Source organism: Pseudactinotalea sp., assembly GCF_048594945.1.
Lineage (GTDB): Bacteria > Actinomycetota > Actinomycetes > Actinomycetales > Beutenbergiaceae > Pseudactinotalea.
Window position 1 is genome coordinate 1 of record NZ_JBMDXJ010000333.1, and the last position, 46,325, is coordinate 46,325.

General features: G+C 69.8%; 39 protein-coding genes, 1 tRNA gene and 2 pseudogenes. 26 read left to right on the forward strand and 16 right to left on the reverse strand.

The features are described 5' to 3' along the window. The 5 genes and pseudogenes from ACOJSN_RS14880 to ACOJSN_RS14900 form a co-directional block, all read right to left on the reverse strand. Positions 1-712 (reverse strand): annotated as a pseudogene (locus tag ACOJSN_RS14880) (proteasome ATPase); the annotation flags it as partial. A gap of 15 nt (positions 713-727) precedes the next feature. Further along, the gene (locus tag ACOJSN_RS14885; RefSeq protein ID WP_420113312.1) at positions 728-1,738 is read right to left on the reverse strand and encodes a tRNA (adenine-N1)-methyltransferase; all 1,011 of its coding nucleotides are present in this window, start codon (positions 1,736-1,738) and stop codon (positions 728-730) included. Positions 1,739-1,904: 166 nt separating this feature from the next. Further along, complete coding sequence (locus ACOJSN_RS14890) at positions 1,905-3,002, reverse strand: site-2 protease family protein (protein ID WP_420113276.1); 1,098 nt, start codon at positions 3,000-3,002, stop codon at positions 1,905-1,907. Beyond that, entirely contained in the window at positions 2,995-3,690 is a 696-nt protein-coding gene (locus ACOJSN_RS14895; RefSeq protein ID WP_420113277.1) for an HAD family hydrolase, read from the reverse strand. Before ACOJSN_RS14895 ends, ACOJSN_RS14890 begins: the two co-directional genes overlap by 8 nt. A gap of 67 nt (positions 3,691-3,757) precedes the next feature. Further along, the gene (locus tag ACOJSN_RS14900; protein ID WP_420113278.1) at positions 3,758-4,156 is read right to left on the reverse strand and encodes a hypothetical protein; all 399 of its coding nucleotides are present in this window, start codon (positions 4,154-4,156) and stop codon (positions 3,758-3,760) included. A gap of 119 nt (positions 4,157-4,275) precedes the next feature. Between ACOJSN_RS14900 and ACOJSN_RS14905 the strand changes: the two genes are divergently transcribed. Next, complete coding sequence (locus ACOJSN_RS14905) at positions 4,276-5,151, forward strand: PAC2 family protein (RefSeq protein WP_420113313.1); 876 nt, start codon at positions 4,276-4,278, stop codon at positions 5,149-5,151. Beyond that, positions 5,148-5,735 (forward strand): Pr6Pr family membrane protein, encoded by a 588-nt coding sequence (locus ACOJSN_RS14910; protein ID WP_420113279.1) that lies wholly within the window; start codon positions 5,148-5,150, stop codon positions 5,733-5,735. Before ACOJSN_RS14905 ends, ACOJSN_RS14910 begins: the two co-directional genes overlap by 4 nt. 94 nt (positions 5,736-5,829) lie before the next feature. Here ACOJSN_RS14910 and mshC read toward each other — a convergent pair whose 3' ends face one another. Continuing rightward, a complete protein-coding gene (gene mshC / locus ACOJSN_RS14915; RefSeq protein ID WP_420113280.1) occupies positions 5,830-7,038 on the reverse strand; it encodes a cysteine--1-D-myo-inosityl 2-amino-2-deoxy-alpha-D-glucopyranoside ligase in 1,209 nt (402 codons plus the stop codon). A 36-nt stretch (positions 7,039-7,074) separates the two neighbouring features. Next, entirely contained in the window at positions 7,075-7,920 is an 846-nt protein-coding gene (locus ACOJSN_RS14920) for an undecaprenyl-diphosphate phosphatase (RefSeq protein WP_420113281.1), read from the reverse strand. A gap of 25 nt (positions 7,921-7,945) precedes the next feature. On the opposite strand from ACOJSN_RS14920, the gene ACOJSN_RS14925 reads away from it, so the two are divergent. After that, positions 7,946-8,875 (forward strand): aldo/keto reductase, encoded by a 930-nt coding sequence (locus tag ACOJSN_RS14925; protein ID WP_420113282.1) that lies wholly within the window; start codon positions 7,946-7,948, stop codon positions 8,873-8,875. 3 nt (positions 8,876-8,878) lie between these two features. On the opposite strand, the gene ACOJSN_RS14930 is transcribed toward ACOJSN_RS14925, so the two are convergent. Next, positions 8,879-9,160 carry a DNA primase gene (locus ACOJSN_RS14930; RefSeq protein WP_420113283.1) on the reverse strand — a complete coding sequence of 94 codons (282 nt, stop codon included), beginning with the start codon at positions 9,158-9,160 and terminating at the stop codon, positions 8,879-8,881. A gap of 55 nt (positions 9,161-9,215) precedes the next feature. Between ACOJSN_RS14930 and ACOJSN_RS14935 the strand changes: the two genes are divergently transcribed. Next, positions 9,216-9,428, forward strand: a complete 213-nt coding sequence (locus tag ACOJSN_RS14935) for a DUF5703 family protein (protein WP_420113284.1) — start codon at positions 9,216-9,218, stop codon at positions 9,426-9,428. A 31-nt stretch (positions 9,429-9,459) separates the two neighbouring features. Here ACOJSN_RS14935 and ACOJSN_RS14940 read toward each other — a convergent pair whose 3' ends face one another. Further along, positions 9,460-10,776 (reverse strand): M20/M25/M40 family metallo-hydrolase, encoded by a 1,317-nt coding sequence (locus tag ACOJSN_RS14940; RefSeq protein ID WP_420113285.1) that lies wholly within the window; start codon positions 10,774-10,776, stop codon positions 9,460-9,462. Continuing rightward, entirely contained in the window at positions 10,769-12,838 is a 2,070-nt protein-coding gene (locus ACOJSN_RS14945) for a M3 family metallopeptidase (protein WP_420113286.1), read from the reverse strand. Before ACOJSN_RS14945 ends, ACOJSN_RS14940 begins: the two co-directional genes overlap by 8 nt. A 327-nt stretch (positions 12,839-13,165) precedes the next feature. Between ACOJSN_RS14945 and ACOJSN_RS14950 the strand changes: the two genes are divergently transcribed. The 5 genes and pseudogenes from ACOJSN_RS14950 to ACOJSN_RS14970 all read left to right on the forward strand — a co-directional run bounded on the left by ACOJSN_RS14950 (position 13,166) and on the right by ACOJSN_RS14970 (position 20,173). Beyond that, complete coding sequence (locus ACOJSN_RS14950; protein WP_420113287.1) at positions 13,166-16,048, forward strand: S8 family serine peptidase; 2,883 nt, start codon at positions 13,166-13,168, stop codon at positions 16,046-16,048. A gap of 126 nt (positions 16,049-16,174) precedes the next feature. Then, positions 16,175-16,260, forward strand: a tRNA-Leu gene (locus tag ACOJSN_RS14955). Positions 16,261-16,472: 212 nt separating this feature from the next. After that, positions 16,473-16,789, forward strand: a pseudogene (locus ACOJSN_RS14960) (IS3 family transposase); the annotation flags it as partial. Positions 16,790-17,008: 219 nt separating this feature from the next. Continuing rightward, positions 17,009-18,700 (forward strand): DUF4157 domain-containing protein, encoded by a 1,692-nt coding sequence (locus ACOJSN_RS14965; protein WP_420113288.1) that lies wholly within the window; start codon positions 17,009-17,011, stop codon positions 18,698-18,700. Between the two features lie 342 nt (positions 18,701-19,042). Beyond that, positions 19,043-20,173 carry a hypothetical protein gene (locus tag ACOJSN_RS14970; protein ID WP_420113289.1) on the forward strand — a complete coding sequence of 377 codons (1,131 nt, stop codon included), beginning with the start codon at positions 19,043-19,045 and terminating at the stop codon, positions 20,171-20,173. Between the two features lie 119 nt (positions 20,174-20,292). Here the strand turns inward: ACOJSN_RS14970 and ACOJSN_RS14975 are convergent, their stop codons facing one another. The 5 genes from ACOJSN_RS14975 to ACOJSN_RS14995 form a co-directional block, all read right to left on the reverse strand. Beyond that, entirely contained in the window at positions 20,293-21,096 is an 804-nt protein-coding gene (locus ACOJSN_RS14975) for an anti-sigma factor (protein WP_420113290.1), read from the reverse strand. Next, entirely contained in the window at positions 21,093-21,716 is a 624-nt protein-coding gene (sigK, locus tag ACOJSN_RS14980; RefSeq protein ID WP_420113291.1) for an ECF RNA polymerase sigma factor SigK, read from the reverse strand. Before sigK ends, ACOJSN_RS14975 begins: the two co-directional genes overlap by 4 nt. Before the next feature lie 44 nt (positions 21,717-21,760). Continuing rightward, complete coding sequence (locus tag ACOJSN_RS14985) at positions 21,761-22,426, reverse strand: fasciclin domain-containing protein (protein WP_420113292.1); 666 nt, start codon at positions 22,424-22,426, stop codon at positions 21,761-21,763. 78 nt (positions 22,427-22,504) lie between these two features. Continuing rightward, positions 22,505-24,109, reverse strand: coding sequence for a molybdopterin-dependent oxidoreductase (locus tag ACOJSN_RS14990; RefSeq protein ID WP_420113293.1), 1,605 nt, complete (start codon positions 24,107-24,109; stop codon positions 22,505-22,507). Further along, positions 24,106-25,188 carry a Gfo/Idh/MocA family protein gene (locus ACOJSN_RS14995; protein ID WP_420113294.1) on the reverse strand — a complete coding sequence of 361 codons (1,083 nt, stop codon included), beginning with the start codon at positions 25,186-25,188 and terminating at the stop codon, positions 24,106-24,108. Before ACOJSN_RS14995 ends, ACOJSN_RS14990 begins: the two co-directional genes overlap by 4 nt. Positions 25,189-25,350: 162 nt before the next feature. Here ACOJSN_RS14995 and ACOJSN_RS15000 point away from each other — a divergent pair, with 162 nt between their 5' ends. The 10 genes from ACOJSN_RS15000 (at position 25,351) to ACOJSN_RS15045 (ending at position 37,022) form a co-directional block, all read left to right on the forward strand. Next, on the forward strand, positions 25,351-26,661 hold the full coding sequence (locus tag ACOJSN_RS15000; protein WP_420113295.1) for a hypothetical protein: 1,311 nt from the start codon (positions 25,351-25,353) through the stop codon (positions 26,659-26,661). Positions 26,662-26,938: 277 nt separating this feature from the next. Beyond that, a complete protein-coding gene (locus ACOJSN_RS15005; RefSeq protein ID WP_420113296.1) occupies positions 26,939-27,430 on the forward strand; it encodes a hypothetical protein in 492 nt (163 codons plus the stop codon). A gap of 56 nt (positions 27,431-27,486) precedes the next feature. Then, positions 27,487-28,752 (forward strand): YihY/virulence factor BrkB family protein, encoded by a 1,266-nt coding sequence (locus tag ACOJSN_RS15010; RefSeq protein ID WP_420113297.1) that lies wholly within the window; start codon positions 27,487-27,489, stop codon positions 28,750-28,752. 54 nt (positions 28,753-28,806) lie between these two features. Then, entirely contained in the window at positions 28,807-29,511 is a 705-nt protein-coding gene (locus ACOJSN_RS15015; RefSeq protein ID WP_420113298.1) for a FadR/GntR family transcriptional regulator, read from the forward strand. Between the two features lie 71 nt (positions 29,512-29,582). After that, positions 29,583-30,488, forward strand: coding sequence for a dihydrodipicolinate synthase family protein (locus ACOJSN_RS15020; RefSeq protein ID WP_420113299.1), 906 nt, complete (start codon positions 29,583-29,585; stop codon positions 30,486-30,488). Between the two features lie 42 nt (positions 30,489-30,530). Continuing rightward, on the forward strand, positions 30,531-31,832 hold the full coding sequence (locus ACOJSN_RS15025) for an ABC transporter substrate-binding protein (protein WP_420113300.1): 1,302 nt from the start codon (positions 30,531-30,533) through the stop codon (positions 31,830-31,832). A 65-nt stretch (positions 31,833-31,897) separates the two neighbouring features. Beyond that, the gene (locus ACOJSN_RS15030) at positions 31,898-32,839 is read left to right on the forward strand and encodes a carbohydrate ABC transporter permease (RefSeq protein ID WP_420113301.1); all 942 of its coding nucleotides are present in this window, start codon (positions 31,898-31,900) and stop codon (positions 32,837-32,839) included. Beyond that, positions 32,836-33,675: a carbohydrate ABC transporter permease gene (locus tag ACOJSN_RS15035; protein WP_420113302.1), complete on the forward strand. Its 840-nt coding sequence runs from the start codon at positions 32,836-32,838 to the stop codon at positions 33,673-33,675. Before ACOJSN_RS15030 ends, ACOJSN_RS15035 begins: the two co-directional genes overlap by 4 nt. Then, positions 33,672-34,472 carry an SDR family NAD(P)-dependent oxidoreductase gene (locus ACOJSN_RS15040; RefSeq protein WP_420113303.1) on the forward strand — a complete coding sequence of 267 codons (801 nt, stop codon included), beginning with the start codon at positions 33,672-33,674 and terminating at the stop codon, positions 34,470-34,472. Before ACOJSN_RS15035 ends, ACOJSN_RS15040 begins: the two co-directional genes overlap by 4 nt. Before the next feature lie 48 nt (positions 34,473-34,520). Then, positions 34,521-37,022 (forward strand): polysaccharide lyase family 8 super-sandwich domain-containing protein, encoded by a 2,502-nt coding sequence (locus ACOJSN_RS15045; RefSeq protein WP_420113304.1) that lies wholly within the window; start codon positions 34,521-34,523, stop codon positions 37,020-37,022. A gap of 32 nt (positions 37,023-37,054) precedes the next feature. On the opposite strand, the gene ACOJSN_RS15050 is transcribed toward ACOJSN_RS15045, so the two are convergent. Then, a complete protein-coding gene (locus ACOJSN_RS15050) occupies positions 37,055-38,134 on the reverse strand; it encodes a substrate-binding domain-containing protein (protein WP_420113305.1) in 1,080 nt (359 codons plus the stop codon). Positions 38,135-38,299: 165 nt separating this feature from the next. Between ACOJSN_RS15050 and ACOJSN_RS15055 the strand changes: the two genes are divergently transcribed. The 7 genes from ACOJSN_RS15055 to ACOJSN_RS15085 all read left to right on the forward strand — a co-directional run bounded on the left by ACOJSN_RS15055 (position 38,300) and on the right by ACOJSN_RS15085 (position 45,712). Continuing rightward, entirely contained in the window at positions 38,300-39,511 is a 1,212-nt protein-coding gene (locus ACOJSN_RS15055) for an extracellular solute-binding protein (RefSeq protein ID WP_420113306.1), read from the forward strand. Then, positions 39,508-40,455 carry an ABC transporter permease gene (locus ACOJSN_RS15060; RefSeq protein ID WP_420113307.1) on the forward strand — a complete coding sequence of 316 codons (948 nt, stop codon included), beginning with the start codon at positions 39,508-39,510 and terminating at the stop codon, positions 40,453-40,455. The genes ACOJSN_RS15055 and ACOJSN_RS15060 overlap by 4 nt, the downstream gene beginning before the upstream one ends. Then, positions 40,455-41,276, forward strand: coding sequence for an ABC transporter permease (locus tag ACOJSN_RS15065; RefSeq protein ID WP_420113308.1), 822 nt, complete (start codon positions 40,455-40,457; stop codon positions 41,274-41,276). The genes ACOJSN_RS15060 and ACOJSN_RS15065 overlap by 1 nt, the downstream gene beginning before the upstream one ends. Positions 41,277-41,283: 7 nt before the next feature. Then, positions 41,284-42,300, forward strand: coding sequence for an ABC transporter ATP-binding protein (locus tag ACOJSN_RS15070; RefSeq protein WP_420113309.1), 1,017 nt, complete (start codon positions 41,284-41,286; stop codon positions 42,298-42,300). After that, positions 42,297-43,850 (forward strand): inositol monophosphatase family protein, encoded by a 1,554-nt coding sequence (locus ACOJSN_RS15075; RefSeq protein WP_420113310.1) that lies wholly within the window; start codon positions 42,297-42,299, stop codon positions 43,848-43,850. Before ACOJSN_RS15070 ends, ACOJSN_RS15075 begins: the two co-directional genes overlap by 4 nt. 214 nt (positions 43,851-44,064) lie before the next feature. Further along, positions 44,065-45,222, forward strand: coding sequence for an AAA family ATPase (locus ACOJSN_RS15080; RefSeq protein WP_420113311.1), 1,158 nt, complete (start codon positions 44,065-44,067; stop codon positions 45,220-45,222). A 16-nt stretch (positions 45,223-45,238) separates the two neighbouring features. Continuing rightward, the gene (locus tag ACOJSN_RS15085; RefSeq protein WP_420113314.1) at positions 45,239-45,712 is read left to right on the forward strand and encodes a tRNA (cytidine(34)-2'-O)-methyltransferase; all 474 of its coding nucleotides are present in this window, start codon (positions 45,239-45,241) and stop codon (positions 45,710-45,712) included. Positions 45,713-46,325: the final 613 nt, after the last annotated feature.

A 46,325-nucleotide genomic window follows, 5' to 3' on the forward strand; every position in this document is an offset into this window, starting at 1 on the left:
TCCCGCAGCCGGGCGGGCCGTACAGCAGCAGCCCCTTGGGCGGCTTGAGGCCGTGCTCGCGGAACAGGTCGGGGTGCAGGAACGGCAGCTCGACGGCGTCCTTGATCTGCTCGATCTGCGCGGCGAGCCCGCCGATGTCGGTGTAGTCGACGTCCGGGACCTCCTCGAGCATGAGGTCCTCGACGTCGGAGCGCGGGATCCGCTCGAACGTGAACCCGGTGCGCGTGTCCACCGTGAGTGCGTCTCCGACGCGTACACCGGTCTGCGCCAGCGGTCCGGACAGCCGCAGCACCCGCTCTTCGTCGGCCCTCCCGACCGCGAGCACGCGTTCGTCGTCGAGCACCTCCTTGACGGTGACGAGCTCGCCGACCGGCTCGTACGCGCCGGCCTCCACCACGGTCATCGCCTCGTTGAGCTGGACCTCCTGGCCGGGTCGGAGGTCGTCGACCTCGACGCTCGGCGCGACGCCCACACGCAACTTGCGGCCCGAGGACATCACGTCGATCGAGCGGTCCTGGTGCGCCCTCACGAACACCGCGTAGGAGCCCGGCGGTTTGGTCATCTCCTCGAGCTGGGCGCGCAGCTCGACCAGCTGGGTGCGTGCTGCTGTCAGCGACGCGACGAGACGCTCGTTCTTCGCCGCGAGGTCGACCAGCCGCTTCTCAGCGTCGCGGCCGCTGCCGCCGATCCTGCCGGGGACCTGCTCAGTCATGCCCTCAACGATAGGTCAGTCCTGGGGTTCGGGCGCGGACGTCTCGCCCGTTGAGGACTCATCGCGGCGCTGCCGGTCGGCCTCGTGGCCGCGCAGCACCCGTCGCAGCTTCTTGGCCGAGGGCTCGCGCTCACCCACGTCGGCGGCGAGGTCCGCGGTCTCGAAGTCGTTGACCGGCTCGCTGTAGGCGCCAGGTGCTGGCCGACGGCGTCGGATCGGCGCACTCACACCCGGCGCCATCTTGCGGGTGGTCACCAGGAAGCCGGTGTGGGCCACCATGCGGTGGTCCGGCCGCACCGAGAGCCCCTCGAGGTGCCAGCCGCGCACCATCGACTCCCACGCGACCGGCTCGGTCCAGCAACCGCGCGCCTTGGCGTCCTCGGCGAACCTCGACAGCTGCGTGGTGGTGGCCACGTAGGCGAGCAGCACCCCGCCGGGAGCGAGCGCGTGCTCCACGGCCTCGAAGCACTCCCACGGTGCCAGCATGTCGAGCGTCACGCGGTCGACCGAGCCGGCCTCGACGGCCTCGGGGAGGACGTCCTGCAGGTCGCCGGTCCGGAGCTCCCACGCGGGGTGGGTGCCGCCGAAGAACGTCTCCACGTTGCCGCGTGCGATCTCGGCGAAGTCCTCGCGCCGCTCGATGCTCAGCACCGAACCGGCCTCGCCCACGGCCCGCAGCAGCGACAGCGTCAGCGCCCCCGAGCCCACGCCGGCCTCGACCACGCGCGCCCCGGTGTAGATGTCGGCCTGCGTGACGATCTGGGCGGCGTCCTTGGGGTAGATGACCGCGGCACCGCGTGGCATCGACAGCACGTAGTCCGCCAGCAGCGGCCGCAGCGCGAGGTACTCGACCCCGCCGGTCGTGCTGACCACCGTGCCCTCCGGCGCGCCGATCAGCTCGTCGTGGCCGAACGACCCCTTGTGCGTGTGGAACGTGGTTCCCTCGCGCAGCGTCATCGTGGTGAGCCGCCCCTTGGGGTCGGTGAGCTGCACGCGCTCGCCGTCACGGAACGGACCGCGGCGCATCTGGGCACCGATGGGGGCAGTAGTCACGGTGTGTCACCTTACGGCTCACGCAGCGGGCCGGCGTCTCCGCCCCCGACGCCTCCCACTGGAACGAATCGTGCGCTCGATGGCGGTGCAACCGGTTGCCACTGGGGGCGGCAGCGTCGACCGCACGATTCGTTCCCCGTCAGCGGGGCAGGCGGCGGCTGGCGTCGACCACGTCGACTGCGCCGAGAGCACGGCCGTCGAGGCCCACGAGCACCACGAATCGAGCACCTGCACGCGCGGCGCGGGCGAGCTGCCCCACTGCTGCCGACCCCGTGTGCGTGGTCAGCAACGCCTCGGCGGGCAGGCCGCTGGCCACGGCTGACAGCGGCGTCGTGGCGATCGCGTCGGCTGGCACCGCCTGCACGGCGGTGGGCTGCACCCAGGCGACCGGACGACCATCGGGACCCGAGAGGAGCACGGCTGTGCCGCCGTCGACCCCCCGCAGTGCGGTGAGCGGTGCGTTCTGGTCGAGAACGGCCACGGGCACCGCCCATGCCATCAGATCGACGTCGCGTGTGGCGCGGCGAGCCGTCGCTACCCGCGCCGCCCCTGCTGCCCCTTGCCAGAGCATCGAGGCGATCAGCAGACCCCAGATCAGCGTGAACCAGTTCTGGGTCCCCCGGAGCGCGCCGAGGTACAACGCAGCCAGGCCGACCGCCACCGCCACCCCCTGCCCCACCCGTGCGGCGACGAGAGTGCCGAGATCCCGGTCGCCGCGGAGCCGCCACACGAGCGCTTCGAGGAGCCGCCCGCCGTCCATCGGCAGCGCCGGGATCGCGTTGAAGACCGCCACGAAGACGTTCGTGAACGCGACCGCCGACAGCACCAACGCGGCAGCGGGAGAATCCACCGCGGAGCTTCCCGCGGCGAACGCCGCAGCCAGCACCCCGTTGGTGGCCGGACCCACCGCAGCCACGAGCGCCGAGGCACCCGGGCGCCCGATCTCGTCATGGAACGAGGTGTGACCGCCCCAGAGCGAGAGCACATACTCGCGCACGGGGATGCCGAGCCGCTGCGCCGTCAGTCCGTGCGCGAGCTCGTGCGCGAGCACGCTGAGTGCGAGCAGAAGCGGGATGCCGGCCGCCACCAGGGCCGCCGGCAGCAGCTCGAGGCCCAGCACGCGGGCAACGGTCGGCGTGAACATCACCAGCAGCACGGCAGTGATCAGCGCCCAGCCGGGCGTGAGAAAGATCGGAACGCCGCGGATCGACCCGACCCGCAGCCCGGGCTTACGCACCGATGAGGTCCACGACGGCCCCGGCCGCGATCGCCTCGAGGTCGGCGACCCCCACCCCGGCGAGCGTGGTCATCCGGCTGCGGCCCGGCGCGGGCGGCAGCGGCACGTGAGCCTCGACCGCGAGCAGCCGCGCCCCGGCGGCCTCGGCGGAGGCGACTCCCGGCGTGGAGTCCTCGATCGCGATGCACCGAGCGATGTCCGCACCGAGGTTTCGCGCTGCCGTGAGGTACGGCTCTGGGTGCGGCTTGCCGCGCGTGACCGCGTCACCGGTCACAACGGTCGCGAAGATCCCCTCGGGGAGGTGATCGAGCACCACGTCGACCATCCGCTTCCAGGACATCGTCACCAGGGCGCACGGGACGCCCGCCTCGTACAGCGCGAGCAGCAGCTCGCGTGCTCCGGGACGCCACGGCACACCGTGGCTGTCCATCCGGTCCAGCACCGCGTTGATGAGCGTGTCGACGATCTCCGGCACCGACAGCGTGAGCCCGAACCAGTCGCGCAGCAGCTCGGCGCTGTGCGTCAGAGACTGCCCGATCATCAGCGGGAGGATCGCCGGGTTCCAGGTGGCCCCGGCGCCGGTCACCAGCTCCTTCTCCGCTGCCAGCCAGTACGGCTCGGAATCGACGAGCGTCCCGTCCATGTCCCACAGCACGGCAGCGAGCGTGCGACTACTCGGATCAGGCACGGACAACGCGACCTCCAGCGGCACTGTGCACCCGGGCGGCACACCCCATGAGGTTATCCGCCCGGCCTCACCGGCGGCGCCGCCGCCGGTTCAAGACGTAGGCGAACGGGCCACCGAGGCCGAACAGCACCGTGCCGATGGCAGACGCGACGATCATCGTGCCCCGCGCTCGGTGCCCGGTGTCCATCCCGTCGAGCACCAGCAGCAGGAGCGCGAGCGATCCGGCACCCATCAGGAGGCTGCCCGCCAGCAGCAACCGTTGTCCGGCCTGGGTGTGAGGCCCGGCGAGCTGCATGAAGCCGATCAGGGTGCAACCACCGAAGAACAGCGCCGCCAGACCTCCGATGGCGATCTCCCCGAACCCGATCACCACGAGCCCCGCCACCACGAAGATCGCCGAGAGCACGGTCATCACCATGTCGCGCCGGCGCGACCGTCGCTCCTCCTTCGCGATCCAGTCAGGCATCGAGCTGATGCTATCCGGCGGGTCGCAGCCCTCAGGAACGGTGAGGGCGCACCACGTTCTAGGCTGGAGCGGTGACCACACCTCGTCACGCTGCAGAGCGTCCCGAACTCCCGCCCGCGATGATGATCGCCGCGTTCGAGGGCTGGAACGATGCCGGCTCCGCCGCGTCGTCGGCCATCGCCGTGCTCGCGGAGGCGTGGCGCGCACGGGAGGTGCGCGCGCTCGATCCGGAGCCGTACCACGACTTTCAGGTGAACCGCCCGGTGCAGGGCCGGGACAGCGAGGGCAATCGCACGCTCGACTGGCCGGACACCACGGTGTCGATCGCGCTGAGCCCTACCTTGGGGCGCAGCGTGGTGCTGGCGCAGGGCACCGAGCCGTCGATGCGGTGGCGCAGTTACTGCAACGAGTTGCTGGACGCCGCCGAGGAGCTTCGAGTCGGCACGCTCGTCACGGTCGGTGCGTTGCTCGCCGACGCCCCGCACACCCGCCCCATCCCGGTGCAGACCTCGTCGGACGACCCGCAGGTGCAGGCGCTGCTCGGCGTCGAGGGCAGCGATTATGAGGGGCCCACGGGCATCGTCGGCGTGCTCGGCCATCTTGCGGCAGAGCGTGGCATGCACACGCTCTCGGTGTGGGCCGCCGTCCCTCACTACGTGGCGCAGCCGCCCTCCCCCAAGGCCACGCTCGCGCTGCTGTCCGCGCTCGAGGAGGTGCTCGGTGAGCCGGTGCCCACCGGGGACCTGGCCGAGGATGCCGAGGCATGGCAGCGCGGTGTCGACGAGCTCGCCGCCGAGGACCCGGAGATCGCCGAGTACGTGCGTCAGCTCGAGGACGCCAAGGACACCGCCGACCTCCCCGAGGCGTCCGGCGAGGCGATCGCCCGCGAGTTCGAGCGCTACCTGCGCCGCCGCGGCGGCGAGTCGGGCAGAGCGCACGCACGTCGCCCGCCGAGACACCCGACGGCGGGGCGGCCGGCGTCATCGGGGCGTTGAGAATCGCCGCCGGTCTCGGCGTCATGGCGGTGCTCGGTCGCACGCTGGCGACCGGTCGGGAGAGCGTGCTCGACTACCTCGGGTACTTCACCAATCAGACCTCCCTCATCGCCGCGCTGGTGCTGATCGCCCAGGGCGGCATGGTGCTCGCCGGCCGGCGCATGCCCGCCGCACTGGTGCTCGCGCGAGCGGTGATCACGGCGTGCCTGCTGGTGGTGGCGGTCGTCTACAACACGCTCGTGCCCGGCACCGGGTCGGCGCCCGCCTGGGTCAGCATGATCCTGCACCTGCTGTTCCCACTCGTGGTCACGCTGGACTGGCTGCTCGTCGGGGATCGTCCGTCGCTGCCGTGGCGGCGACTGTGGCTCGCGCTTCCGTACCCGCTGCTGTGGCTGATCGTGGTGCTGGTGCGCGGCGTCACCGACGGGTGGGTGCCCTACGGGTTCCTGCTGCCCGAGCGCGGCCCCGGCTCGCTCGCCGTCCACGTCGCCGGTCTTCTCGGTGCGCTCATCGCGGCCGCAGCCCTCGTCTGGGCCGGCAGCCGCCTACGCGGGCGCTGGCTCCGCGCGCCGACAGCCCGCTGATGAGGGAACCACTGATCAATGCTGCCCTGCTGCGCGATGCCCATGCACGCACCTGGACACCGCTCGCTCACGGGCCCCATCGATCAGCAGCTCCCTAGATCGACACGCCCAGCAGCGCCGAGACGGCCCCGATCACAGCCTTCCCGCGGCCCGGCCGCGCAGCCCAGGCATCGACGACGGCGACGGCGGCCGGCGTGCTGAGGTCGTCGGCGATCGCAGCGCGGATCTCAGCGATCGTCGCGGATTCGTCCGCGTCACCGGCGAGGTGCGCGGCGTCCTGCCAGCGCTGCCAGCGGCGGGCAGCGGCGTAGAGCTGCGAGGTCGTGTACTCCCAGTCGGTGCGGTAGTGCTGAGCGAGCAAGGTGAGCCGGATGACATCGGCGGGGACGCCGTCGTCGAGCAGCTGACTCACGAACACGAGGTTGCCGCGCGACTTGCTCATCTTGTGACCGGCGTAACCGACCAGACCGGTGTGCACGAACGACTCGGCGGGGTGCTGGCGGCCGGTGACCTCACGCAGGTGCGAGGTGGACATCTCGTGGTGCGGGTAGACGAGGTCGTATCCGCCGCCCTGCACCGTGAAGGGGATGTCGAGGTTGGCCTTCGCGATCGCGGCGCACTCGATGTGCCACCCGGGGCGACCCTCCCCCAGGTCTCCGCCCGGCCAGGAAGGCTCGCCCTCGCGGCGGCCGCGCCACAGCAGCGGGTCGCGCGGGTGCCGCTTTCCGGGCGTCTCGGGGTCGCCGCCGCGCTCAGCGAACAGGCGATCCATCTCGGCGTCATCGAGGTGTCCGATGCTGCCGATCAGGCTGTCGGCGGACAGGTCCGCGTAGACGTCGTCGCCCACCACGTAGGCCGACCCGGTGCGCAGCATCTCGGACACGGCCGAGACCACGAGATCGACTGAGTCCACCACGCTCACGTAGTGGTTCGGTGGGATCACGCGCAGCGCTTCCATGTCGCCGCGGAACTTGCCGATCTCCGCCTGGGCGAGGTCCTGCCAGTCGACGCCGGTCTCGTTCGCCCGATCCAGCAGCGGGTCGTCCACGTCGGTGACGTTCTGCACGTAGGTGACCTCGAGCCCCGCGTCGCGCCAGGCGCGGATCAGCGTGTCGAACGCCACGTAGGTGGCGGCGTGGCCCAGGTGGGTGGAGTCGTACGGCGTGATGCCGCAGACGTACAGTCCGGCGCGGCCTCCTGAACCGGCTAGCTCGCGCACGCCGCCTGCGGCGGTGTCATGGACGCGGGGAGCGAGACCCGGCCCCTCGATCTCGGGCACCTCGGGGGCGTTCCAACTCTGCACCTTCCGAGCGTAACCGGACCCGCCGACAGCGTTCGCCTACGACGGCGGCATCGCCTGCAGCGTTCCGGTCAGCAGCAGCACCACAACCACCGCGGCGAGCCCGATCCGGTACCAGACGAAGCCCCAGTAGGAGTAGGTGGAGATGATCTTGAGGAAGGCGATGATCACGAGGTAACCGACCACGAACGCGACCAACGTCGCCACCAGGGTGGCGACCAGACCCGCGTCGCCGCCGCTGAATCCGCTCTTGAAGAGCTGGTAGAACCCGGACCCCAGCACTGCCGGGATCGCGAGCAGGAAAGAGTAACGGGCCGCAGCCTCGCGGGTGTAGCCGAGCAGCATCCCCATGGTGATCGTTCCTCCGGAGCGCGACACTCCGGGGATCAGCGCCATCGCCTGCGCGAGGCCGAACAGGATGCCGTCCCGCCAGGTCAGCTCCTTGAGCGTCTTCTTCTTGGCCCCGACCTTGTCGGCCCAGCCCAGCAGCAGCGCAAAAGCCGCGAGCAGTGCCGCGGTGATCCACAGGTTCCGCAGAGCGTGCTCGATCGCGTCCTGGAACAGCAGCCCGAGCAGCACGATCGGGATCGACCCGAGGATGACGAGCCAGCCCATCCTCGCGTCCGGGTCGTCGGAGGGCAGCTGCCGCTTCCATGGTCCGACCGGCAACGACTTCGCCCAGTGGCTGATGATGCGGGCGATCTCACGGCGGAAGTAGATCACCACCGCCGCCTCGGTGCCGATCTGCGTGATCGCGCTGAAGGAGGCACCGGGATCGGCGCCCAACAGCTCGCCCACGATGCGCAGGTGCGCGCTGGAGGAGATCGGCAGGAACTCGGTCAGTCCCTGGATCAGACCGAGGATCACCGCATCGAGGAAGGACACGGCCGCCAAGGCTAACCTGCTCGGCATGGAGCTGAGGCGGTTGGGGCGTACCGGGTTGCGCGTGTCGGAGGTCGGTCTGGGCACGATGACCTGGGGCCGGGACACGGACGAGCACGAGGCCGCCGAACAGCTCAGGGTGTTCCTCGACGCCGGCGGGTCGCTGGTGGACACCGCCGCCACGTACTCCGACGGCGGCGCGCTCGACATCATCGCCGCGCTGCTGCGTGACGAGGTGCATCGCGACGACGTGGTGCTCGCCGCCCGCTCCGGGGTGGCCGACGGCCGCGTCGACGCTTCCCGGCGCGCGCTGCTCAGCTCGCTGGAGGAGACGCTGCGTCGCCTGGGCACCGACCACCTCGACCTGTGGCTGGTCCAGGCGCCCGACCCCGGCACGCCGGTGACTGAGACCGCCGCCACGCTCGCCCACGCGGTGGAGTCGGGCAAGGTCCGCTACGTCGGTCTCGCGAACCACGCGGCTTGGCAGATCGCCCAGGTCGCCACGATGCTCGACGGCGGAGCGGGGCTGGCTTGTGCGCAGACCGAGCTGTCCCTGCTCAATCGCTCGGCAGAGGCCGAGCTGGTGCCGGCCACCGAGGCACTCGGGATCGGCGTGATCGGCTGGTCGCCGCTGGGGCGTGGCGTGCTCTCGGCGAAATACCGACACTCGGTGCCCGCCGACTCGCGCGCGGCCTCACCGCACCTGCGCGGGTTCGTCGAGCCGTACCTCACTGCGGAGGCCCGCAGCGTCGTCGAGGCCGTCGCGACCGCAGCCGACGGTCTCGGTCGGGCGCCTGTCGAGGTCGCGCTGGCCTGGGCGCGCGACGCGCCGGGCGTCAGCAGCGTGGTTGTCGGCGCCAGGACGCCCGCTCAGCTGCGTGGCGCCCTCGCCGCCGATGACCTCGATCTGCCCGACGAGATCCGCGACGCGCTCAACGAGATCACGCAGCCCGGCTGAGTGTCAGTCCCGGTCGTCCGGGTCGTCGTCGTCATCCGACTCGCCGTCGTCGTCGTCCGAGTCGTCCTCGTCGTCTTCGTCCTCGTCGTCGTCGAGGTAGAACGGCGTGTCGACGCCGGTCTCCTCGTACAGCGCCTCGTCGTAGGCGTCGAAGGCGTCGGCGAGAACGGCCGCGGCGTCGAGAACCGCGTCGGCGTCCGGGTCCTGCTCGGCACTGGCCGCGTCAAGGTGGGCGCGGAACGCGGCGATGAGCTCATCGAGCGCCGCACTCGGATCGGTGGCCATGGTCGTCAACTTAGCGTCCCCCGATCTCCTGGGACAGCCCTATACAGTGATCGCCATGTCGCGTCACCACCACACGCGCTCAGCGGCGTCGTACGAGGTCAAGGTCCTCACACTCCCCCGCACCACCTCCCGTGGAGACGTCAGGCGGCTCCTGACCGAGGAAGCCGAGTACGGCAAGTGGGAGCTCGCGCGCCTGTGCCTGTACGTGGGGGGACACCGCAAGGTGTGGTTGCGGCGCAAGATCATCCGCGTCAGCTCGACTCTCTGAGCCGCACCCGATCACGGAAGCGGCAGCGCCCTCAGCAGGTCTGCAGGAACCTCCGCAGCACCCGGACGCCGAACTCCACCGACTCCACCGGCACCCGTTCGTCGACGCCGTGGAACATCCCGGCGAAGTCGAGCTCGGGCGGCAGCCGGAGCGGAGCGAAGCCATATCCGGTGATGCCGAGCCGCGCGAGCGACTTGTTGTCGGTGCCGCCCGAGAGCATGTACGGCAGCACGGCCGCGCCAGGGTCCTCGGCGTCGAGCGAGGCCACCATGGCGTCCACGAGATCGCCCTCGAACGGCACCTCGAGCGCGATGTCACGGTGGATGTCCTCGACCCGCACGCCCTCACCAGCGAGCTCACGGATCGTCGCCATCACCTGCTCTTCCTGCCCGGGCAAGAAGCGCACGTCCACGGCGGCGCTCGCCTGTCCGGGGACCACGTTCGCCTTGTACCCGGCATCGAGCTGGGTGGGGTTGGCGTAGTTCGCCGTGGTGGACCCGACGAACTTGCCCATCGGCCCGAGCGCCGCGACCAGATCGGTGACCGTGCTCGGGTCCTGCGGGTCGAACCGCTTCCCGGTGAGGTCGGCCACCCCGGTGAGGAACGCCGTCACGGTGGTGCCGAGCGAGGTCTCGAACCGGTGCTCGCCGATCCGGGCCACCGCCTGGGCAAGCCGGGTCACGGCGTTGTCGGTGTTGACCTGGGACCCGTGGCCGGCGGTGCCGTCGGCGACCAGCCGCAGCCACGCGATTCCCTTCTCGGCGGTCTGCAGGAGATAGGTACGGCGCCCGTCGAGCTCGATGCTGAAGCCACCGACCTCACTGATCGCCTCGGTGGCACCTTCGAACCACTCGGGGTGGTTGTCCACGACCCAGCCGGCGCCCATCTTGCCGCCGGCTTCCTCGTCGGCGAAGAACGCGACCACGAGGTCGCGGGCCGGCTGCCAGCCGCTGCGCTTCATGTCGCGCACCGCGGCCAGGATCATCGCGTCCATGTCCTTCATGTCCACGGCACCGCGGCCCCAGATCATGCCGTCCATCTCGTCGCCGCCGAACGGGTCCATCTTCCAGTCGCTCGCCTGCGCGGGCACGACGTCGGTGTGTCCGTGGACCACCAGCGCCGGCCGGCTCCGGTCGAGGCCGGGGATCCGCAGCAGCACGCTGCCTCGCGTCGGTCGCGACTCCAGGTACGTGGGGTCGTAGCCGACCTCGGTCAGCAGCTCCATCACCTTCTCGGCGGCGGCCCGCTCGCCGGGTCCCGAGTCGTCGCCGTAGTTGGAGGAGTCGATCCGGATCAGCTCACGGCAGATGCGTACCGCATCCGCCTCGGGCGTGAGGTGCTCAGTCATGGGTCAGCTTTCGACGGCGGAGCAGGGGTTCGATGTCGGCGTCACGCCCGCGCAGGTCCCTGTAGGACTCGAGCGGGTCGCGTGAGTGACCGCGAGAGAGCAGCGCGGCCCGGAACCGCTCGCCGGCCTCCCGGTTGAGTCCGCCGTCGCCGTTCTGGGCGACCTCGCCGAACCACTCGACCGTGTCGGCGTCGAGGACCTCGCTCCAGATATAGGAGTAGTAGCCCGCGTCGTAGCCACCGCCGAAGGCGTGGTTGAAGTACGCCGTGCGATAGCGCGGCGGCACCTCGGCGAGGTCGACCCCCGCGCCTGCCAAGGCGCGTTCCTCGAAGGCGAGGACGTCCTCCACTTCGGTCGGGACGCCGTCGGGAGTGAGGGTGTGCCACGCCTGGTCGAGCAACGCCGCGGCGAGGAACTCGGTGGTCCGGAACCCTTCGCCGTCGGACTGCGACGCGAGCAGGGCGTCGAGCAGCTCGGTCGGCAGCGGCTCGCCGGTGCGGTGGTGGCGGGCATAGCTCGCAAGGATCTCCGGGTGGGTGGCCCACATCTCGTTGACCTGCGAGGGGTACTCCACGAAGTCGCGCGGCACGGCGGTACCTGAGAGCGACGGGTACGTCACGTTCGAGAGCAGCCCGTGCAGCGCGTGTCCGAACTCGTGGAAGGCGGTGTTGACCTCGTCCCAGGTGAGCAGCGTCGGCTCGCCCGCGGCCGGCTGGGTGATGTTGAGGTTGTTGACCACGACCGGCAACTCACCCGTGAGGTGCGACTGCTCGGACAGCGAGTGCATCCAGGCGCCGCCACGCTTGCCTTCGCGCGCGTAGTAATCGGCCACGAACAGGCCGCCGTCGCTGCCGTCGGGGCGGGTCACCGCGAACACACGCACACCGTCGACGTAGCCCGGCAGGTCGGGCCGTTCGGTGAAGGTGAGCCCGTACAGCCGCTCGGCTGCGAGGAACACACCGCGCTGCAGCACGTTCTCGAGCTCAAGGTACGGACGCAGGGCCGCCTGATCCACCTGGTACTTCTCGGACCGGACCCGGTCGGCGTAGTAGCCCCAGTCCCAGGCGCGGAGCATCTCGCCGGGGTGGTCGGCGGCGAGCGCCTGCTGCAGCTCCCCGGCCTCCTCGCGGGCGTTGCGGACCGCCGGTGCCGCAAGCTGGCCGAGCATCGCACTGACAGCGTCCGTGGACTTCGCAGTACCGCCCGCTGCCACGTAGGCGGCGTGATGGGGGTAGCCCAGCAGCTGTGCCCGCTCCGCACGCAGCCGTGCCAGCCGCAACACCAGCTCGCGCGTGTCGGTGGCCTCGTCGCCACCCCAGCCACGTGCCACCGAGGCCGTGTGCACCTGCTCGCGCAGCGTCCGATTCGGGCTCTGGGTGACCAACGGCTGCGCGGTGGGGAGGATGAAGGTGACCAGTGCGCCGTCGAGATCGCGATCGACGGCGGAGCGACGCAACCCCGAGACCGTCTCCTCCCCGAGTCCCTCGAGCAGGCTGTCGTCGGTCACCGCGACCGCGGCAGCTGCCATTCCCGCGGCCGCACGCTGGGAGAACTCGGTCTCCGTGGCGCTGATCCGGGAGTTGAGGTCCTTGAGGCGGGTGGCGGCATCGTCGTCGAGGGTGATCCCGGCGCGCTCGAAGTCCTGCAGGTAGCGGTGCAGCAGCCAGGCCGTCTCCTCGTCGAGATCGTCGGGCAGGCTCTCGCGCAGCGCGACCAGGCGCGCGTAGATCCGCTTGTCGAGGTAGAGCGTGTCGCGGTGCTCGGTCATCTTGGGGGCGAGCTCGGTCTCGAGCGCCCGGATCTCGTTGTCAGATGCCGAGTTGGCCAGCGTGTAGAGGGGCCAGTACGCGTGGCGCAGCGGTCCCCGGGCACGTTCGAGCCGTTCCAGGGTCGAGGCGAGGGTGCGTGCCTCGCTGTCCGTGGCGATCTCCTCCCAGAGGGCCTGCTGATCGGCCATCGCGGCCAGCACGGCCTCCCGCATCTGCGGCAGCGAGAGGGACGGAAAATCGGGGAGGCCGGCCTCGAGGCGCGGCAGGACTGGGGTCTCTGACGGGGTGTTCATCGCCAGCCATTCTGTCCGATGAATCGTGTGCAGGGGCGTGCGTCGGCGGGCACGGACGATGTAGCATGAGAGCCGGCCGAGACTTTTTCCCGTCCCCCTCGGGAACTCGAGCACTCGGCCCAGCAGCGATGAGTCGTCGGCCCCCCTCCGAACGACCGTCGCGCGGTCAGCCCCGGTGCTTCCCCCAAGTGCCGGGGCTGACTACTTTCCGGGCGGTTTCTCAGATTGATCCTGTGATCGTGTTCACAAACCTGTCACATCTCCCCTACATTCTTGGGGGTGCCTGCCGACGACGCAGGTGCCGTCAGAGAAAGAGGAGACCCCTTGATGAGTCGAGTCGCTCGAGAACGACGTCGCCATCCGGCGCGACGAGCCAGTGTCACCGTAGGCAGCGCAGCCGCGCTGCTGGCCGCCACGCTGGTGCCGATCACCGGTGCGTCTGCGGACAACGCGGACACCACCGATCTGGGAGATGCCGCTGATCACGGCATCAGCGGTGTCACCGACACCTTCATGCCCGCTGCCACCTCGCCTACCGGCGCCTGGTTCGTGCAGCTGGAGGGCGACCCGACCACGCAGGGCGGCTCCAGCGTCGCCATCGCCAGCAGCCAGGACGAGTTCACGGAGACTGCTGAGGAGCTCGACGTCGACGTCGATGTCCGGCAGACCTTCAGCACGCTCTGGAACGGCGTCGCGATCGATGCGAGCGACGAGGATGCCGCGGTGCTGAGCACGGCGGAGAACGTGGTCGCCATCTACCCGGTGCTCGAGGTGCAGGCGCCCACGAGCCCGCCGCCCTCGGTCCCCGACATGGTCAACGCGCTCGGCATGACCGGCGCCGACATCGCGCAGTCCGAGCTCGGCCTGACCGGTGAGGGAATCCGCGTGGGCGTCATCGACACCGGTGTCGACTACGACCACCCTGACCTGGGTGGCTCGGGTGTGGACGACCCGGCCAACTTCCCGAACGACCGTGTGGTGGCCGGCTATGACTTCGTGGGCGACGACTACAACGCCGATGACAGCGCAGCCGACTGGCAGCCGATCCCCCACCCCGATGCCGACCCGGACGACTGCCAGGGTCACGGCACGCACGTGGCAGGCATCGTCGGTGCGAGTGGTGATCCGGCCGAGGGCGGTGTGCGCGGCGTCGCACCCGACGCGCAGATCGGCGCCTACCGCGTGTTCGGCTGCACCGGTTCCACCACGGCAGACATCATGCTCGCGGCGATGGAGCAGGCGCTGGCCGATGGCATGGACGTGGTCAACCAGTCGATCGGCTCGGCGTTCTCGTCCTGGCCGCAGTACCCGACGGCGGTCGGTAGCGACAACCTCGTCGACGCCGGTGTGGTCATGGTCGCCTCGATCGGCAACGAGGGCGACCTCGGCCTGTACGCGTCCGGCGCCCCGGGCGTGGGCGAGAAGGTCATCGGTGTGGCGTCCTACGACAACACGATGATGACCGGTGCCGCGATCTCGGTGGACGACCAGTTGATGGTCTACATGGCGGCGACTGCCTCCCCCGAGCCGCCCACCTCGGGCAGCCTGCCGGTGAGCGTGGCCGGTGAGCCGGGGACCGACGCTGGTCGCTCCTGCGACGGCATCGAGGCCGACCTGGCCGGGACCGTGGCGCTGATCCAGCGTGGCGCGTGCCCGGAGGGTGTGTTCGGCAGCAGCTTCTACGAGAAGGCCCTGAACGCGCAGGAGGCCGGCGCCGCGGCGGCGATCATCTACAACAACGTCCCCGGCCTGCTCAACCCGACGGTCGAGGGCGAGATCGAGATCACGATCCCCGTGATCTTCATCGACCTCGAGGATGGTCTCGCGATCTACGAGAGCGCGATCGACGACGACGGTGCCGAGATGGTCTGGACCGCCGAGACCGCGCAGGCACCCAACCCGACCGGTGGCCTGGTGAGCGCCTTCAGCTCGTTCGGGCTGGCCGCCGACCTGTCGCTGAAGCCGGACCTTGGCGCTCCGGGTGGCTCGATCTGGTCGACGCTGCCGATGGAGCAGGGCTCGTACGGTTCCAACTCGGGTACCTCGATGGCGTCCCCGCACGTCGCGGGTGCTGCCGCCCTGTACCTGCAGGAGCACGGTGACGCTGAGCCGGCCGATGTGAGGGATGCGCTGCTCAACAGCGCTGACCCCTCGCTGTGGTCGCTCAACGACACGATCGGCCTGCTGGAGCCGGTGAACCACCAGGGTGCGGGTCTGCTCGACATCGACGACGCGATCCTGGCCAGCACCGTGGTTTCGCCGAGCAAGCTGTCGCTCGGTGAGAGCGAAGGCGGTCCGGTGACGAACACGATCGAGGTCACCAACAACGGCACCGCTCCGGTCACGTACGAGATCACGTACGAGGACGCGATCACCACAGGGCAGAACCCTGCCGACGGCGACTCCGCCGATGTACCGGGCTTCTACTACGACGACTCGATCGTGGAGGCGCCGGAGTCAATCACGGTGAACCCGGGTCACACGGAGTCGTTCGAGGTGTCGATCAGCCCGAGCGAGGCGTTCGACCTGGCTCAGTACGGCGGGTACCTATACCTGATCAACGGTGACGAGCAGATCTCGATCCCGTACGCGGGCTTCGCGGGCGACTACCAGTCGCTGCCGGTGCTCACGCCGGGTGACTACGGGTTCCCGGTGCTCGCGGCACTGGACACCGACGCGTGCGAGCGGCTCGTCGGGGTCGACTGCACCGTGGGCGGGTCGTGGGACCTCGTGGAGGCCGGTCAGGTCTACTCGATGGCCGACGGCGACGTGCCGACGATCCTGGCTCACCTGGACGCCCCGGCGTCCAACCTGACGATCGACGTGTACCAGGCGAACGAGGACGGGACGCGCGGTGACAAGGTGCACCCGCGGTTCTACAACTACCTGGACACCGATTTCGTCGGTCGGACCGGCGGTGGCCCGAACGTGTTCGTGCCCTACACCTGGGACGGCACGGTGAACCACCGCGAGAACGATCGCGCGGTGCCGGACGGAGACTACGTCCTGGTGCTGTCGGTGGTGAATGCTCTGGGCAACCCGGAGGTCACCGACCACACCGAGTCGTACGAGACGCCGGCGTTCACGATCGACCGTGACGGTGACGGCAACCCGCCGCCACCGCCCGCCGAGACGCCGCTCGAGAAGCTGATCAAGCTGCTCGGCAAGATCCTGGCGAAGATCGTCTGCAAGATCCTCGGGGTCTGCTGACACACCCCTGAACGAGGCCCGCCCGGTCCCCACCGGGCGGGCCTCGTCACATGCGGAGGAACCCGCTCCGGCGTGGTATCTTTTTCGCCGTTGTCCTGCGGCTCGTAGAGCGGCAGACAACCACTCGTCCGGGTGGCGGAATTGGCAGACGCGCTAGCTTGAGGTGCTAGTGCCCTTTATCGGGCGTGGGGGTTCAAGTCCCCCCTCGGACACAGACAGAAGTGGCGGAGTCCCAGGGGGCCCCGAGAGCGCCGGGCCGTCGCATCCAGGTACCTCGGTGAGCCCACGGCACCCTCAACCTCGTCGAGGTCGCCGCCCTCCTCGGCACCGACCGGCGCACCGCCTCACGTGGCGCCGAAGCAGGCGAGATCCCACACCGCAAGATTCACGGGGCACGGAAGCTGTGGAAGGCCACCAGCCGTTCGAGATGGCTCGTTGGTCGCGTCGCACGAAACTCAAGGGACTGCGGTGTCGCAACCGATGCCGGCTCGCAGTTCACGAGTCTGCGCTAAGGCGAGCGGCTGGCCGAGATCGGCGCCGTCCGGTCGATCGGAAGTCGGTGACAGCCACGACAACGCCCTGGCCAAGACCGTGACAGCGACCACAGAGACTGAGCTCACCCGCGGACCCGCGCGGTGAGGGTCGTGGCGCACCGTCGACGACGTCGAACTCGCGACTCTCGGCTGGGCGTATTGGCATCACCACCACGCTTCGAACTCACCGCCTGTCGAACCTCCGTAGCGCCTACCGATGCGGCGAACGCGGCATCTGCCCAAAACTGGATGCTAGATGAGCGAACACAGAACACGCGCCCGAGCGACCACTGCGAAAGACCACCCGCCCACACGCGCTCCGCAACAACGCCCTGTCAGCGGCCCCCAGTCAATCGTTTCCCTCCCCGGTCTCGCCGTCGGAGCAGATGACGCACCGGCTGAACGCCGGGCCGACGCCATGGCTGACATGGCGATATCCCGATCCCGCTCATGGGACAGCACCCCCGGCAACCGGGTTACCCCGCGCCAACCATCTGCGCTCTCCACCCTGCGGCGCGCACCCGGCCCAGGCAACGCCGTCGACGCTGCAGGTGGGACGCTATCCGCCGAGACGAGCAAGACGATTACGGACCGCCTCGGTACCGGGTCGAGGCTCCCGATCTCGGTCATGCGCCGCATGGAAGCGGGCTTCGGCACCTCCCTCAACCATGTACGCATACACACAGACGAAGCAGCATCCCGGCACAACGAGCACGTATCAGCCAGCGCCTTCACCCTCGGCAACGACATCTTCTTCGGTGCCGGTCAGTACCAACCGGACGACCCAGTCGGAGAGCACATGCTCGCCCATGAGATCGCACACGTCCTCAGCGAAGGGCAGCCCACGATACGGCGGGTAAGGGTCGGGCTGTCAAACTTCGCCTCGAAACACCAGGAGCAGAACCAAGACCACCTGCGCGGTAAGGGAGTGCCGATCTCGGCCGACGCGGCTGCCGCGGCGATCTGGCTCGACCACAATCACGACGAGGATACCGCCCGACTGCTTTCGACGGACGATTTCGAGGCTGTTCGTCTACAAGCAGCATCATTCCCGACAGTCCCGGTCCAAGACCTGGTCATCGCTGTTCAGAGGCTCATCAGCAGCCCTCCAAGCCTCCTGACGGACCCATCGAAAGACCCTACGCAGGACAATGACATCACCTGGTCGCCCGTCAACGATAACGGTGACGGAACCGGTGTCCTCGCCCACTACCTTCCAGGCCGGAAACACGCAGATGGATCGGATGCCGGAGGCTGGCAGCAGTCAGCGATCGTTCTCGCTAGGCGCTCTGACAGCACAGGAACTTTCTACGTCCGCGGCCATCTCCTCAACCGTCACCTTGGGGGACCTGGCCTGAACTACAACCTCGTGCCGCTCACCGGCAGGGCCGGCCACGGAGGGAATAATGCCAACAAAGCACATTCGGCAATGTTCGAAGAAGTGATCAAAGAGAAGTACGAGAAGTTGGGAGCCACCCAGGAGGACAGGGTGACTCAGCTGTCGTACCAGGTCAACGCGCACTGGTCGCAGAGCCAGCGGCCGGCGACCCCAACGTTGACGAACATCACTGAACAGCTCACCGAAGGGCTTCGGCAGTGGAGGGACTGGGCAACCAAACCCAAGACGGGGCCGGGAGGAGCGCCCCTCGACACTTTCCTCAGCGACGACATGCAAGTGACAAAGGCGCTCCTCGAGCAGGGGCACCCACAAGCGGTGGTCAACAACTACATGGACGCCGCGCAAAGGCGGGAGACGTGGGCCGCGAGCGAGTCGGTCGAACATCTCACCCTGCTATCGAAGCGCCTCGACTCATTTCCGGACGGTCAGGAACTGCTGGCTGCTATTGCGGCAGAGCCGCTGCTGGAAAAGTTGGCCTCCACGGTGACGGCAGACCTCGGCTCCGTGTCCGCTGCCAGTTGGTACGACCTCAAAGACAGGGTTGAAGGCAATTTGAATCTCTGGCTCACAGAAGAAGAAGTCGTTCCGAGCGCCCTAGAGGTACTCGCTAAGTTCGTGCAGTATGGACAAGTCCAGACTCTCGGCCCCGAACGGGTGGCTGTGATTAAGCCAGACGAGCTCTTCAGCCCCTATTGGCATGTGCGCGCGTCGTCATTCTGACGACTTCGGCCTCGACGATTCAGCACCCAGGCCTACGAGTGTCGAGACCAATGACGGCGATCGCAGAGTCGCCGGCTCGAAGCGACAGCCCACAGAAGGGTCTCCCTCGACCGCACTTGCAGGCGCCACCGGAGGGTGTGACCTGGGACGCGTGACCCGAGGTCACGCCGACGGCACCTCTCCCGAACCGGGACATCGGCGATCGACGGTGTCCCGACGTCGTTCCACGTGGTTCATCTGCCGCGCCGCCTCAACCGCGAGATCTCGCTTGCCCGCTCGGCTGATTCTCACTGCGAGCTTGAGTAGCGTGGAGGGCTCGCCGGCTACCAGATCGAAGGCACCATGAGCTCGAGATACGAACTGCCCACCCTGGACGACCTGGTCCGCCTCGCCGAGCCGCACGATGCGGCGATCACGGTGTACGCGCCGACCTCCCCTGCAGCGAACGATCGGGACGTCGCATTCACCGCGGTCAAGAGCGCCGTCGACACCTCGATCCGCGCGTTGCGTGCACACGGCTTGCGTCACGCTGTCGAGAAGGCCCTTCGTGCCCAATGGGACGCGATTGCCGCCGATGGCGAGCTGTGGGGGAACCTCGCCGCGTCGCTCGCGGTATTCATCAGCCCTGACAGCCACCACGTCTACGCCCTGCCGAACCAGCTGGAGAGCCAGCAGCAGGTCTCGACCTACTTCGACCTGGGACAGCTCGTGCGCTCGGTCGCGACCGACCAGCATGCCTACGCGCTGCAGCTGTCCGCCAACGCCTGGCAGCTCTGGGAGGCCACGGCGACCACACGCGCGACCGAGCTGACCCCCACCGGCAGCTACCCCACCGATGCCGCCGACGCCACGCACCGGGACGAGATCCGGGGACGTCAGCACGAGGGCAGGCTGGTGGGTGACGAGGGCAAGAAGACGCTGCTGGACACCTACGCCACGCGCGTGGCGGAAGCAGTCGGGGCTGAGCTCGGCGACAGGAACCCGACGAGTCCGTTGTTCGTGTTCGCCAGCGAGACGCTTCAGGCGATGTTCAGCTCAGCCTACGGCTCACGGCGTCAGGTGGTAGCGATCCATGGGGCCGCCGACGATCTGCGACCGCATCAGATCGACGAAGCCATGCGTCAACGCCTGCCGCAGCTCAGCGCGCAACGCGTGGACGCCCAGCTGGAGCGCATGGGCAACGACGTACCGCGGGGTCTGGTGCGCACCGACGTCGCCGAGATCGCTCGCGCGACCGCCATGGGCGCCGTGGACGCGCTCGTGTACGAGTTCACGGTCGACATCCTCGGCACCTACGACGACGTGACCGGCGAGGTCACGCTCGCTTCCGACGAACCCGGCTACGACCTGCTGTCGCGCATCGCGATCGGCGTTCACCAGCGCGGTGGCGACGTGATCCCTGTGCGCGACTCCGAGGTTTCAGGAGGCGTCTGGAACGGCACGGCCGTCGCCCACCTCCGCTACCCGATCTGAGGCCCTACCGCGTCAGCCCGAACCGCCGACCGGTCAGGCTGGTGACCTCGAACGCGACGGCGTCGCTCATGTGCAGGCCGAGGTTGAGATAGGTCGCGGCTTCCCGCTCGGCCGGGGACCTACGTCCCTGCGGAGGTCACCGGCACCTGGATGAGGATGTCCCCGGTCGGCGACGGCGAGCCGCCCGTCGGCTCGATCGTGAGCGCGACGACGTCGGCCGCCAGGACATCCCCGGTGAGCAGTACGGTCGCCGCACCGTCACCGCTGCGGAACACGCCCGCGTCGGCGGGCGCGTCACCGGCGATCGTCCACGCCTGGAACACCTCGCTGTTGCCGAGTGCGGGCAGGTCCTGCAGGAGCACGACGGCGGAGCCCACCTCGTCGGACATCAGTACCGTCCCGCGCATGCCTCCGACTCCGTCGGCGGCGTAGACGCGGAGGTCGGAGGCCGAGAGCAGCGCCTCCAGCTGGACTCGGCTCTCCTGCTCGACGACGGCGATCTCACGTGCGTGATCAGCGCCAGCCGGGCGGAGCACACCCCAGGCGACACCCGCGAGCGCCAGCACGCAGGCGGCCGCAGCGAGCACCCGCCACCGGTCGCGGCTCGGCGTGCGCCTGCGCCGCCGCGCGAGCTCGTCGACGCCACTGGCGGCCGCCGGCTCGGGAGCGGCCTGCTCCGGCAACGGGGGCAGCGGACGCACCTGCGAGATCGCTGCGAGCACGGAGTCGCGGAGCTCGGGGGGCGGCTGCACGGAGCTCACAGCGGGTAGCCGGACCACGGCGTCGCGCAGCGAGCGCACGTCGTCGCGGCAGTCCGCGCACACCGCAAGGTGGCGCTCGAAGGCCACCAGCTCCTCGGGCTCCAGTGCGTCGAGCACGTACGCGCCGGTGAGTGCGTGCACCGACTCCTCGTCCACGGTCACTGCCGTTCACCTCCTTCGAAGAAATCTCGCAGTCTGATCAGCCCGTCACGCAGGCGCGTCTTGGCCGTGCCGAGCGGCACGTCGAGCAGTCCCGCCACCTCGGTGTGCGTGTAACCGCCGAAATAGGCGAGCTCGATCGCCTCGCGCTGAATCGTGGTCAGGCCGGAGAGCGCCCTCCGCACGCGTTCGGCGTCAAGTCGCTCCACCACGGTCTCCCCCACGTCCTCGACCTGCTGCGGCTCCCGCACCGCGTAGCGCTGTTCCCGCTCGATCCCCGACTGCGCGCTCCGGACCCGGTCGACGGCGCGGCGGTGCGCCAGGGTGAGCATCCACCCGAGCGGACTGCCTCGGTCCGGGTCGAACCTCGCCGCGTTCTGCCAGATCTGCAGGTAGCAGTCCTGCGTGACCTCCGCGGCCTGGGCTGGGTCCCGGACGACGCGGATCACCAGCCCGTACACGCGGGCCGACGTCGCGTCGTACAGCTCCCCGAACGCCGCCTCGTCCCCGCGCGCGCTCCGGCGCAGCAAGGACCCCAGCGCGGCGGCTGGGTCCTGCTCGGTGCCGCTGCCGGCGCCGGAGGGCTCTCGCTCCCCCGGCGCCGGCGCGAGTCGGCGGGCCATCAGGTCCTCTCGGTCAGAGTCTGCTCAGCCCAGGAAACCACTGATCACTCGCTGGGCGGCATCAGCACGCCGTCGATGATGTAGACGGTCGCGTTCGCGGTCTGGATGTTCCCGCACACGACCTGGGCGCCGTCGGCCCCGACGGTGAAGTCCTCGCCCGAGCCCTCGACCGTGAGATCGTCACCCTGCAGCGTGGCGAAGGTTCCCGCGAGGTCCTCCGGAGCAAGTCGCTCCGGCACCACGTGGTAGGTCAGGACGGTCGTGAGCAGGCCCTCCGGGTCGTCCTGCACCGCCTCGACCGTCTCGGCAGGCAACGCCTCGAAGGCTGCGTTGGCCGGCGCGAACACGGTGATGTTCTCCGCCGCGTTGAGGGTGTCGCCCAGGTTCGCGAGACCCACGAGCTCCACGAGCGTGGACAGCTCCTCGTTGTTGCCTGCAGCCGTTGCCACGGGGTCTTGTGCCATGCCGTCGAAACTGCCCGCGCCGACGGCGGGGACTCTCGAGCAGGCGGGTCCGAACGGATCGCTCGCCGCCGCGTCGCAGCCCATGTCGTCGGCGGTCGTCTCCTCCTCGGTGGCCTCGGGCTCCGGGGTCTCCTCGTCGGAGTCGGCGGGGGCGGTGGGGCCGTCGGCGGTGCCGCCGCCGGCGCCTGCGGTCAGGGCGAGCGCCGCCGCCAGAGTGAGCGCTGGGACGATGGGGCGAATCTTCACGATGACTTCTCCTCGGTGTCACGGTGACCGGATGGTCCGTACGTGAGGGGATTCGGAGCCCTTGCGGGTCCGGATTGGTCAGCCTTCGACCATGAACGCGATCGAGTGCCAGCCCCGCGCGCCGTCGGGGAACGGCTCGGTTCGCTCCTCGGGCTGGGTCTCGCCGGTGCCGTCGGTGCTGCGGACCTGCACGTCGTGCCGGCCGGCACCCGTGCTGTTCCAGCGGTGGCTCCAGGCGCGCCACAGGTCCGGTCCGGCATCCGCCGCCAGCTCGGCCTCCTGCCAGTCACCGCCGTCGATGCTGACCTCCACCCTCTCGATGCCCCGGTGCTGCGCCCATGCCATCCCGGCGATCGTCACCTCGCCGGCGGGAACGCTGGCCAAGGCCGACGGCACGTCGATCCGGGTCTGCGTGAGCACCGGTGCCTCGGTCGCCCAGCCCCGTTCGGTCCAATAGGCGACGTCCTCCTCGTAGGTCGACACCCGTAGGCCGGTGAGCCACTTCGCGGCCGAGACGAAGCCGAACAGGCCGGGCACCACCAGCCGAGCAGGAAAGCCACGCTCGAGCGGAAGCTGTTCTCCGTTGATCCCGACCACGAGCAGTGCGTCGCGGCCGTCGCGCACCGTCTCGAGCGGGATGCTGCAGCTGAACCCGTCGGCTCCCTCGGCGAACAGCTGCTCGGCCCCGGGCTGTACGCCGACCTCGTCGAGCAGGTCGGCGAGAGGGATGCCCAGCCAGCGGCCGGTACTCACGTACGGCCCGCCGATCGGGTTCGAGACGCAGCTGAGCGTGATCCACCGTTCCACCAGCGGTCGCTCCAGCAGGTCGGCGTAGCTGAGCGTCAGCGGCCTTTCGACCATGCCCTCGATCGGCAGCGACCATGTGGAGGCGTCCAGCCGAGGCGTGGTCAGCGCGATGTCCACGCGGTAGAAGTCCGGTAGTGGCGTGACGAACGGGGTCACGCCGTCGAGATCGATCTGCACATCGTCCGGCAGCGGCTGGGCGGGATCGGCGGGCTGCGGCAGCTGCTGATCGCGGCCGACCGCCGCATCCGAGGTTCGCAGCTGCGACACGAGCGTGCCGCCCCCGACTCCGACGGCTGCGAGCAACGCAGGTCCGCCGAGCAGCACGCCACGGCGCCGAGGGCGCAGCCGGCCGGCGCGCACGTGCGGTCCATCCAGTGGCGTGGCCGGCGAGCGCCCCGACCCGCTCTCGACCCCAGCCGCACTCCTCGGCGCGGGTGCGGCCGCACGCAACAGCACCACCAACAACGCCACAGCGACCTCCGCGGCCACCACAGCCGGCAGCCATGCCACGATCTCCGGGCTTCGCGCTGCGGCTGCCGCACCGGCGATCCCGCCCAGGGCGAGCAAGCCCACGATGCCGACCCACCGCCGTCGGGACGCCACGATGCCGAGAACCGCGGTCACCAGAACCAGCACGGCGGCGATGCCGCCCAGCAGGATGGGCTTGTCCGCGGTGCCGAACGAGCGCACCGCCCACTCCTTCACCGGCGTGGGTGCCGCATCGATCGCGACCGAACCGACCGCCAGCAGCGGAGAGGCCGCCGGCACGGTGACCGCGGCGACGAGGTGGGCGACCCCGAGTCCGGCCGCGGTGCTCAGGACCCCGAGCGCAGCCGCCAGCCATCGGGGCGGGAGCGCAGCAGGATCAGGTCTCACACCCCCTGATTCGGAGCAGCGGCTCCCCTGGATGGGTCAGCGCCATGGACTAGCGCCGTGGCGCCGGTCCGGGCGGCCTCCCCGATCGCGCACAGCAGCGCCGTGGTGCGTGCACCCTCATGCGCGTCGACCGCCGGGAGACTGCCCTCGCGGATCGCGGCTGCCACGTCGGACCAGAACGCCCGGTGTCCCGCGAGGCCGATCGCCCCGGGGTCCGCGCCTCCGCCCGGCACGGCGCTGCCGGCCTGCGGCGGCGCCCCGGGCAGCTGCCACTGCGTGATCACACCCTGCGTCATCTCGAGCATGCCGCGATCGGTGTAGATCGCGAGCGTGGCGTCGTGGCCGGGCGGGGTGGCGGTCGAGGTCGCCAGCATCCCGAAGGCACCCGAGCGGAAAGCCAATGTGGCCACGGTGGTGTCCTCCGCCGTTCGCGCCCCGACCTGCGTTCCCGCCTGCGCCGTGACGGTCGCGACCGGTCCGCACAGCCACTGCACCAGATCGATCAGATGCACGCCCTGGTTGAGAAGCGAGCCACCGCCCGAGGCGGCCTCCCCACGCCACGGCGCGGCCTCGAAGTAGGCCTCGTCGCGATGCCATGGCATCTGGGCGACGACGAGACGCACCTGGCCGAGCCCACCGCCGTCGAGCATCGCCTTGAGAGCCGTGACCACCGGCTCGAAGCGGCGCTGCGTGACCACGGCGACGACGCAGCGGCCCGCGTCCTGGAGCCGCACGAGCTCGTCGGCCTCGTCCGTGGTCAGTGCCATCGGCTTCTCGACCACGACGTGACGCCCCGCTCGCGCGACCGCGAGCGCGGCCGGGCCGTGCAGGTGGGAGGGGCTGCAGATCGCCACCACATCCACATCCGGGCGCTCGACCAGCTCCCGATGCTGGACCTGTCGAGCCTGCGGCCACCCGGCGTCGGCGCCGCTGCTCGGCGTGCCGCCGCTGTAGGCGTCGAGCACCACACCGGGGACCTCCCGCAGGGCGCGGGCGTGCTTGCTCCCGATGCCGCCGATGCCCACGATTCCCACCGTCAGCGGCGAGGCCGCAGACTGATCCGACACCGATGCGTCCACGGAGGCAACGTATCGGACCTCACCCGCGACGACGGCGCTGCCGGCCACCGCGCGCACTGCGCCCCCACCACGACCAGCGCGGAAGCACCGTTCGCTGCGGACGTTCAGCGCATTCCCAGGATGGTGCCGCACACTGCACTATCGCCCCAGCTGAGGAGCCCCATGTTGAACGGCATCTTTGGTCGTCAGAAGTCCGAACCCGTGGCCGAGGTGCCACCCGAGCTCGCTGAGGCGTTGGTGCGAGCGGACGAGAGCGTGCGGCGCGGCACCGACGAGCTCGGTTACGCCACCGCCGAGTTCGGCGAGGTCGCCGTCCGCGAGCTCGCGGACGCACTCCGGCAGGCGCAGACGCACCTGCAGGAGGCCTTCCGGCTCAACGCGCTGCTGCTCGACGACCAGCCAGAGACACCTGCCCAGCGCCAGCAGCTCGAGGCCGGTGCCCTGGCAGCGGCGCGCGAGGCGGAGCAGGTGGTCCGTGGACCCGCGTCCGCACTGGCCGCGCAGCGAGCAGCGCTCCGCGATGCCCCGGCCACGATCGCGCGGCTGCGTGCCGAGGCCGATGACGTCGCCGGTCGGGTCGAGGATGCCCGGGCGGCGATCGCCGCGCTCGCCGCGAGGTACAGCGACGAGGCGGTCCTCCCGGTGGCCGACAACGCCGAGCAGGCGCAGGCGTTGCTCACGTTCGCCGACCGCTCGCTGCACCTCGCCGAGCGCCGCCACGAGTCGGGCCGGGGCGACGAGGCCACCAAGGCCCTCCAGGTCGCCTCCGACAGCGTCCGTCGGGCGGAGGCGCTGCTGGACGCCGTCACCGATCACGAGGTCGAGTCCGTTCACGCGGAGTCCACGCTCGCGGCGGTGCTCGCAGACTCACGTACCGATGTCGCCGAGGCGCGGCAGCTCCTCGCGGCGGCGGACGATCCCGATGTCGCTGCCGCAGCCGCAGCACTGGAGCAGGCACTGGCCGCCGCGGGCCAGCCGGAGGCGGCCGGCGACCCGTTCACCAGCCTCAGCCGTGTGCGCGCCGCCAATACCGCGCTGGAACAGCTCGTCCAGGACCGCCGACGCCGGCCCGAGCGTGAGCGTGAGCGTGAGCACCTGCTGGCTGCGCTCGCCGACGCCGACCGTCAGGTCGCACTCGCTCGCACCCTGATCGCGGACCACCCCGGGCAGATCGGCTCACAGGCACGCACCCGACTCGCACAGGCTGAGCGCCTGCTCGATGGCGTCACTGACCTCGACGACCCGGCGGCGGCCCTGGCCCAGGTGAGGCAGGCGGCCGACCTCGCCGCAGGTGCCGCCGACCGTGCTCGCGCCGACCTGACCGCAGGCGTGAGTCACCGTCAGGACGCACCCCCGTGGGCGCCTGACCCTGGGCGCGGTGGCGCCGGCAGCGTGCTCGGCGGTGTACTGGGCGGAATGGTGCTCGGCGGGATCCTCGACGGTCTCGACGACATCGACCTGGACTTCGACTAGCGCGTGTCGTCCATCCCTAACCTGCTACGCGAGTCTCGGCACACGGGTGCGGGAGAGATCTGAAGAGACTCGGGCCGTGTGACCTCACCATGGTTCGCGGGCCACGCATGAGTCCGCTCACCCAGAGCGCTGCTCTCTCGGGCGGATCGGTCGGTAGCGGCGATCGGAGACCACACGCGGGGTGGGTCGCCGGGTCCACCCAGGGTCGGACTCGGCCACTCAGCCGTAGGTCCGGAGGTTGATGTCCACACGCCGAGCCTGGCGCAGGCTCGTGCGCATGGCCACACACCATCTGCGCCCGCTGATCACTGCCGGCACGATGCTCGCTCTCCTCACAGGCTGTGGGCTCGGCGAGGCCCTCAACGACGGCGACACGAAGGAGCGTCACGCCGATACGGGCGCCGAGGGCAAGGAGAGCGGTCTGCTGGCCGACTGGATACCGGACGACGCCAGCGACGTGTCGGTGATGCAGCGCACCACGGGATCCGAACGACTGCTCACGTTCACCTTCGAGGGCGACCTGCCACCCGAGTGCGTAGCCATCGCGACACCAGGCGAGCCCACCGATGACGAACTCGAGGCTAGCTACGCCACCGACCCACGCACCGCCGACACCCCGCTGTCACGATGGAGCAGGACACCGACTCTCGAGGCCGACTGGTGGCCGGAAGGACAGCTCGCCGAGACCACGCACCTGTGCGGTCGATGGTGGGTCAGCAATGACGAAGACACCGTCTACGGGTTCGGGGCAGAAGAGAGCGGCGGCTGACCCGACGCGCCCTGCACCGGCCACTCGCGGTGAGCCACCGCTAGCCTGCTGCCACCATGCTCGTCACCGTTGTCCTGGTCGCTCTCGCCGGCGCCATCGCAGCCCGACGAGTGCCGTGGGTCCGGCTGCGGATGCCGCCACCGACGTCGACCACGCTGATGGCGCTCGCGGCGGCCGTCGCCACGTTCTCGTTCGCCGACGCCTCGCCGGGTGCCGGCCGAGCGGCGATCGCCGGTGGCGTCACGCTGGCGGTAGGCGCGTGCGCGATCGCGATCGCCGGCTGGTTCGCCCATCTGGTCCTGGCGCCCGCCCGCCAGCGCAACTTCCTCGCCCAGGTGGAGTCCCTCAGCGATCGGATCGTCGCGCGAGCGGACGCGGTGACCTGGCGTGTGGGCCGATGGAACGTCGTCGCCGTCGTGGTCCGCTCGGTGCTGCGCGCCGCTCACGTACGCGTGACCGGACTCGCCGCCGAGATGAGCTACTACGCACTGATCTCGCTGGTGCCGATCGCCACGGCGCTCGGGTCGAGTCTCGGCTTTCTGCGCAAGGTGCTGGGCGACGAGCAGGTCGAGGCGATCCGCACCTCGATCGTCGACGGCCTCACCTCGATCTTCGCCGAGCAGGTGGCCAGCGACATCCTCGCTCCGCTGGTCGACGGCCTGCTCGACGAAGGGCGCACCTCGGTCGCGATCGGCGCGCTGCTGATCACGTTGTACCTCGCGAGCCGGGTGTTCCGTGCCGCGGTACGTGCGCTCGATGACGCCTACCGCGTCACGGCCCGCCGGAACGTGGTGGCGCAGTACCTGCTGGGGTTCGTGTTCACGATCGGTGCCGTCCTCACGTTGGTGACGATCGCCTTGCTCGTGGTGATCGGGCCGCTGCTGGGCGGCGGCGATGCGCTCGCCGAGCAGTTTGGCCTCGGCGAGGCCTTCCAGGTGGCTTGGGACGTGCTGCGCTGGCCCGTGGCCTGCGTGTTGGCGCTGCTGTTCCTCGTGTTCCTGTACCGCTATGCACCGAACGCGGACCATCACTGGCGCACGTGCGTGCCCGGTGCCGTGGTCGGGTTCCTCGGGCTCCTCCTGGTCTCGACGGGGTTCGCCCTGTACGTCCGGGCGTTCGCACCCACGACGATCGCCCCCGACGCCGCGAACGCGGCCGTGGTGCAGGCCGCGGCGCAGATGCTCAGCCTGGTGCTCGCTGGCGTGCTGTGGCTGTGGCTCGCCAGCATCGCCGTGCTTCTGGGTGGCATCGTCAACGCCGAGATCGATGCCGAGCGGGAGGCGGCCGCGACCGGGCGAGATCCGAATCCGATTCCCACTTGACAGATATCTGATAACTCATGTGTACTGTGTCTCAGACGAACGGGAGTCACAACGATGCGCGCACCCCTCTCCAGGCAGGCCGATCTGAGCCTGCGGCAGTACATCCTCGACCAGGGCCTCGGACCCGGCGACGCCCTCCCCTCCGAGGGTGAGCTCGCCACTCGCCTCGAGATGGGCAAGACCTCGATCCGCGAGGGGATCCGCCGGTTGGAGACCCTCGGGATCGTCGAGGTCCGCCACGGGCGTGGCTTGTTCGTCGGCAGGTTCTCGTTCGCGCCGCTGATCGAGCAGCTCCCCTACTCGCTCGCGATGGACAGCGTGCCGTTCCGCGACCTGCTGCAGGTCCGGCGCGCCCTCGAGGAAGGTCTCGTGGTCCAGGCGGCGGCAAGGCTCACCGAGGCGGACCTCAGCACGCTCGACGACCTGGTCGAGCAGATGCGGGCAGGTTCGCAGGACGGCCGGGTCCCACCCGACGTGGACCGCGCGTTCCACCTTGCGCTCTTCGCCCCGCTGGGGAACCGCTTCGTCAGCGAGCTGCAGGAAGTCTTCTGGGACATCTTCCATCGCGCCGTCGAGCATGTCCCAGCACGCCCCGGTCTGCACACCGCCGACGACCACGCCAACATCGTGACGGCGATCCGCACCGGTGACGCGCTGCAGATGACGCGAGCGATCGCCGATCACTTCGCCGACATCGAGGCCGTCGTCGAGGACCTCGTCGTCGGCGGTGCCCAGGGAGCCGACCGAACCTCGGCCTAACCCGCGCCCTACCCACCCGCCTGGTCGGACCGACCTGGCTCGATCCGCCCTGCCCACCCGAAGGAATCTCCATGCCCCTGTCCGGCATCATGCCCGCCCTCGTCACGTCGTACGACGCCGACGGCGAGATCGACCTCGATCGCAATCGCACCCTGGTCGACGCTCTCGTCGGTGCAGGCGTCGACGGCCTGTTCATCTCGGGCTCGACCGGTGAGGCGCTGCTGCACACCCTCGACGAACGACGCCGTCTCATGACGGCGTGCGTCGACGAGGTCGGCGGCCGTGCCACGGTCATCGCGCACGTGGGCCAGATCGATGTCGCCACGACCCTCGACCTGACCCGGTTCGCCGTTGCCGAGGGCGTGGACGCGGTCTCCGCCGTGACGCCGATCTACTACTACCTCGACGAAGCGGCACACGCGGCCTACTACCGCCAGATCGCCGACGTCCTGGGCGGCAGCGTGCCGTTGGTGGCGTACCACATCCCGTCCCGCACCGGCGTGCAGCTCGGCCCTGGCTTCTTCCTCGACCTCGCCCACGAGGGCGTCATCCAGGGCCTGAAGTACACCTCGACTGACCTCTACCCGCTGACCGAGGTGCGCCGCGACGCCCCAGAGGGCTTCGCGATCTTCAACGGTTCTGACGAGGTGCTGCTCGGTGGGCTCGCGCTCGGCGCGGACGGCGGGATCGGGTCGACCTACAACGCGCTCCCCCGGCTCTACTCCGAGCTTGCCGCAGCCGCCTCGGGCGGCGACCTCGCCACCGCGCGCACGCTGCAGTCCCTCGCCAACCGGTTCATCGAGGAGATGAACGGCTACAACTTCATCGCGTTCCTACGTGCCGTGCTCGAGCGTCAAGGCTTCTCGATGGGCGCCAGCCGCGCTCCGCTGCCGTCGCTCGACGACTCCCAGCGCGCCGCCATCAACGGCTTCTTCGACGCCCAGCCCCAGCTGTCCGAGTACCTGATCTCGGCCTGACCACCCCGTTTCCCAAAGGAGAGGAACACTTTCATGTCCCGCATGACTCGACGTCGCGCCCTCGGGGCCGGCGCCGCCGTGCTCGCCGGAGCGCTCGCGCTCACGGCCTGCACGCCCAGCGAAGACACACCCGACAGCACCCCCTCGACGAACGCCGAGGGCAACCCCACCGGAACCCTCGAGATCGTCTGGCCCGGCACCTCCGATCCGGAGACGCGGATGGCCGAGGACTTCGCTGACGCGATGGCCGAGCAGGGCATCACGATCGAGTACAACTTCCTGTCGTGGGCCGACATCGGCCAGCAGCTCGCCGTCCGGATCCAGGCCGGCGACCCGCCGGACCTGACCATGACCCAGGACGTCGTCGACCTCGTCCGCATGGACGGACTTCTCCCGCTCGACGACGTCTTCGATGCGACGTGGACCGAGGACGACTTCCGCCCGGGTTCGCTCGACTTCTCGCGCGTGGACGGTTCGCTCTACTCGATCCCCTACGCGGCACAGGCCTTCGACCTCGTGATCAACGAGACGTTGCTGACCGAGGCCGGCTACGCCGTCGAGGACCTCCGCACCTGGGACGACGTGATCGCCGCGGCCGAGGCCATGACGGGCGACGGCACCTACGGCTTCGGCTACCCGCTGCAGAACCCGCGCTTCGCCTTCCGCGGCGCGCTGACCGCCGCGTACGCAAACGGACTGTGGCCGGGCGACTCCTCGCCCGAGGCGGCGGACCGGTGGGTCGAGGTGCTCGAGCACGTCCAGCAGCTGAACGAGCTGTCCCCGCCCGCCGCCGCGGCGTGGTCGTACCCGGAGATGTTCCAGTCCTACGCCAACGGCGAGGTCGGCATGATTCCGGCCGGCACTTTCTTCAGCGCGAACGTCTACGAGCTCAACCCCGAGATCATCGCCAGCTCCCGACAGATCGCCTACCCGGCCGGCCCCTCGGGCGAACAGCTCGCCCCGGTCTCCAACGCCGGCTTCGCGATCTTCAAGGACTCGCCGAACATCGAGCTCGCGGAGTACGTGCTGCAGCAGCTGGTCTCACCCGAGTGGAGCAGCAGGCTGACGACGGCCGTCAACACCCCGGCACTGTCCGAGGTGGCGCCCGAGGACCTCGCCGGTGCGGCCGCCGATATCTACCCGGACGCGGCCGAGGGGCATGTCCAGCAGATGATCGACCAGGCCACGCTGATCGACGAGGCCGGTGTGCCGCTGCAGCCGATCGTCGGCCAGGCGACCATCGAGACCGAGTTCCAGGCGATCCTGCTCGAGTTCCTGGACGGCAGCTTGTCGGCCGCCGACGCCCAGCAGCAGATCGCAGCGGCGATCGAGGACGCCCAGTAACCACCCCACCACATCGGGGCGGTCGATCGCGCAGACGCGGTCGACCGCCCCGAACGGAGGCCCCCATGACCACCCTGACCGCGCCCGCGCGGCGGCCACGCTCGTTCCGGCGCTGGTACAGCGACAAGGGCTACTGGCTGGCACTGATGGCGCCCGTGCTGATCTTCTTGCTCGCGGCGCAGTTCTACCCGTTGCTGGAGACGATCCGGATCGGCTTCACGAACGAGACCGCGACGGCACCCGGCGAGACCGAGTGGGTCGGGTTCGACAACTACAGCCAGCTGCTGCGCGAGGACCCGCGGTTCTGGCAGATCTTCCGGAACAGCATCTTCTGGGTCCTCGGTTCCGTGGTGCTGCAGCTGGTGCTCGGGACGCTCGCAGCGCTGGTGCTCAACCTCTCGTTGCGGTTGCGCGCCCTCTGGCGTGGGCTGCTCATGGTGCCGTGGGTGACCCCGGTGGTCGTGGTCGCGATCATCTGGCGCTGGCTGTTCCAGGGTGGCGAGTCCGGGCTGATCAACCACTACCTCGGCCGCGTCGGGATCATCGACGATCCGATCGTCTTCCTCGCCTCCGACGTCTGGGTCTGGCCGGTGCTGCTGCTGGCCTCGACCTGGAAAGGGCTGCCGTTCGCTGCGCTGCTGATACTGGCGGCGCTGCAGTCGCTGCCGAAGGAGGTCCAGGAATCCGCCGCGATGGATGGTGCCAACGCCATCCAGCGGTTCTGGCACGTCACGCTGCCGCACCTGCAGCCGACGCTGTTCGTCACCGGTATGACCTCGCTGGTCACCACCTGGTTCAAGTTCGAGATCATCTGGGCACTCACCAACGGCGGCCCGGGCTTCGCCACGAGCATCCTGCCCACCTACGTCTACACGTTCGCGTTCCAGCGCTTCCAGTTCGGCACGGCCGGCTCGGTCGCCACCATCGCGATGGTGATCGTGCTCGTGCTGGCCGCGATCGTGGCGTTGCTGTTCGGCGAGCGCCGTCAGAAGGGAGCCTCCCGATGAACCGCCGCGGTCCCTGGCCGGTGATCGGTCGCTACGTCGCGCTGCTGGCGCTGATGATCTTCCTGCTCGTGCCCGCGCTGTGGCTGCTGTACTCCTCGCTGCGCCCGAACAACGTGATCTTCGGCCCCCCGGTCCTCGACTTCAGCAACCTGACGTTGGACAACTTCCGCTGGGCGATGTCCGAGCGTGGCCTCGGCATGGGGCAGCTGCTGAGCAACAGCTTCATGATCTGCCTCATGACGGTGGCGCTGACCACGGTCTTCGCCTGCCTCGCCGGCTACGGCCTCGTGCGGTACCGCGGCGCAGGCGCGAAGATCGCGATCGTGGGCCTGCTCATCGCGCAGATGATCCAGGGACCCATGATCATGGTGCCCTGGTACAAGATCGCCTCGGCCCTGGACCTGCTCAACACGCGTGAAGTGCTGGTGCTGATCTACCAGACGCTGACGCTCCCCGCCGCCGTGTGGCTAATGGCGAGCTTCTTCCGCGCGATCCCGGTCGAGCTCGAGGAAGCCGCCTCGATCGACGGCGCGAGCAGGTTCCGCACGATGCGATCGGTCATCCTGCCGCTCGCGCTTCCGGGTGTGGCCGCAGTGGCGCTGTACGCGTTCATCCTCGCGTGGAACGACTACCAGTACGCACTGATCCTCACGAGCTCCAAGTTCTCGAAGACCGTGCAGATCGGTATCGCCCAGGTGATGGACTCGATGGGGTCGACCAACTGGGGAGGAATCATGGCCGGTGGAGTTCTCGCGATCATTCCTGCGGTCATCATGTTCGCGCTCGTCCAGAAGACCCTGGTGCAGGGTCTCTCCGCCGGCGCGGTCAAGGGATGACGCAGCTCGACGGGCTCGTGGCCCTCGTCACCGGTGGTGCCCGCGGGCTGGGCTGGGCTGCGGCGAACGCACTCGCACGCGCAGGTGCCGAGGTGATCCTCAGCTCTCGGAGTGCCGCTGTCGTCGACGAAGCAGTGCAACGGCTCAGGGAGACCGGCGCCGCTGCGCATGGCGTGGTGCTCGACGTCACGGTGCCGGAGTCGATCGAGGCTGCGGTCGCCGACGCCGTGCGGCTCGGTGGCGGTCGACTCGACGTGCTGGTCAACAACGCCGGCGGAGGCTCGGGCCAGAGCCCGGCCTGGCTCCCTGACCGCGCCGTCTCCGACATCGAGGAGTCCCTGCGGGTCAACCTGCTCGGCCCCATCCTCGTCTGTCGTGAGGCCGCGCCGATCATGATGGCGCAGCGGTCCGGGTCGATCATCTCGATCGCCTCGGTCGCGGGCCATGTCGGTCGAGACCGACGGATCTACGACGCGAACGGGATGCTGGGGCAGCCGATCGACTACGCGGCCGCCAAGGCCGGGATCAGCGGGATGACTCGCGACCTGGCCGCCATGCTCGGTCCCTACGGCGTGCGAGCGAACGCGATATCGCCGGGCGGCTTCGCCGCCGAGGGCCATCCCACGGGCTTCGTATCCGATTACGCGCGGCTGACAGCCCTCGGTCGAATGGGGCATGACGGCGGAGGCTCAGGCTCCGATCTCGACGGCGCGATCGTGTTCTTGGCGGGGTCTGCCTCGGCCTACGTGACGGGTCAGGACATCGTTGTCGACGGAGGATTCACGCTCACGCGATAGCCGAGCTCGTTAACCTGAACCGGATCGCCGCCCAGGGAGAGAAGACTCGTGCGCATCACCCGCCGATCACTACTCGTCAGCATGCCCGCCGCCGGGCTGGTGGCCGCCGTCGGAGGCTCGGTCGCCCTGCCGGCCGCTGCCGACGCGCCGGCCGGCACCGCCGATGTCGAGCCGTTGCTGGCCAACGCGACCACGCTGCTGGCGGGCACCGCCGAGATCAATCGGCTGCCCGCCGTGGCGGCGAAGGTTGAGACGATCACCGCGAATGCGCGAGCTCGGCTCGACCTGCTCGATGCTGCGAGCGGCGACCAAGTCTTCGCCGACCTGGAGCTCGGCGACGACGAAGCCGCCCTCGCCCGTGCCTTCACCTACGTGGCCGAGATCGCGCTCGCGACGGCGACGCCGACGTCGCCGCTGTTTGAAGTCCGGGAGGTCCAGGACCGCGCCCTCGCCACCCTCGACCGCCTGCAGTCCGAGTACTACCACGACGTCGAGTCCGGCTACTACGGCAACTGGTTCCAGTGGGAGATCGGGATCCCGACCCAGGTCACCCGGACCCTCGTCCTCACGCGCGCCGTTGCCGACCCCGAGCTGGTGCAGCGGTGCGTGGGCGCGATGGACGCGTTCCTGCTCAACGGCGAGAACGGCGACGTCGACCTCGACTCGCGCTTCCACACCGGCGCCAACCTCGCCGACATCACCGGCAACCGGGTGCTCCAGGGCGCGCTGACCGCAGACGACGCGCGCATCACGAAGGCATTGGCCGATCAGAGCACGGTGTTCGCGACCGTGGATCCCTACCGCCTGCAGCACGGCGTCACCGACGGCTACTACGCCGACGGGTCCTTCATCCAGCATCATTCCGTGGCCTACACCGGCTCCTATGGCCGCGCGCTGCTCACGCGCGTGGTGCAGACGCTCGACGTGCTGCGAGGCACGGCATGGGCCGACGACGGCACCTTGGTGGGCACCGTCCTCACCTGGGTGCAGGCCGGGTTCGCACCGTTGGTGGCACAAGGCTGGATGATGGAGGCGGTCAAGGGGCGCGCCGTCTCGCGCACTGCCACCGGGTACACCGACATCGCCGCCGTGGCCGAGGCCGTGGTGGACCTGACCGAGCACGCGAGCGACGTCGACTGGTTGCGGCCGTACGCCAAGCATCTGCTCGTGGCTTCGGCGACCGAGCCCGCACGGATGGTCTCGCCACTCAGCGTTGCGCTCGCGACCGCGATCCTCGACGACGACGCCCTGGTGGGCGCGGACGCCGTGGCGGAGACCTCGCACCACCACTTCGCCGCGATGGAGCGCAGCGTGCACCGCCGGCCCGGGTGGACCTTTGCCCTCTCCCGCTCCTCGGAGCGGATCAGCAAGTACGAGTACATGAGCGCCGAGAACCTCCGCAGCTGGTTCCAGGGCGAGGGTGCGCACCAGCTCTACCTCACGGGTCAGGACCACGCGAGCGCGCACGGGCTCGACGGGCTGGTGCTGCAGCCCGCGCACGGACTCCCCGGCGTCATCGCACCTGACGAGGAACGGCAGACCGTGCCCGAGCTGTACGGCCAGGCCTGGTACGACAACCCGGACCACCCGCTGGAGTTCACGTCCTCGTCCGAGTCGCAGAACACCTACGTCTACTTCCCCACCGGCACTCACCCGCACTCGGGCGGCGCGGCAATGGAGGCTCTCGGCAGCGCCGCGATGGTGCTCTCGGACGACGTCGCGCACCGCGACTCCCAGCGCGGTCTGCTGCCTGAGGACCTCCGCACCTGGGCGAGTGCCCGCGCCGTGCGGAGCTGGTTCTTCCTCGACGACGGCGTGGTGCTGCTCGCGGCCGGCGTCACCGATCCGCAGGACCGGGACGTACTGGTCACGCTCGATCGCCGCCGGAGCGGCGCGGCTACGGTGATCGGCGAGCGCGAGGACGGCCGCGCCTGGTCCGGGGCCGGGGAAGCTCGGCTGCGGTGGCTGCTCCAGCGCGACGGCGACCACAGCATCGGGTACCGGCTGCTGGAATCCTCGACGGTCCGCGTGAGCCTGGACCAGGTGAGCGCGAGCCGCCGCAGCCTCCGGACGAGCAACCCCGACACGCTGGTGGAGGGCGAGGTGTTCTCGCTGACCGCCCGGCACGGCGCGGGTGATCGCCGCGGCTCGTTCGCATGGTCGATCCACCCCGGCGCGGACGAAGCATCGCTGTCCTCGCGCCCCGCCGTGCGCGTGCTCGAGAACTCCACATCCGTGCAGGCCGTGACCGACCGGCGCACCGACCTGCTGGCGATCAACACGTTCACACAGGGCTGGCACCGGGTCCGGAACGTCGCCGTGGAGGGCGCCGCCAGCGTTCTGCTCCGCACCACGCGGCATGGCCTCGACGTGGCCGTGGCGGACCCGACCACGCAGCGGTCCCAGGTGCGGCTGCGGCTGCCGCGTCGTTACCGCGTCGAGAACGGCGAGCGGTGCCGGGAGGGTCGGCACGGCCACGGCTCCGAGCTCACGGTCGATGTGCACCAGTTGTACGGCCGTTCGGCCGTGATCAACCTTCGACGGCGCTGAGGAAGGATCTCAGGTCACCTTCGCGCCCGGGCTCAGTCCGGCGGTGCACCGGAGGTCTCCCCCGTGGCCAGCTCCACGGGCAGCAGGGTGCGTGGCGGGACCTGCTCGCCGCGCAGCAGTGCCGAGACGAGCTCGCCGGCCCGCCGCCCGCGCTCGTGCAGCGGTTGCCGCACGGTGGTCAGCGAGCGGCCCAGCCAGGGCATGTCGACGCCGTCGAACCCGGTGACGGTGACATCGCCCGGGACTGTGAGGTCCAACGCCTCCGCGGCCTGGATCGCGCCGGCCGCGAGCATGTCGTTCTGGGCGAGCAGCGCCGTAGGCCGGTCCTCGAGCTCGAGCATCCGGCGGGATGCAGCCGCACCGGCCGCCGCGTCGCGCCCTCCTGCCTCGACCCTGATGGCGTCCGGGAACACCGCCTGCACGGCCTCCAGCCGCCCGCGGATCGTGCGGTTGTCGATCTCACTCAGGCGCGCCCCGATCGACTCCACCGGCCCTGGTCCGCCGCCGCGGCCCAGGCGCGTGGTGCGCATGACGACCCCCACCCGCCGGTGCCCCAGGGAGGCGACGTGCCTGGCCATCTCGGCCATCCCGCCGTCGTCATCGATCTCTACGAGCGTGACTCCCTCGGCGTGGGGGCCCTCGATCCCCACGATCGGGACGCCACGTGCGCGCACGAGTGGGAGCAGGTGGTCGAACTCCTCGCCGCGGGTGGCGAACACGACCGCATCGACCGGCAGCATCCGCAACGGGTCGGGACGCTCGGGGGCGGGCTCGGCACGCCCGGGCAGCAGCAGCTGACCGAAACCCCCGCTGTCGAGGACATCGGACAGACCGTCCATCGTGGCCACCGCGACCGGGTTCTGGAATGCCTGCCGCACGCGCTCGGCGATGACGATCCCGATGATCCCGCTCCGACCGCTGCGGAGCGAGGACGCGACCGGGTCCGGGCCCTGGTAGCCGAGTCCCTCGGCCGCGGCGAGGATTCGCTCACGGGTCTCCGGCAGCACCCGATCCGACCGGCGATAGACGAGGGACGCCGTCGAGGTGGACACACCGGCCGCCGCCGCGACGTCAGCGATCGTCGCGCGGCCCTGGCGACCTCGACCTGCCATGTGCCACCCCTTCCTCGGCGTCACACTAGCGCCCGCCGTAACGATGCGATACGTTCGTCCGATCCTCCCATCGCAACGTTGCGATGAGTTCCCCGGTGACTCGGGATCCCGTTGCTCAGCGTTCACGCGGAGGACACCCCGGACGCTTTGCATACGAACGTTGCGATGCCCGTCGCAGCACCCGATCGCTCCTCGAAGGGAACCACCACCGTGATCTCGAAGCGACTCCTCACGGCCGGGATCGCCGGCCTCTGCACCGTGGCGCTCGCCACCGCCTGCGGACCGGTCTCCTCGAACGAGTCCGGCAGCACCGGCGACGACGAGGGGGGCGACGGCGCGAGCACCGTCACCATCTTCATCTCCGGCGACACCAATCTCGTCGACCTCTGGGAGCAGGGCATCATTCCCGCGTACGAGGAGGCCAACCCCGGCGTGAACGTGGAGGTCACACTCGACCTGCACGGCGAGCACGACCAGCAGACCGTCGCCAAGCTCGTCACCGCCACCGAGGCCGGCGACGACCCGGGCTTCGACCTCGTGGACGCCGGCTTCGTCATCTCGAGTGCGGCGGAAGCCGGAACGCTGCTCGAGATCGAAGCCGGCAGCATCGCCGGCCTCGACAGCGTCCCAGAGGACACGGTGACTGCGGGCAAGGGCGTCGGCATCCCCTATCGCGCCTCCTCGGTGCTGTTGGCCTACGACAGCACGGTGATCGACACCCCGCCCGCGACACTCGATGAGCTGCTCACCTGGATCGAGGACAACCCCGGCGAGTTCGCCTACAACTCGCCCTCGACGGGTGGGTCCGGCGGAGCGTTCGTCACCACGGTGCTCGACAGCTACCTCACCCAGGAGGAGCAGGACGCGCTGCGCGTGGCCTACGACGAAGACCTCCAGGAGAAGTGGACGCCCGGGTTCGAGCGCCTGAACGAGCTGGGTGCGTCCGTGTATCAGGGCGGCGTCTACCCCAACGGCAACTCCCAGGTGCTCGAGCTGCTCGGCAACGGTGGCATCTCGATGGCGCCCGTGTGGAGCGATCAGTTCATCACCGCGGTGGAGACCGGGCTGATCTCCGAGGAGGTGCACTACACGCAGATCAGCGACCCGTCCTTCACCGGGAGTGCCTCCTATCTCGGCATCCCCCGGACCGCGGACAACACCGAGGGCGCGATCGACCTGGTGAACTTCGTGCTCAGCCCTGAGGGACAGACGATCATTGCCGAGCAGATCTCCGGCTACCCGGTGATCGCGCTCGACCAGCTCCCCGAGGACATCGCCGAGCAGTTCGCCGATGCCGACCCCAGCGCGCTGCGTCCCGGTTACTACAGCGACAACAACAACGACATGAGCAACCTGTGGGACCAGCTCGTCCCGTGAGCGCGACCCGCAGCCGACCCGGCCGCGCCCGCCCCAGCAGCGCGGCCCGCCACGCAGAACGTCGACGCGCGGCGGTCGGGTTCTCGATGGCTCTGCCTCCGGTGCTGGTGATCCTGTTGTTCGTCGGGGTGCCGGTGCTGCTGGCGATCGGCTTCAGCTTCGGCATGACCGGCGGCCTCAACCGCACCGCCGCCCTGATCGGGCAGAACGTCTACACCGCTGACGGGCTGGTCACCGGCGCCGCCTACAAGCAGCTCTTCGCCGACCCACGGTTCTTCCGGGATCTGGTGGCCACGGTGCTCGTCACCGTGGTCACCACCCTCACGGTGCTGACCATGGCGATCGGGATCGCGGTGCTGCTGCGGCTCCGTGCAGGCTGGGCGTCCTCGATGCTCTCCGGTCTGGGTGTGGTGCCGCTGTTCATCCCGGTGGTGATCGCTTCCTGGGCGATTCTCAACTTCTACTCGGGCGACGGGTTCCTGCGCAGCCTGTTCGCCCAGTTCGGGGCCGAGGCTCCGATCTTCGGGTTCACGGTCACCGGGGTGATCATCGCCTCGGTCTGGGTGAACCTGCCGTTCGCACTGCTGATGTCCACCTCCGGCATGCAAGGCATCCCTGACGCGCTGATCGACGCCGCCCGCGACGCCGGAGCCAGCACCGCCACGATCGTGTTCCGGATCCTCGTCCCGCTCGCCGGCATCCCGCTGATCATCGCGGGGACGTTCACGGCGATCGGGGTGCTGGGACAGTTCACGGTCCCCTACTTCACCGGACCGAACGCGCCCCAGCAGCTGGGGGTGGACATCAGCAAGTACTTCCAGTCCTTCAACCAGCCGCAGCAGGCTGCCGCGATCGCCGTGGTGGTGTTCGTGATCGCTTCCGGGGTGGCCGCCACCTACGTGTGGGCGAACTTCCGCTCCGCCAAGTCCGAAGGGCGCGTCTGATGAGCTCGACCACACGCAACCCGGGCGGCCGCATCCTCACCACCGTGCTGATCGTGCTGGTGGCGGGCTTCATCCTCGGCCCGCTGATCTGGCTCGGCATGCACGCGTTCGCGACGCGCTGGCGCTACCCCAACCTGCTGCCGGAAGGGTGGACGCTCGACTGGTGGCGCGTGGTGTTCGCCGAGCCCGAGCTGTTCGGGGCCATGCAGAACACGTTGTTCTTCGCACCGGTCACGGTGCTGCTGTCGGCGCTGATCTGCCTGCCTGCCGCCTATGCGTTCTCGCGCTTCAACTTCCCCGGACGGCGGATCTTCCTCATCGGTCTGTTCGCCACCAACGCGTTCCCCAAGATGGGTCTGTTCGTGGCGATGGCCACGGTCTTCTATGGGCTCAATCTCATGGAGACGGCGCTCGGCATCGTGATCGTCCACCTGATCGGGACCGTGGTCTTCATGACGTGGATCCCGGCGGCGGCGTTCTCCTCGGTTCCGCGCTCGCTGGAGGAGGCGGCGCGCGACGCGGGTGCGGGCAAGCTGCGGGTGTTCCTCACCGTCACTCTGCCGCTGGCCATGCCGGGGATCCTCGTGGCCTGCGTGATGAGCTTCCTCGCGTCCTTCGACGAGGCGCAGGGCACCTACCTGGTGGGGGCGCCGTCGTACATGACGATGCCCACCGAGATGTACTCGCTGGTGCTCAACTACCCCAAGCAGGTCGCGGCCGTGTTCGCGATCCTGCTCTCGATCCCCTCCGTGGTCCTGCTGCTGCTGACCCGCCGCTACATCATGGGCGGGCAGCTGGCCGAGGGCTTCCAGATCCGTTAGGACCGACGTGACCGAATCCTCCACCACACCCGGCCTGCGGCTCGCAGGCATCAGCAAGGTGCTCGGCGGCCGCACGATCGTCGACGACCTGCACCTCGACATCGCGCCCGGCGAGATGGTCTCGCTGCTCGGCCCCTCAGGGTGCGGAAAGACGACGACGCTCCGTCTGATCGCTGGATTCCTCCACCCCGACCAGGGCACGGTCGAGGTGGCCGGCACCGACATCACCCGCCTGGGCCCCGAGCGGCGCCCGAGCGCGATGGTGTTCCAGAACTATGCGCTCTGGCCGCACATGAGCATCACCAAGAACGTGGCCTTTCCCCTCAAGGTCGCGCGGGTCCCGCGCACGGAGGTGAAGGAGCGCGTGGCCGAGGTGCTGGAGCTCGTCGGCCTCTCGCACCACGCCGACTCGCGACCCGCGCATATCTCCGGAGGCGAGCAGCAGCGCGCCGCGCTCGCCCGTGCGCTGGTGCAGCGACCGCAGCTGCTGCTCCTCGACGAGCCGCTCTCCAACCTCGACGCCAAGCTCCGGGTGCGTGTCCGCGAGGAGATCCGCGACATCCAGCAACGGCTCGGCATCACGACCGTGCTGGTCACGCACGACCAGGAGGAGGCTCTGTCGGTCTCGGACCGGGTCGCCGTGATGAGCGAGGGGCGGATCGAGCAGGTCTCCACGCCCGCCGAGTTGTACCGCGCGCCCGCCACCGCGTTCGTGGCCGGCTTCATCGGGTCCAGCAACACGATCCCTGCACTCGACCTGGGCGAGGGTGAACCCGGCGCCGAGTGGATGGTGCGGCCCGAGGATGTCCGTCTGGATCCTGCTGGCATGCCCGGCGTCGTCACGCGCGTGCTCCCGCACGGGCATTACGCCGAGGTCGTGGTCCAGGTCAACGACACGAACCTGCGGGCCTTCGTGACGGGTGAGCCACCCGAGCCCGGTGACGAGGTCGGCGTGCGGATCTCGCGCGCGCTCCGGTACCGCGATGGCAAGCTCGACGACGCACCCGTGACGGTTCCCGCGTGACCGGCCCCCGGCTGGTCGCCCACCGCGGACTGCACGGCAACGCAGGCGGCGGCGCACGCGAGAACACGCTCGCGGCCGTGCAGGCTGCCCTCGATGCCGGCCTCACCTGGATCGAGATCGACGTCCGTGTCACCTCCGACGCGCACGTGGTGCTCCTGCACGACCCCACGCTCGAGCGACTGTGGGGTGATCCGCGTGCCATCACCGACGTCTCCCTGGACGAGGTCCGTGAGCTGGGCGGCGGTCAACGCCGGATCCCCTTGCTCACTGAGGCGCTCGCGCTCGTCGCGGGCACCGACGCCACGTTGCTGATCGACATCGACGACGCGGACGTGGCTCCGACCGCAGCGCAGCTCGTCGCCACGAGCGAGACGAAGGCGCGCACCGCCTGGTGCGGGCATCCCAACGCGATGCGTCAGGTGCGCGAGGTGATCCCCGAGGCGGCTGTGTGGACCCCCTGGTACTCCGCCGAGCCACCCGTCGCGGCCGATCTCCACGGCGTGACGCTGATCAACGCCCAGCACCTGCTCGTGGGACCCGCGTTCGTCGAGGCGATGCACGCCCAGGGTGTCGAGGTCGCCGTCTGGACCGTCGACGACGCGGCTCAGGCCGCGCATCTGGCCGCGATCGGTGTCGACTCGATCACCACCAACCGGGCCCAGGTCGTGGCATCCGCAGTGGCATCCGGGACGGTCGACGACCGCGCCCGGCAGGCGTCGATCGCGCTCGAGCTCGCCGACCACGCGGCTGAGGCCACGGCGCGAGCCCGGCGCGTCGGCGTCGGGCCTGTCGAGACCAAGACCGGCCCGGCCGATCACGTCACCGAGGTGGATCGCGAGATCGAGCGCCGGGTGCGGGAGGTGCTCAGGGCGCAGTTCCCCGACCATGACATGGTCGGCGAGGAGTACGGCGGTACGCACGACGGCGATCGGCCGTGCTGGTACCTCGACCCGGTGGATGGCACCGCGAACCTGGCCAACGGGTTCCCGTGGACCAGCTTCTCGCTCGCCCTCGTGGAGAACGACCGACCCGTGGTCGGCGTCGTTCTCGACCCGGTCTCGGACCGCCCGGACGGCGGTCCGACGCCGGTCCCCGTGCTCGCGATCGAGGGCCGCGGCAGCTGGCGGGCGGGCGAGCAGCTGCGGACGTCGCCGAACCTCGGTGCCGACCCGCTCTCGGGTGCGCTGGTGATCACCGAGCTCGACGGAGCGCGTGCGTGGCCGGGCCTGCACGACCTGCTCGATGCGCTCGCCGAGCGACACTGCACGATGCGCGTGCCGGGTTCGGGCACAGCGACGCTCGCCGGCATCGCGATGGGGCGCGGGGTCGCCGCGATCATCCACCGATACAGCCCGCTCGACCACGCGGCCGCTGCCCTGGTGGTACTCGAAGCAGGCGGCACCGTGCTCGACGGCCACGGCGAGCCGAACCCGCACCCGGTCGGCAGCACGGTCGTCGCGGGAGCCGATGAGCGCGCCGCCACCGCGCTGTGGCGGCAGTGGCAGGAGACCTCCCCGTGGGAGCACGATCTGGGGTCCCGAACAGCGTAGGCCTCACGATGGCGATGTCACCGGGGAGCTGGGCGCCTCGCGGCTGCGGTGTTGCAGAAGTGTCCACCAGGGCGCACGGTGCAACGGCGACACGAGCGAGAGGTAGTAGCAGTGTCCACGAGGGCGGCTTGTGCGACGGCACGGCAGTCGCCGGCCTACGAACAGCGGCTCCGTGCGCCGGAGCCTGTCCGAGGGCGCCAGTAACTTGGGCACCATGCTCACCACACTCGCGGTCTCCGGCTACCGCTCGTTGCGCGACGTCGTGGTCGAGCTCGGCCAGATCACCGTGGTCACGGGCGCCAACGGCTCGGGGAAGTCGAGCCTGTACCGGGCGCTGCGGCTCCTGACCGACGCGGCTCGCGGCGAGGCCGTGTCCGCGCTGGCGCGCGAGGGTGGCCTGCCCTCCACGCTCTGGGCCGGGCCGGAGACGATCTCTGGGGCGATGCGTCGCGGCGAGGTCCCGGTCCAGGGCACTCGCCGCAGCGGGCCGGTGCGGCTTCAGATCGGCTTCGCGAGCGACGGCCTCGGCTACGCGATGGACCTTGGGCTCCCGAAGCGGGACATGCCCACCCGCTTCGAGCTGGACCCGGAGATCAAGGCCGAGCACGTGTGGAGCGGTCCGGTCCCACGCCCGGCCGCCCTGCTGGCGCAGCGGCACGGGGCCGTCGCGACCACTCGGACCGACGAGGGCTGGGACGAGCTCACGCTCTCGCTCCCGACCTACTCCTCGATGCTCGCCGAGCTGGCCGACCCCACCCGCGCGCCCGAGCTGCTGACGCTACGCGAGCAGATGCGGGGGTGGCGCTTCTACGACCACCTGCGCACCGACGCCCACGCACCGGCGCGCGCTGCGAGCGTCGGCACCCGCACTCCCGTGCTCGGCGGTGACGGTGCCGATCTCGCCGCGGCGATCGCCACCATCATCGAGATCGGCCGCGCTGACACCCTGGCCGAGGCGGTCTCCCGCGCGTTCGAGGGGTCGCGCTTGCAGATCGAGGTGGAGAACGGCCGCTTCACGCTGCTGCTGCAGCAACCAGGGATGTTACGGCCGCTGCGCGCTGACGAGCTCTCCGACGGCACGCTGCGGTACCTGCTGCTCGCTGCAGCGCTGCTCAGCCCGAGGCCGCCCGAGCTGTTCGTCCTCAACGAGCCGGAGACCTCACTGCACCCTGACCTGCTGGCACCCTTGGCCGAGATGGTGCGCGCCGCAGCAGAGCGCACCCAGATCGTGCTCGTGACCCACTCCGCCCCGCTGGCGGCGGCGCTGGGCGATGATGTCACCCGCGTGGAGCTGGTCAAGGAACTCGGCGAGACGCAGGTCGCCGAGCAGGGACTACTCACGCGTCCGTCCTGGTCGTGGCCGAAGCGATAGAGAGGAGAACCCCACCATCTTTCACATCGTCTTCTACGAGCCGCGTATCCCCGGGAACACCGGCAGCGCCATCCGCCTGGCAGCGGTCACGGGCAGCACGCTGCACCTTGTCGAGCCGCTCGGCTTCGATCTCTCGGAAGCCAAGCTGCGCCGGGCGGGACTGGACTATCACGACCTGGCGAACGTCGTCGTCCATCCCGACTGGGAGGCGACCCTGGCGCACCTGAGCGAGCATGGCACCGGGCGGATCTTCGCGTTCACCGGGCGCGCGAGCACCGGGTTCCACGAGATCTCCTACCAGCCGGGCGACGCACTGCTGCTCGGTCCCGAACCTGACGGTCTGCCCGATCACCTCCTCGACGATGTCCGCCTCACCGAGCTGGTCCGGATTCCGATGCAGCCGAGCGTGCGGTCGCTCAACCTCGCGAACGCCGCATCGATCGCCGTCTACGAGGCCTGGCGCCAGCACGGCTACGACAGCGGGGTCTAGGTTTCCTTGGTCGCTCGGGTCTGCGCCCTCCAGAAGGTCATCCGGCTCTCCGGACTGATCCGCGGGGACATGGTTGCGTACGCGGCGTTGCCACGAGCTGCATCACGGGTCCTCTCGGGAACCCACGCGGGGGCTGAAGCGTGACTGGCGTGCCATGTGGGCGCCTCTGTCACGCCGAAGGCCACCGTGGCGTGAGAGGCGTGCCGGCATGGCAGCTGAGTCACGCCGATGCGGGCCCGGGCGAGGCCCAGCGTCGAGGAAGTGACATCGACGGCACGTGGCTCCCGGTTGTGGGCGATTGGCGTTGAGAAGCTGACACCAACGGCACGCCAGCCCCGCAGGCGAGTGCCAACGGCCAACCGCTATTCGCTGACTCCGACCCACGGATCAGTCCGGAGAACGGTTATCCACAGGTTCAGTTCCCGCCGATGGCGGCGGGTCCGCCCCGATGCCATCGTGGTTCCCTCCGACGAGAGGACCGTGCTATGTCGACGGAGCCCGCCGCCGAGCAGCGCAAGCGAGCGGCACAACGCCGAGACCGGTCGCTCACGCTGTGGCTCCTGCTGGGATCGGCACTGCTGGCCGGCATCCTCTACGGCGGCAGTGTGATCCT

Bases quoted from the DNA above. Each gene is read 5' to 3' on its own strand.
- ACOJSN_RS15020 (WP_420113299.1), top strand. From the start codon at position 29,583: ATGCCCCTGTCCGGCATCATGCCCGCCCTCGTCACGTCGTACGACGCC.
- ACOJSN_RS14930 (WP_420113283.1), bottom strand. From the start codon at position 9,160: ATGGCCACCGATCCGAGTGCGGCGCTCGATGAGCTCATCGCCGCGTTC.
- ACOJSN_RS15025 (WP_420113300.1), top strand. From the start codon at position 30,531: ATGACTCGACGTCGCGCCCTCGGGGCCGGCGCCGCCGTGCTCGCCGGA.
- ACOJSN_RS15010 (WP_420113297.1), top strand. From the start codon at position 27,487: ATGCTCGTCACCGTTGTCCTGGTCGCTCTCGCCGGCGCCATCGCAGCC.
- ACOJSN_RS14885 (WP_420113312.1), bottom strand. From the start codon at position 1,738: ATGCGCCGCGGTCCGTTCCGTGACGGCGAGCGCGTGCAGCTCACCGAC.
- ACOJSN_RS14935 (WP_420113284.1), top strand. From the start codon at position 9,216: ATGTCGCGTCACCACCACACGCGCTCAGCGGCGTCGTACGAGGTCAAG.
- ACOJSN_RS14970 (WP_420113289.1), top strand. From the start codon at position 19,043: ATGAGCTCGAGATACGAACTGCCCACCCTGGACGACCTGGTCCGCCTC.
- ACOJSN_RS15035 (WP_420113302.1), top strand. From the start codon at position 32,836: ATGAACCGCCGCGGTCCCTGGCCGGTGATCGGTCGCTACGTCGCGCTG.
- ACOJSN_RS14940 (WP_420113285.1), bottom strand. From the start codon at position 10,776: ATGACTGAGCACCTCACGCCCGAGGCGGATGCGGTACGCATCTGCCGT.
- ACOJSN_RS15080 (WP_420113311.1), top strand. From the start codon at position 44,065: ATGCTCACCACACTCGCGGTCTCCGGCTACCGCTCGTTGCGCGACGTC.
- ACOJSN_RS15005 (WP_420113296.1), top strand. From the start codon at position 26,939: ATGGCCACACACCATCTGCGCCCGCTGATCACTGCCGGCACGATGCTC.
- ACOJSN_RS15055 (WP_420113306.1), top strand. From the start codon at position 38,300: ATGCCCGTCGCAGCACCCGATCGCTCCTCGAAGGGAACCACCACCGTG.
- ACOJSN_RS14925 (WP_420113282.1), top strand. From the start codon at position 7,946: ATGGAGCTGAGGCGGTTGGGGCGTACCGGGTTGCGCGTGTCGGAGGTC.
- ACOJSN_RS14905 (WP_420113313.1), top strand. From the start codon at position 4,276: ATGATGATCGCCGCGTTCGAGGGCTGGAACGATGCCGGCTCCGCCGCG.
- ACOJSN_RS14900 (WP_420113278.1), bottom strand. From the start codon at position 4,156: ATGCCTGACTGGATCGCGAAGGAGGAGCGACGGTCGCGCCGGCGCGAC.
- ACOJSN_RS15040 (WP_420113303.1), top strand. From the start codon at position 33,672: ATGACGCAGCTCGACGGGCTCGTGGCCCTCGTCACCGGTGGTGCCCGC.
- ACOJSN_RS15065 (WP_420113308.1), top strand. From the start codon at position 40,455: ATGAGCTCGACCACACGCAACCCGGGCGGCCGCATCCTCACCACCGTG.
- ACOJSN_RS14950 (WP_420113287.1), top strand. From the start codon at position 13,166: ATGAGTCGAGTCGCTCGAGAACGACGTCGCCATCCGGCGCGACGAGCC.
- ACOJSN_RS14965 (WP_420113288.1), top strand. From the start codon at position 17,009: ATGGCGATATCCCGATCCCGCTCATGGGACAGCACCCCCGGCAACCGG.
- sigK (WP_420113291.1), bottom strand. From the start codon at position 21,716: ATGGCCCGCCGACTCGCGCCGGCGCCGGGGGAGCGAGAGCCCTCCGGC.
- ACOJSN_RS15030 (WP_420113301.1), top strand. From the start codon at position 31,898: ATGACCACCCTGACCGCGCCCGCGCGGCGGCCACGCTCGTTCCGGCGC.
- ACOJSN_RS14945 (WP_420113286.1), bottom strand. From the start codon at position 12,838: ATGAACACCCCGTCAGAGACCCCAGTCCTGCCGCGCCTCGAGGCCGGC.
- ACOJSN_RS15000 (WP_420113295.1), top strand. From the start codon at position 25,351: ATGTTGAACGGCATCTTTGGTCGTCAGAAGTCCGAACCCGTGGCCGAG.
- ACOJSN_RS15015 (WP_420113298.1), top strand. From the start codon at position 28,807: ATGCGCGCACCCCTCTCCAGGCAGGCCGATCTGAGCCTGCGGCAGTAC.
- ACOJSN_RS15050 (WP_420113305.1), bottom strand. From the start codon at position 38,134: ATGGCAGGTCGAGGTCGCCAGGGCCGCGCGACGATCGCTGACGTCGCG.